General features: G+C 63.5%; 61 protein-coding genes (1 of these 61 cut by a window edge). 34 read left to right on the top strand and 27 right to left on the bottom strand.

Annotation, left to right across the window (positions count from 1 at the left end; genetic code table 11):
• A protein-coding gene (locus BA190_RS07080; protein WP_068284646.1) for a D-alanyl-D-alanine carboxypeptidase family protein crosses the window boundary here: on the top strand, positions 1–368 show its end. It extends 664 nt beyond the left edge of the window; 368 of the gene's 1,032 nt are visible here — the last part of the coding sequence; the start codon falls outside the window, past its left edge; it ends in the stop codon at positions 366–368.
• An 11-nt stretch (positions 369–379) separates the two neighbouring features.
• On the opposite strand, the gene BA190_RS07075 is transcribed toward BA190_RS07080, so the two are convergent.
• A complete protein-coding gene (locus BA190_RS07075) occupies positions 380–709 on the bottom strand; it encodes a hypothetical protein (RefSeq protein WP_068284645.1) in 330 nt (109 codons plus the stop codon).
• A gap of 210 nt (positions 710–919) precedes the next feature.
• Positions 920–1,549, bottom strand: a complete 630-nt coding sequence (locus BA190_RS07070; RefSeq protein ID WP_068284644.1) for an SOS response-associated peptidase — start codon at positions 1,547–1,549, stop codon at positions 920–922.
• Here BA190_RS07070 and BA190_RS07065 point away from each other — a divergent pair.
• From BA190_RS07065 to BA190_RS07050, 4 genes are all read left to right on the top strand, one after another.
• Entirely contained in the window at positions 1,548–2,033 is a 486-nt protein-coding gene (locus BA190_RS07065) for an NUDIX hydrolase (RefSeq protein ID WP_245314604.1), read from the top strand. The two genes, BA190_RS07070 and BA190_RS07065, sit on opposite strands and share 2 nt — an antisense overlap.
• On the top strand, positions 2,030–2,455 hold the full coding sequence (locus BA190_RS07060; protein ID WP_202908434.1) for a TIGR02301 family protein: 426 nt from the start codon (positions 2,030–2,032) through the stop codon (positions 2,453–2,455). The genes BA190_RS07065 and BA190_RS07060 overlap by 4 nt, the downstream gene beginning before the upstream one ends.
• A gap of 86 nt (positions 2,456–2,541) precedes the next feature.
• Positions 2,542–2,802 carry a hypothetical protein gene (locus tag BA190_RS07055; RefSeq protein WP_068284643.1) on the top strand — a complete coding sequence of 87 codons (261 nt, stop codon included), beginning with the start codon at positions 2,542–2,544 and terminating at the stop codon, positions 2,800–2,802.
• A gap of 109 nt (positions 2,803–2,911) precedes the next feature.
• Positions 2,912–3,550 carry a hypothetical protein gene (locus BA190_RS07050; RefSeq protein WP_082979532.1) on the top strand — a complete coding sequence of 213 codons (639 nt, stop codon included), beginning with the start codon at positions 2,912–2,914 and terminating at the stop codon, positions 3,548–3,550.
• A 315-nt stretch (positions 3,551–3,865) separates the two neighbouring features.
• Here BA190_RS07050 and BA190_RS07045 read toward each other — a convergent pair whose 3' ends face one another.
• From BA190_RS07045 to BA190_RS07035, 3 genes are all read right to left on the bottom strand, one after another.
• Complete coding sequence (locus BA190_RS07045; RefSeq protein ID WP_068284636.1) at positions 3,866–4,801, bottom strand: histone deacetylase family protein; 936 nt, start codon at positions 4,799–4,801, stop codon at positions 3,866–3,868.
• A 324-nt stretch (positions 4,802–5,125) separates the two neighbouring features.
• The gene (locus BA190_RS07040) at positions 5,126–5,989 is read right to left on the bottom strand and encodes an NAD(P)-dependent oxidoreductase (RefSeq protein ID WP_068284634.1); all 864 of its coding nucleotides are present in this window, start codon (positions 5,987–5,989) and stop codon (positions 5,126–5,128) included.
• A 12-nt stretch (positions 5,990–6,001) separates the two neighbouring features.
• Entirely contained in the window at positions 6,002–7,768 is a 1,767-nt protein-coding gene (locus tag BA190_RS07035) for an acyl-CoA dehydrogenase (protein ID WP_068284633.1), read from the bottom strand.
• 107 nt (positions 7,769–7,875) lie between these two features.
• On the opposite strand from BA190_RS07035, the gene BA190_RS07030 reads away from it, so the two are divergent.
• Positions 7,876–8,847, top strand: coding sequence for an L-threonylcarbamoyladenylate synthase (locus BA190_RS07030; protein ID WP_068284632.1), 972 nt, complete (start codon positions 7,876–7,878; stop codon positions 8,845–8,847).
• Between the two features lie 573 nt (positions 8,848–9,420).
• Positions 9,421–10,491: a sulfotransferase domain-containing protein gene (locus tag BA190_RS07025; protein WP_068284631.1), complete on the top strand. Its 1,071-nt coding sequence runs from the start codon at positions 9,421–9,423 to the stop codon at positions 10,489–10,491.
• Positions 10,492–10,553: 62 nt separating this feature from the next.
• On the opposite strand, the gene ald is transcribed toward BA190_RS07025, so the two are convergent.
• Positions 10,554–11,672, bottom strand: coding sequence for an alanine dehydrogenase (gene ald / locus BA190_RS07020; RefSeq protein WP_068284625.1), 1,119 nt, complete (start codon positions 11,670–11,672; stop codon positions 10,554–10,556).
• Positions 11,673–11,832: 160 nt separating this feature from the next.
• On the opposite strand from ald, the gene BA190_RS07015 reads away from it, so the two are divergent.
• The gene (locus BA190_RS07015; protein WP_068284623.1) at positions 11,833–12,306 is read left to right on the top strand and encodes an Lrp/AsnC family transcriptional regulator; all 474 of its coding nucleotides are present in this window, start codon (positions 11,833–11,835) and stop codon (positions 12,304–12,306) included.
• A 16-nt stretch (positions 12,307–12,322) separates the two neighbouring features.
• Here the strand turns inward: BA190_RS07015 and ribB are convergent, their stop codons facing one another.
• The 6 genes from ribB to BA190_RS06985 form a co-directional block, all read right to left on the bottom strand.
• The gene (gene ribB, locus BA190_RS07010; RefSeq protein ID WP_068284621.1) at positions 12,323–13,618 is read right to left on the bottom strand and encodes a 3,4-dihydroxy-2-butanone-4-phosphate synthase; all 1,296 of its coding nucleotides are present in this window, start codon (positions 13,616–13,618) and stop codon (positions 12,323–12,325) included.
• Positions 13,619–13,697: 79 nt separating this feature from the next.
• Positions 13,698–14,048, bottom strand: a complete 351-nt coding sequence (locus tag BA190_RS07005) for an anti-sigma factor (protein ID WP_068284619.1) — start codon at positions 14,046–14,048, stop codon at positions 13,698–13,700.
• Positions 14,045–14,491 (bottom strand): sigma factor-like helix-turn-helix DNA-binding protein, encoded by a 447-nt coding sequence (locus BA190_RS07000; RefSeq protein ID WP_068284617.1) that lies wholly within the window; start codon positions 14,489–14,491, stop codon positions 14,045–14,047. Before BA190_RS07000 ends, BA190_RS07005 begins: the two co-directional genes overlap by 4 nt.
• A gap of 144 nt (positions 14,492–14,635) precedes the next feature.
• Positions 14,636–15,616: a nickel/cobalt transporter gene (locus tag BA190_RS06995; protein ID WP_068284615.1), complete on the bottom strand. Its 981-nt coding sequence runs from the start codon at positions 15,614–15,616 to the stop codon at positions 14,636–14,638.
• Positions 15,613–16,260 (bottom strand): DUF1007 family protein, encoded by a 648-nt coding sequence (locus BA190_RS06990; protein ID WP_068284614.1) that lies wholly within the window; start codon positions 16,258–16,260, stop codon positions 15,613–15,615. The genes BA190_RS06995 and BA190_RS06990 overlap by 4 nt, the downstream gene beginning before the upstream one ends.
• A gap of 320 nt (positions 16,261–16,580) precedes the next feature.
• Positions 16,581–17,594 (bottom strand): zinc-binding alcohol dehydrogenase family protein, encoded by a 1,014-nt coding sequence (locus BA190_RS06985; RefSeq protein ID WP_068284613.1) that lies wholly within the window; start codon positions 17,592–17,594, stop codon positions 16,581–16,583.
• Positions 17,595–17,697: 103 nt separating this feature from the next.
• Here BA190_RS06985 and BA190_RS06980 point away from each other — a divergent pair, with 103 nt between their 5' ends.
• Complete coding sequence (locus tag BA190_RS06980) at positions 17,698–18,072, top strand: helix-turn-helix domain-containing protein (RefSeq protein WP_068284610.1); 375 nt, start codon at positions 17,698–17,700, stop codon at positions 18,070–18,072.
• Positions 18,073–18,198: 126 nt separating this feature from the next.
• On the opposite strand, the gene BA190_RS06975 is transcribed toward BA190_RS06980, so the two are convergent.
• Complete coding sequence (locus tag BA190_RS06975) at positions 18,199–18,903, bottom strand: DUF1045 domain-containing protein (protein WP_068284605.1); 705 nt, start codon at positions 18,901–18,903, stop codon at positions 18,199–18,201.
• Positions 18,904–19,028: 125 nt separating this feature from the next.
• Positions 19,029–20,615 carry a gamma-glutamyltransferase family protein gene (locus BA190_RS06970; protein WP_068284603.1) on the bottom strand — a complete coding sequence of 529 codons (1,587 nt, stop codon included), beginning with the start codon at positions 20,613–20,615 and terminating at the stop codon, positions 19,029–19,031.
• 219 nt (positions 20,616–20,834) lie between these two features.
• On the opposite strand from BA190_RS06970, the gene BA190_RS06965 reads away from it, so the two are divergent.
• Together BA190_RS06965 and BA190_RS06960 are read left to right on the top strand one after the other, a co-directional pair.
• Positions 20,835–21,092, top strand: a complete 258-nt coding sequence (locus tag BA190_RS06965; RefSeq protein WP_068284602.1) for a hypothetical protein — start codon at positions 20,835–20,837, stop codon at positions 21,090–21,092.
• 34 nt (positions 21,093–21,126) lie between these two features.
• A complete protein-coding gene (locus BA190_RS06960; protein WP_068284601.1) occupies positions 21,127–22,071 on the top strand; it encodes an alpha/beta hydrolase fold domain-containing protein in 945 nt (314 codons plus the stop codon).
• A gap of 11 nt (positions 22,072–22,082) precedes the next feature.
• On the opposite strand, the gene BA190_RS06955 is transcribed toward BA190_RS06960, so the two are convergent.
• Both BA190_RS06955 and BA190_RS06950 read right to left on the bottom strand, forming a co-directional pair.
• Positions 22,083–23,429: an MATE family efflux transporter gene (locus BA190_RS06955; RefSeq protein WP_068284600.1), complete on the bottom strand. Its 1,347-nt coding sequence runs from the start codon at positions 23,427–23,429 to the stop codon at positions 22,083–22,085.
• Between the two features lie 74 nt (positions 23,430–23,503).
• Complete coding sequence (locus tag BA190_RS06950) at positions 23,504–23,929, bottom strand: DUF1330 domain-containing protein (protein WP_068284598.1); 426 nt, start codon at positions 23,927–23,929, stop codon at positions 23,504–23,506.
• Positions 23,930–24,133: 204 nt separating this feature from the next.
• Between BA190_RS06950 and BA190_RS06945 the strand changes: the two genes are divergently transcribed.
• Together BA190_RS06945 and BA190_RS06940 are read left to right on the top strand one after the other, a co-directional pair.
• Positions 24,134–24,469, top strand: a complete 336-nt coding sequence (locus tag BA190_RS06945; protein WP_068284596.1) for a GIY-YIG nuclease family protein — start codon at positions 24,134–24,136, stop codon at positions 24,467–24,469.
• Positions 24,470–24,658: 189 nt separating this feature from the next.
• The gene (locus BA190_RS06940; protein WP_068284595.1) at positions 24,659–24,928 is read left to right on the top strand and encodes a hypothetical protein; all 270 of its coding nucleotides are present in this window, start codon (positions 24,659–24,661) and stop codon (positions 24,926–24,928) included.
• A gap of 95 nt (positions 24,929–25,023) precedes the next feature.
• Here the strand turns inward: BA190_RS06940 and BA190_RS06935 are convergent, their stop codons facing one another.
• Positions 25,024–26,721: a VWA domain-containing protein gene (locus tag BA190_RS06935; RefSeq protein WP_068284594.1), complete on the bottom strand. Its 1,698-nt coding sequence runs from the start codon at positions 26,719–26,721 to the stop codon at positions 25,024–25,026.
• A 362-nt stretch (positions 26,722–27,083) separates the two neighbouring features.
• Here BA190_RS06935 and BA190_RS06930 point away from each other — a divergent pair, with 362 nt between their 5' ends.
• The 4 genes from BA190_RS06930 to BA190_RS06915 all read left to right on the top strand — a co-directional run bounded on the left by BA190_RS06930 (position 27,084) and on the right by BA190_RS06915 (position 30,422).
• The gene (locus BA190_RS06930; protein ID WP_068284592.1) at positions 27,084–27,386 is read left to right on the top strand and encodes a hypothetical protein; all 303 of its coding nucleotides are present in this window, start codon (positions 27,084–27,086) and stop codon (positions 27,384–27,386) included.
• A gap of 599 nt (positions 27,387–27,985) precedes the next feature.
• A complete protein-coding gene (locus tag BA190_RS06925; protein WP_068284590.1) occupies positions 27,986–28,573 on the top strand; it encodes a L,D-transpeptidase in 588 nt (195 codons plus the stop codon).
• A gap of 230 nt (positions 28,574–28,803) precedes the next feature.
• Positions 28,804–29,679 carry a glyoxalase III HchA gene (gene hchA / locus BA190_RS06920; RefSeq protein ID WP_202908433.1) on the top strand — a complete coding sequence of 292 codons (876 nt, stop codon included), beginning with the start codon at positions 28,804–28,806 and terminating at the stop codon, positions 29,677–29,679.
• Between the two features lie 38 nt (positions 29,680–29,717).
• On the top strand, positions 29,718–30,422 hold the full coding sequence (locus BA190_RS06915) for a PA1136 family autoinducer-binding transcriptional regulator (RefSeq protein ID WP_068284586.1): 705 nt from the start codon (positions 29,718–29,720) through the stop codon (positions 30,420–30,422).
• Between the two features lie 118 nt (positions 30,423–30,540).
• On the opposite strand, the gene BA190_RS06910 is transcribed toward BA190_RS06915, so the two are convergent.
• From BA190_RS06910 to BA190_RS06900, 3 genes are all read right to left on the bottom strand, one after another.
• Positions 30,541–30,729, bottom strand: coding sequence for a hypothetical protein (locus BA190_RS06910; protein WP_068284584.1), 189 nt, complete (start codon positions 30,727–30,729; stop codon positions 30,541–30,543).
• Between the two features lie 316 nt (positions 30,730–31,045).
• Positions 31,046–31,264 carry a hypothetical protein gene (locus BA190_RS06905; RefSeq protein ID WP_068284582.1) on the bottom strand — a complete coding sequence of 73 codons (219 nt, stop codon included), beginning with the start codon at positions 31,262–31,264 and terminating at the stop codon, positions 31,046–31,048.
• Positions 31,265–31,467: 203 nt separating this feature from the next.
• Positions 31,468–31,968: an RT0821/Lpp0805 family surface protein gene (locus BA190_RS06900; protein WP_068284580.1), complete on the bottom strand. Its 501-nt coding sequence runs from the start codon at positions 31,966–31,968 to the stop codon at positions 31,468–31,470.
• 15 nt (positions 31,969–31,983) lie between these two features.
• On the opposite strand from BA190_RS06900, the gene pdxH reads away from it, so the two are divergent.
• From pdxH to BA190_RS06880, 4 genes are all read left to right on the top strand, one after another.
• The gene (pdxH, locus tag BA190_RS06895) at positions 31,984–32,634 is read left to right on the top strand and encodes a pyridoxamine 5'-phosphate oxidase (RefSeq protein ID WP_082979528.1); all 651 of its coding nucleotides are present in this window, start codon (positions 31,984–31,986) and stop codon (positions 32,632–32,634) included.
• A 127-nt stretch (positions 32,635–32,761) separates the two neighbouring features.
• A complete protein-coding gene (locus BA190_RS06890) occupies positions 32,762–33,514 on the top strand; it encodes an SDR family NAD(P)-dependent oxidoreductase (RefSeq protein ID WP_068284578.1) in 753 nt (250 codons plus the stop codon).
• Positions 33,515–33,662: 148 nt separating this feature from the next.
• On the top strand, positions 33,663–34,481 hold the full coding sequence (fabI, locus tag BA190_RS06885; protein WP_068284574.1) for an enoyl-ACP reductase FabI: 819 nt from the start codon (positions 33,663–33,665) through the stop codon (positions 34,479–34,481).
• Positions 34,482–34,635: 154 nt separating this feature from the next.
• Positions 34,636–35,217 carry a histidine phosphatase family protein gene (locus BA190_RS06880; RefSeq protein ID WP_245314602.1) on the top strand — a complete coding sequence of 194 codons (582 nt, stop codon included), beginning with the start codon at positions 34,636–34,638 and terminating at the stop codon, positions 35,215–35,217.
• Positions 35,218–35,386: 169 nt separating this feature from the next.
• On the opposite strand, the gene BA190_RS06875 is transcribed toward BA190_RS06880, so the two are convergent.
• Positions 35,387–35,764, bottom strand: a complete 378-nt coding sequence (locus tag BA190_RS06875) for a PsiF family protein (protein ID WP_245314601.1) — start codon at positions 35,762–35,764, stop codon at positions 35,387–35,389.
• Positions 35,765–35,974: 210 nt separating this feature from the next.
• Between BA190_RS06875 and aroC the strand changes: the two genes are divergently transcribed.
• Positions 35,975–37,090: a chorismate synthase gene (gene aroC / locus BA190_RS06870; RefSeq protein WP_068284570.1), complete on the top strand. Its 1,116-nt coding sequence runs from the start codon at positions 35,975–35,977 to the stop codon at positions 37,088–37,090.
• 68 nt (positions 37,091–37,158) lie between these two features.
• On the opposite strand, the gene BA190_RS06865 is transcribed toward aroC, so the two are convergent.
• Positions 37,159–38,091 (bottom strand): DnaJ C-terminal domain-containing protein, encoded by a 933-nt coding sequence (locus BA190_RS06865; protein WP_068284567.1) that lies wholly within the window; start codon positions 38,089–38,091, stop codon positions 37,159–37,161.
• Positions 38,092–38,374: 283 nt separating this feature from the next.
• On the opposite strand from BA190_RS06865, the gene BA190_RS06860 reads away from it, so the two are divergent.
• Both BA190_RS06860 and BA190_RS06855 read left to right on the top strand, forming a co-directional pair.
• Positions 38,375–39,088, top strand: a complete 714-nt coding sequence (locus BA190_RS06860) for an HAD family hydrolase (RefSeq protein ID WP_068284566.1) — start codon at positions 38,375–38,377, stop codon at positions 39,086–39,088.
• On the top strand, positions 39,088–39,960 hold the full coding sequence (locus BA190_RS06855) for a DUF1499 domain-containing protein (RefSeq protein ID WP_068284564.1): 873 nt from the start codon (positions 39,088–39,090) through the stop codon (positions 39,958–39,960). Before BA190_RS06860 ends, BA190_RS06855 begins: the two co-directional genes overlap by 1 nt.
• Here the strand turns inward: BA190_RS06855 and BA190_RS06850 are convergent.
• Positions 39,945–40,853, bottom strand: a complete 909-nt coding sequence (locus BA190_RS06850) for an MBL fold metallo-hydrolase (protein WP_068284563.1) — start codon at positions 40,851–40,853, stop codon at positions 39,945–39,947. The two genes, BA190_RS06855 and BA190_RS06850, sit on opposite strands and share 16 nt — an antisense overlap.
• A gap of 162 nt (positions 40,854–41,015) precedes the next feature.
• On the opposite strand from BA190_RS06850, the gene BA190_RS06845 reads away from it, so the two are divergent.
• Together BA190_RS06845 and BA190_RS06840 are read left to right on the top strand one after the other, a co-directional pair.
• Positions 41,016–41,228 carry a cold-shock protein gene (locus BA190_RS06845; protein ID WP_068284736.1) on the top strand — a complete coding sequence of 71 codons (213 nt, stop codon included), beginning with the start codon at positions 41,016–41,018 and terminating at the stop codon, positions 41,226–41,228.
• A 90-nt stretch (positions 41,229–41,318) separates the two neighbouring features.
• The gene (locus BA190_RS06840; protein WP_068284562.1) at positions 41,319–41,921 is read left to right on the top strand and encodes a glutathione S-transferase family protein; all 603 of its coding nucleotides are present in this window, start codon (positions 41,319–41,321) and stop codon (positions 41,919–41,921) included.
• 342 nt (positions 41,922–42,263) lie between these two features.
• On the opposite strand, the gene BA190_RS06835 is transcribed toward BA190_RS06840, so the two are convergent.
• Positions 42,264–42,959, bottom strand: a complete 696-nt coding sequence (locus tag BA190_RS06835; RefSeq protein WP_068284560.1) for a YafY family protein — start codon at positions 42,957–42,959, stop codon at positions 42,264–42,266.
• Between the two features lie 121 nt (positions 42,960–43,080).
• Between BA190_RS06835 and BA190_RS06830 the strand changes: the two genes are divergently transcribed.
• On the top strand, positions 43,081–43,977 hold the full coding sequence (locus BA190_RS06830) for a DMT family transporter (RefSeq protein ID WP_068284558.1): 897 nt from the start codon (positions 43,081–43,083) through the stop codon (positions 43,975–43,977).
• 66 nt (positions 43,978–44,043) lie between these two features.
• Here BA190_RS06830 and BA190_RS06825 read toward each other — a convergent pair whose 3' ends face one another.
• Positions 44,044–44,679 (bottom strand): outer membrane protein, encoded by a 636-nt coding sequence (locus tag BA190_RS06825; RefSeq protein ID WP_068284556.1) that lies wholly within the window; start codon positions 44,677–44,679, stop codon positions 44,044–44,046.
• Positions 44,680–44,955: 276 nt separating this feature from the next.
• Entirely contained in the window at positions 44,956–45,423 is a 468-nt protein-coding gene (locus tag BA190_RS06820; protein WP_068284555.1) for a hypothetical protein, read from the bottom strand.
• Positions 45,424–45,678: 255 nt separating this feature from the next.
• Between BA190_RS06820 and BA190_RS06815 the strand changes: the two genes are divergently transcribed.
• From BA190_RS06815 to BA190_RS06785, 7 genes are all read left to right on the top strand, one after another.
• A complete protein-coding gene (locus BA190_RS06815; RefSeq protein WP_082979526.1) occupies positions 45,679–46,428 on the top strand; it encodes an SDR family oxidoreductase in 750 nt (249 codons plus the stop codon).
• A gap of 104 nt (positions 46,429–46,532) precedes the next feature.
• Entirely contained in the window at positions 46,533–48,500 is a 1,968-nt protein-coding gene (gene uvrC / locus BA190_RS06810; protein WP_082979525.1) for an excinuclease ABC subunit UvrC, read from the top strand.
• Between the two features lie 26 nt (positions 48,501–48,526).
• Positions 48,527–49,144 carry a CDP-diacylglycerol--glycerol-3-phosphate 3-phosphatidyltransferase gene (gene pgsA / locus BA190_RS06805; RefSeq protein WP_371260296.1) on the top strand — a complete coding sequence of 206 codons (618 nt, stop codon included), beginning with the start codon at positions 48,527–48,529 and terminating at the stop codon, positions 49,142–49,144.
• Between the two features lie 19 nt (positions 49,145–49,163).
• A complete protein-coding gene (moaD, locus tag BA190_RS06800) occupies positions 49,164–49,415 on the top strand; it encodes a molybdopterin converting factor subunit 1 (protein WP_068284548.1) in 252 nt (83 codons plus the stop codon).
• 19 nt (positions 49,416–49,434) lie between these two features.
• A complete protein-coding gene (locus tag BA190_RS06795; protein ID WP_068284546.1) occupies positions 49,435–49,896 on the top strand; it encodes a molybdenum cofactor biosynthesis protein MoaE in 462 nt (153 codons plus the stop codon).
• An 89-nt stretch (positions 49,897–49,985) separates the two neighbouring features.
• On the top strand, positions 49,986–51,134 hold the full coding sequence (locus BA190_RS06790) for a hypothetical protein (protein ID WP_068284545.1): 1,149 nt from the start codon (positions 49,986–49,988) through the stop codon (positions 51,132–51,134).
• A 202-nt stretch (positions 51,135–51,336) separates the two neighbouring features.
• Complete coding sequence (locus BA190_RS06785) at positions 51,337–51,624, top strand: hypothetical protein (RefSeq protein ID WP_068284544.1); 288 nt, start codon at positions 51,337–51,339, stop codon at positions 51,622–51,624.
• A 535-nt stretch (positions 51,625–52,159) separates the two neighbouring features.
• Here the strand turns inward: BA190_RS06785 and ilvA are convergent.
• Positions 52,160–53,719 carry a threonine ammonia-lyase, biosynthetic gene (ilvA, locus tag BA190_RS06775; protein WP_371260298.1) on the bottom strand — a complete coding sequence of 520 codons (1,560 nt, stop codon included), beginning with the start codon at positions 53,717–53,719 and terminating at the stop codon, positions 52,160–52,162.
• Between the last annotated feature and the right edge of the window lie 279 nt (positions 53,720–53,998).

Raw genomic sequence — 53,998 nt, 5'->3', positions numbered from 1 at the left:
GAGGCGGGAGGCAGGTCATGGTGGTCGTGATGGGCGCGACAACCGAGCGCGAACGCAATGAACGGGCCGCGATGTATCTGACCCAGGCGTTTTCCGGCGAGCTTTCATCCGGCAACACAACGCTCTCCGCCCTGGCCAACGACATCAAGCGCAGCCCTCCGGATATGCGGGCAAAGCAATGCGGCGAGCAAACGCGTGACTATGAGCGAATGCGCGATGCCGCCTATCCGATGGGGCTGCCTGGGCAGACCAGCTATCTCGCGCAGGCCGAGGCCGCCAAGAAGGTACACCCGATCACGACTTGGCTGACCCCCAGCTCCGCCAAGCCCGAGAAAACCTCGACCTCCGCCAAACCGAAGCGGGGATGATGCGGCGAGGTTCAGTCCTCGCTGCCGTCGGCAGGCCGTGTCACGCAGCCGCGCTGGCGATGCACGCCGCTGCCGCTTGCGTCGGGAGCCTCGATGCTGGCGCCGACGCTGCGTGAGCAATAGGTCGACCCTCGCTCATCGGCGCTGTAGGTCGCGCTGCCGACGCTGACACCGGCGCTGCAACCGGCGAGGGTCGCTGCGGCCGCAAGCGCGAGGGTTGCGGATAGAGCAAAGCGCGATTTTCTCGAGTCGCACTTTTTCTCCAACTTATTGTTTTGACGCGCTTTCTGAATCGAAAAATCTATCAACTTTTCTGGAAAACGCTTTAGGGTCTTCATCATCGTTTTTCCTTCAGAGCGTTTTGCGATTTGGCGGTTGCGCCAGGAATCACAAAGACGCGTTGAACCAAGGAGCCAGAGCAAATGGGCGTTCACACTTGAACGCGCATTGCTCTAGGGATCGAATCTCGTCGAACAGGAAACCGTCCTCTCTCACAAGATTTCGCTAAGAATTTGAACATGCGTCATGTCAGGCTTCGGCATGGCAGGGGTTCAAAGACCGTGCTTCAGATCCGGTGCATCCGGCGCCAGTTCGAGCCTATCGGCGGCCGGTGGCCGCAGCAGGGCGGCTGCTTCTCCTGGCTTGGTCAGCGGATCGAGCCAGAAGGCCATGGCATCGGCCTCGATCAGCACCGGGCTGCGGTCGCCGAGCGCCGCCAGCGTGCCGCTGGCATCGGTGGTAAGAAGGCCGACCGTGTCGATCTCGCTGCCGTCACAGCCCGACCAAGTCTCCCAGATCGCGGCCAGGGCCATGAGGCCGCCGCCGGGCCGACGCAGCAGATAGGGCCGTTTCGTGCGCCCCTGCTTCTGCCATTGGTAGAAGCCGTCCGCTGGTATCACGCACCGTCGCCGCGCAAAGCCGTTGCGGAAGGAAGGCTTCTCCTGCACCGTCTCCGAGCGGATGTTGATCAGCAGCGGATAGCCGGCCGTATCCTTGATGAAGGCGGGGATGAAGCCCCATCGCATGAGAGTGAAATGCCGGGCCGAGAAGTCGGCATGCACGACGGCAACAGGTTGGCTCGGCGCGATATTCGCGCGCGGCGGGAAATCCGGTTCCTCGACATAGCCGAACCAGTCCCGCACCTCTCGTGGCGAATGGGTGAGCGCAAAACGGCCGGTCATGACCTCGAAAGGGGTTGCGGGGCAGGGCGCCGCCGCCAATAGTGGCGCCATGACGGAAGCGCCGCGATCCTATCCCGCCAGACCGATTCTTGCAGCCAGCATCGCTCTCTTCCGCGACGGCAGAGTGTTGCTGGGCGAGCGGGCGCGAGCACCGGGCCAGGGCCTGTTCTCGCTGCCCGGCGGTGTGGTGGAACTGGGTGAAAACCTGGAAGCGGCGGTCAGGCGGGAAGTCCATGAGGAGACCGGTCTGGAGATCGAGATCACCGGCTTCGTCCGCCATCACGAGGTAATCAGCCGCGATGAAGCGGGAGGCGTGCAGCGCCATTTCGTGGTGGCGGTCTTCGTGGGGCGTTCGGCGCAGGGGGAGCCGCGGCTCAGCGAGGAAACCTTGAGCTTTCGCTGGGCCGATCCTGTCACCCTCGACGGCCTGCCGCTGACCGACGGACTGGCTGATATCGTTGCCGCTGCCAGGAGGATGCTGTGAGCGGCCGCCAAGTCCTGCCGGCCGCCCTGCTGGCGTTTGGAACGATGGTGGCGGCGGCCTGCGCGCAGACGCCGCCGCCCAAGCCGGTACAGCCAACGCCGGCGCCGGCGGCTCCGCAGATCGCCCCCTATGAACCGCAATTGCTGCGGCTCGCCGAACTGATGGGGGCCTTGCACTATCTGCGCGGCCTGTGCGGCTTTGCGGATGCACCGGCCTGGCGAGACAAGATGAACGCCCTGGCCGAGGCACAGGGTTTCGATGAGACCGCCAAGGCGCGCTTTGCCGGTGCCTTCAATCGCGGCTATCGCAGTTTCAGCGAGAGCTATCGCAGCTGCAACGAGGCCGCCGGCTCGGTGATCCGCCTCTATCTCGATGAGAGCGGTAGCATCATCAAGGCACTGGAAGCGCGTTACGGCCGTTAACGATTAATTTGGAAGTGTCTATTCCTGGGACACCAGCATGCTATGGTCCGGTTCGCCCGCAGCCATCGCCGCGGCAGGATTTTGTCATGTATGATCGCGTTACCCATCTGAAACAGCAATTCGCCGCAGACGATGCCCGGCGGGCAGCGCTCGACTATCTGCTGCAGGCCTGGGAAGAGGCCATTCTCGATGGCATCGACGGCGATTGCGTGGCCAATGCGGCTCTTTTTGCTGCCTTCAAGGAATTGGTCGCGACCTATGGCGAAGAACCCGTCGCCCGCTTTGCCGAGCGCCTGCCCGAGCGGGTGCGCAATGGCGAGTTCACGGTCAAGGGAACCCATCAATAGAATGTGACGGGCGGCGAGAGTCCGGGAAGGCTCGCAATCGGACGCGGCTGTGGCTAGGCTATTGCCCAGCGAATGCCGTGATTCGCCTGATCCCGGATTGATGCCGCCCATGCGCCTGATAACCCTTGCCGCTCTCGCAGCCACCCTGCTCGGCGCCGTGCCGTCGCAGGCGGCCAACGACACGACCAAGAATGCGCCGGGCTCGTCTCCGCCCGTCAGCACGCAGACCCCCACGGTGACGGTTACCACCCCCGCAAACGACGACAGTGCAGCCTCCCAGGCTACGCCCCAGGTCTTCTATGGCGACGCCGACCTGCCGGCACAGGTGAAGGAACTGAGGCAGAAACTGCTGACGGCGATCAAGACGGGCGAACTTGAATCACTGCGCCCGATCTTCGCCGCCAATGGCGGCAATCCCGATCTGCCCGGCGGCGAGAGCGACGATCCAATCGCGACGCTGAAGCTCCTGGCCGGTGATCCGAAGGGGCGGGAGATCCTCGCCATCATGGATGACGTGCTCGAGGCGGGCTATGTCCATGTCGATGTCGGCACGCCGCAGGAGGCCTATGTCTGGCCCTATTTCGCGCGCTATCCCCTCAACAAGCTGACCGGCCCGCAGATGGTCGAGCTGTTCCGCCTGATCACCGCCGGCGATTTCCAGGACATGCAGGACAAGGGTGTCTATTCCTTCTATCGCCTCGGCATCAGCCCGCAGGGCAAGTGGCAGTTCTTCGAGGACGGGGATTGATTCTCCTTTGCAGGAGGAGGGTCGATCTTCAGATCGACCATTCTTGAAACGGCGCGTGAAACGGAGATGAAGGCGGTCGATCCTGAGATCGACCCTCCATGCCGCCCGCGCGTTTGGGTAGGCGATTTACCCGTTCGCGAATATATCAGCCTGCATAGAGATTGACTCACCAATTCCGTCATTGCGAGCGAAGCGAAGCAATCCAGGAGCCGTAAATTCTATGCCTTCAAGCTCCTGGATTGCTTCGCTTCGCTCGCAATGACGGATCATTCTTTCCGCACTCTGGTATGACAGAGGACATATCCGCGATAATTCCTACGCCTGCATCAAGGTGGCGACATGCACGGCGCTGGAGCGGGCGAGGGCGGTCAGATCATAGCCGCCTTCGAGCACGGAGACGATGCGCCCGCCTGCCGTCCTGGCCGCGAGATCGATCAGCACCGAGGTTGCCCAGGCATAATCCTCCTCGACGAAATTGAGCCCGCCGAGCGGATCGCGTTCGTGGGCATCGAAGCCGGCCGAAATCAGGATGAGATCCGGAGCGAATTCCTGCATGCGCGGCAGGATCACGCTCTGCATGGCTTCGCGGAATTCGCTGCCGCCCTGGCCGGGCCTGAGCGGGGCATTGACGATGGTGCCGGCCTCGCCGGTTTCGCCGGGGCCGCCGGTGCCGGGATAGAGCGGCATCTGGTGGGTGGAGGCATAGAGTACGCTGGGGTCGTTCCAGAAGATCGCCTGGGTGCCGTTGCCGTGATGCACGTCGAAATCGAGGATCGCCACCCGCTCGGCACCATGGGTCTTCTGGGCATGGCGCGCGGCGATTGCGACATTGTTGAACAGGCAAAAGCCCATCGCCCGTTGCGGCTCGGCATGGTGGCCGGGCGGGCGGGAAGCGCTGAAGGCGTTCCTGGCCTTGCCGGTCATGACATGGTCGACCGCCAGCGTCGCGCCGCCGGCACCGCGCAGCGCAGCTTCGAAGCTGCCCGATGACATCGAGGTGTCGCCGTCGAGCTGGGCCAATCCTTCATCGTCATGCGGGCTCAGGCGCTGCAAGGTGTCGATATAGGCGCGCGGATGGCAGGCCTCGATCATCTCGATCGAGGCCTCCGGCGCCTGGACGCGCTCCAGCCCATCGAACAGGGGATTGGCCAGCACCGCTTCCACCGCCAGGATACGGTCGACCCGCTCGGGGTGGCCTCGCGGCGTCTCGTGGCGGGCATAGGCCGGGTGCGTGACCAACAGCGTCGTCATGCCGGATATCTCCCTGCGACCTATGGCGTCTTGCGATGTGCCGAAATCGGCAAGAACCACAAGGACGCGTCGAAATGAAGGACTGGAGCGTTTTGCGATTTGGTGGAATCACCAAGAATCGCAAAGACGCGTCGAACCAAAGAGTTAGAGCAAACAAGCGTTTCCGTCTAAACGCGCTTTGCTCTTGAGCAAATAGGCGCTCACGCGCGACTGCGCTTTGTTCTACAGCATCGAACCTGATTTCTGAATCAGGCTCGATGCGGTAATTCCTTGTTGTCGCATCTTTTTTGCCGAAAACCGGTACCCACTTTTCGGCGCGATGCTCTAGTGCATGGCCTCCCCGATGACCACGCCGGGGGGCGGTACGGAATCGTCGGGCACGAAGAAGTCGGGCGCCAGGGTTTCGCCCGGGACCGCGCGGTAGGCTTCGAAATCGGTGACGCCCTCGCCATAGAGGAAGGTGTCGTCGATCAGGAAGTTGCCGGTGAAGCTGACCGGCTTGTGGAAGATGCGATAGGCGGCATCGGCCAGGATGTCCGGCTTGCGCGAGCGGCGCATCAGGGCGTCACCGCCGAGGATGTTCTTGATCGCGGCCGTGGCGATGGTGGTGCGGGGCCACAAGGCGTTCACCCCGATGCGGTCGCGCGTCTCGCCGGCAAGGCCAAGCACCACCAGGCTCATGCCGTATTTGGCGATCGAGTAGGCGGTATGGGGCGCGAACCACTTCTCCTTCATGTCGAGAGGTGGTGACAGCATCAGGATATGCGGTTGCTCGGCCTTTTCGAGATAGGGCAGGGCCGTCTTCGAGACCAGGAAGGTGCCGCGCGCATTGATCTGGTTCATCAGATCGTAGCGCTTCATTTCGGTGTCGGCGGCCTTGGTCATCTGGATGGCCGAGGCGTTGTTGACCACGATGTCGATGCCGCCGAACTGCGCCGCCGTCTTGGCGAAAGCGTCCTTGACGCTGTCCTCGTCACGCACGTCCACCACCAGCGGCAGGGCCTTGCCGCCTGCCTTCTCGATCTCTTCGGCGGCCGTATAGATGGTGCCTTCCAGCTTGGGGTGGGGGGTTTCGGTCTTGGCCGCAACGGCGATGTTGGCGCCATCCCTGGCCGCCTTCAGCGCGATGGCGAGCCCGATGCCACGCGAGGCGCCAGTGATGAACAGGGTTTTGTTGGCAAGCGACATTCAGGAGTCCTGTCAGAGAACGGTTTCGAGTCCGGCGGCAACGTAGCCGCTAACCGCGCTTTCCGCGAGCCCCTCGGCCTGCGGCGAAATCTGCGTGGCGTAGAAATGCGCGGTGTCGATGCGCAGCCGATTGGCCGGGTCGAGCGGATCGATGGCAGCCGCCGCGAGCGCTTCTTTCGCCACCACGGCCCCACCGGCGGCGATAGCGAAGACGCGCAGATAGGGTGTGGCGCCGGCGAGAACGTCCTCGGGCCGCTCACGCGGCGCCAGCATATAGGCGGTGGCGCGCTCCAGCGCGTCGATGGCACGTCCCAGCAGAGGTGCGAGAGAGGCGAGGCGCTCGCTGGCCGCGACAGCCGCGACGGTCTCCCGCAACTCAGCGATGAAGCCGCCGACGACGGCGCCCCCTTCGAGCGGCAGCTTGCGGGTGACGAGATCGATCGCCTGGATGCCGTTGGTGCCCTCATAGATCGCGGCGATGCGGGCATCGCGGAAATGCTGGGCGGCGCCGGTCTCCTCGATATAGCCCATGCCGCCATGGACCTGGACGCCGAGGGAGGCGACCTCGTTGCCGATATCGGTCGAGAAGGCCTTGGCCACCGGCGTCAGCAAGGCGGCACGGTTGGAGGCTTGTCTACGCCTGTCGACTTCGCTTTCGTGATGGGAACGGTCGATCGCTGCGGCAAGAAGGTAGGAGATGCCGCGGGCGGCCACGGTCTTGGCCCGCATCTCCAGCAGCATACGCCTGATGTCGGGATGCTCGATGATCGGGCTCATGCCGCCATTCTGCCAGAGCGGGCTCTTGCCCTGCCGGCGCTCCCTGGCATAGGCGAGGGCGTGCTGATAGGCGCGTTCGGCGATGGCAACCCCCTGCAGGCCGACGGCGAGCCGGGCATTGTTCATCATGGTGAACATGCAGGCCAGGCCCTTGTGCTCCTCACCGACGAGATAGCCGACAGCGCCGCCTTCGTCGCCGAACACCATCACGCAGGTCGGTGAGCCGTGAATGCCGAGCTTGTGCTCGAGCCCCGAGCAGAAGGCGTCGTTGCGCCGGCCCGGATTGCCCTCGGCATCGGGCAGATATTTCGGCACCAGGAACAACGAGATGCCGCGCGTGCCTGCAGGCGCGTCGGGAAGCCGAGCAAGTACCAGATGCACGATGTTGGGGGTCAGGTCGTGATCGCCATAGGTGATGAAGATCTTCTGCCCGAAGATGCGATAGCTGCCGTCGTCGCGCCGTTCGGCGCGGCTGCGCAGGGCGGCGAGGTCGGAGCCGGCCTGCGGCTCGGTCAGGTTCATCGTCCCCGTCCACTCGCCGCTGACCAGCTTGGCGAGATAGGTTTCGCGCAATTCCGGCGTGGCATGGGCGGCGAGGGCCTCGACTGCGCCCATGGTGAGCACGGGGCCGATGCCGAAGGCCATCGAGGCCGAGTTCCACATTTCCAAGCAAGCGGCGTTGAGCAGCAGGGGCAGGCCCTGGCCGCCGAATTCCACCGGTCCCGCCAAGCCATTCCAGCCGCCGCCACTCCAGTCGGCATAGGCCTGCCGCCAACCCGGAGCGGTCACCACGCCCTGCTGTTCGAGCCGGGCGCCGACCCGGTCGCCCTCGCGATTGAGCGGAGCAATGCGATCGGTCGCGAAATGGCCGGCTTCCTCCAGGATGGTGTCGACCAGGTCCGGCGTTGCGTCGGGGAACAATCCCTCGCTCTGCAGCGCATCGACATCAGCGACGTGACGAAGCGAGAAGGCAATGTCGGCGACAGACGCTTGATAGGTCATTGTTGGTTCTTGAACTCCATTGCGCGCCTTCGAACTTGACGGAATGCGTGGCTACGGGCAATGGCGCATCACGCATCGATCAACAAAAGAGCGGACGGCAGGCCCGGATGACACATCGAAACACTCTGCATCTCGGGGCCGATCCATCCTCCCTGGCGACGGCGGGACATATCCTGGCGCAGGGCGGGCTGGTCTCCTTTCCCACCGAGACGGTCTATGGCCTGGGCGCCGATGCCACCAACGGACGGGCGGTCGCCGGCATCTACGAGGCCAAGGGCCGTCCGCGCTTCAATCCGTTGATCGCCCATCTCGCTTCTTTCGAACTCGCCCGTGGCCAAGGCGTCTTCTCGCCTGCGGCCGAGCGCCTGGCCCGGGCCTTCTGGCCGGGGCCGTTGACTCTAGTGGTGCCGAAGGCGCCGACCTGCACGGTGAGCGAGATTGCCACCGCCGGGCTCGACAGCGTGGCCCTGCGGGTACCCGACCACCCCGTGGCTCATGCCGTGCTCGAGGCGGTCGGCCGTCCCGTCGCCGCACCCTCGGCCAATCGCTCCGGCCATGTCAGTGCCACGACGGCAACCCATGTCGCCGCCGATCTCGATGGCCGCATCGATGCCATCGTTGATGGCGGCGCCACCAAGGTCGGTGTCGAATCGACGATCCTGTCCTGCCTCGGCGATCGCGTGGCGATGCTGCGTCCCGGCGGACTCTCGCGGGACATGATCGAGGAAGTGCTCGGCTTCGCCCTGGCCGAAGGCCCCGAGGGCGCCGGCGACGAGCCGGTGGCACCCGGCATGCTGGCGTCCCATTATGCGCCTCGGGCCCATGTCAGGCTCGATGCCGAGGAAGCTGGACCGGACGAGGCCTGGCTCGGCTTTGGCCCGGGTGGGGATGGGCGGGCTCGTATCGCTGCCAATCTCAGTCCGAGCGGTGACCTTACCGAGGCCGCCGCCAATCTGTTCGGCATGCTGCGCCTGCTCGATCGGGCCGACATTCATGCCATAGCCGTCGCTCCCATTCCCGGCGACGGACTGGGAGAAGCGATACGCGACAGGCTCGCTCGCGCTGCCGCCGAACGATAGGGCAGCTGGCCGGCGACTCGCCTGTTGACGGGAGGGCTGACATCACAGGGATGGAGGTTCCATAACACCGTTTCATGCCGCCGATCATGTGACTCCGCCCTTCGCTGTCTTGCTTCCTGGTCGCTGCGGGTGAAGGTCCAGTCCCCGAGGAATAAATTTTTGTTGATCGGATGAGAGTGGACTAGCCAGTTGGTGTCAGGGGCCGACAGCGAATTCAGCGTGTCCCCGCCTCTTGGTTCGACCTTGGTGGCCTCCGGCCCGACGTGCTCCATCCAAAGTCATTTTTGTAACGATTCCAGAGTGATAGGTATTGCAATGTTTTCGGGCGCGCTCAGAAAGACGCGCAACTGTTGAATGGTTTGCCGAACCTGGAACTTTGGACGAGAGTCGGCGTTCTCTTATCGTCCGACCGCCGAATGCTGGCCTTTGCGAAAAAACTGAGACTAACCGTAGGTTGAACCAGCCGGGAAAGTATGTTTCCTGTGATGTGACGCTGGGTAGTTGCTGGGGGGCGCTGAGTAGCAAAGACAACACCCGATCATGGAGATCAATTGTTCGAGCGAAGGAGACGCGATGTCGCACCATGTTCTTGTGGCCTGCATGCCGAAATCGGCTTCGACATTCATAAGCAGCGCCATAGCAAACGCGGTGAACCTTAATTCAATCAATTTGATTCCAAGTTACGGACGCCGCGAACAGGAACTTTGTGAAATCTGCCTGGCTCAAAACGCCAAGCTCGACTACGTCGCGCAGCACCACATCAAGCATAGCACCTGGACCGAGGAACTGTGCAGCGAATACGATGTCTCCATCATCGTCCTGATCCGCAGCCTTTTCGATGTCGTAGTCAGCATTCGGGATCATGTGCATCGCGAGAGCCCGGTAAATCCCTTTTTCTATCTCGACAAGCAGCATTTAAGCCGGGACCGAGCCGAACTCGAGCACATGATCGCCATGCTGGCGATGCCCTGGTATATCAATTTCTACATGGGCTGGCGCAGCTCGAAGGCCGCCCGGATCTTCATGTATGAGGATTTCATTGCCGATCCGGACAAGGCAGTAGGCGAGATGCTGACGTTTGCCGGTATCCCGGCAAGCACGGCGCAAATTACCGCCGGTCTGGAGGCTGCGAAATCCAAGGGCAGCCGCATCAATGTCGGCAAAGCCGGTCGGGGCATGGACCTCAAGCCGGAGACGGTCATGATGATCATGGACATGCTGGCGGCCTATCCTGAAATTCAGGATGACCCCTATGTCCAGATGATGAAGACACAGGCAGCGCGTATTCTGGCTGCGGGGACCGACCAGGTTGCCGCGCCGTCGCCGCTTCCCGCTACGGCTAGGGCGACGCATCGTCCTTCCTTTGCGATGCGGGCGAGGCGCTATTTCAGGCGCAAGGTGAGGCTGCTCGGCAAAAGACGGAACCCGCTCATAGCGGCAGGATTACTGGCCATTGCGGCTCTTTATTACGCGTTCCTGTATAATTTGATTCCAAACTCGCTGATGGGCGGGCGCATCGATGATCTCATCGTGCCGGCTGCCTGTGTTTTCGTCGCTGCCAAGCTCCTGACGCGGACCAAGGTCAGGCCGGTTCCGGTGCCATTCAGGACAACCGACGCGGCAGCCTCTGCGTCATCGCACTGAGCTTGCCCTGAGAAGGTCGCGCCGGGGGTATCCCTGCCGATGCCCCCGGGTCGCCGTCGTGGTCAGGCCTGCAGAATGCTTTCTGCGCTGACATAAGCCAGATTATGCGCTTCTGCGACCGGGCGGCAGGTGATCTTGCCATCCACGACGTTGAGGCCGTTGCGCAGATGCGCATCGTCGCGTAGCGCCTGCTTCCAGCCCTTGTCGGCCAACGCCACCGCGAAGGGCAGGGTGACGTTGTTGAGCGCGAAGGTCGAGGTGCGCGCCACCGCGCCTGGCATGTTGGCGACGCAGTAATGCACCACGCCATCCACCACATAAGTCGGGTTCGAATGGGTGGTCGCCTTCGAGGTCTCGATGCAGCCTCCCTGGTCGATCGCCACGTCGACGATCACCGCGCCCGGCTTCATGCTGCGCACCATGTCGCGGCTGACGAGCTTGGGAGCCGCCGCGCCCGGAACCAGCACGGTGCCGATCAGGAGGTCGGCGCGTTTCACCAGCTCCTCGATGGCCGAGCGGGTCGAGAAGACGGTGGAGATCGACGTGCCGAACTGGGCGGCAAGCCGCTTGAGAGCCTCGGCCGAGCGGTCGACCACCGTGACTTTCGCACCCATGCCGACCGCGATGGTCGCCGCATGCGTGCCCGAGACGCCGCCGCCGAGAATGACGACCTCGGCTGCCGGAACGCCGGGAACGCCGCCCAGCAGGATGCCGCGTCCCCCCTGGGCCTTCTCCAGGCTGTGGGCGCCGACCTGCGGTGCCAGGCGACCGGCCACTTCGGACATCGGCGTCAGCAGGGGCAGGGCGCCGGTGGCCGAGGTCACGGTCTCATAGGCAATGCAGACGGCGCCGGAGGCGACGAGGTCATGAGTCTGTTCGGCATCGGGAGCCAGGTGGAGATAGGTGAACAGAATCTGGTCCTGGCGCAGCTTCCTGCGCTCGACCGCCAGCGGTTCCTTCACCTTGACGATCATGTCCGCCTTGGCGAAGAGGATGTCGGGATTGTCGACGATCTCGGCACCGGCGCCGATATAATCGGCGTCCGAGAGGCCGGCGCCGACACCGGCATTGGTTTCCACCCAGACCTTGTGGCCGTGATGCACCAATTCCGCAACGGAAGATGGGATCAAGCCGACGCGAAATTCATTGTCCTTGATTTCCTTGGGGACGCCGATCAGCATTGTTTTCGCCTTGTATGGTGATGAAGCCAGCCCTTGTCGTCGGGCTTTAGGCTAGAAAGGCATGTTGGCGCGGAAATCGCGCAATTTCTCGCGGAAAAGTCTGGTGTTCAGGGCGTTCTGTCGCATAGTATGCGACAAATTGATCCAATGATCGCTGTTTATGCCAAGATCCGAGATCTCGCTCGATATCCGCGACCGTGCCATTCTCAGGCTGTTGCAGGCCGATGGGCGCCTGACCAATGTCGACCTGGCAGAGAAGGTCAATTTGTCGCCCTCCGCCTGCTTGAGGAGGGTCAAGCTTCTTGAAGAGCGCGGACTGATCTCGCGCTATGTCATGCTGCTCGACGAGAAGGAAGCTGGCCTGCCGGGGGTGGCCTTCGTGCTCGTCACGCTGGACCAGCAGGGACGCGGTGCGCTCGATGCCTTCGAGGCGGCGATCCAGCGCCATCCCGAGGTGACGGAATGCTGCCTCTTGGCCGGTGCCGCCGACTATATGGTGCGGGTCGCCTATGCCGATGCCGCTGATTTCGAGCGCATCCACACCGAGATCCTGACTCAGCTTCCCGGTGTGGTCCGCGTGCAATCGACGCTGGCTTTGCGCAGCGTCAAGAAGACGACCGCGCTGCCGGTGTAAGGAGAGGGGGCGGTCTTCAGACCGTTTCGGTGCCCTTGATCTCGATGCCGAAGCCCGAGAGCCCGATATAGGTGCGCGGCTTGGTCGAGAGCAGCTTGATCGACGAGACGTCGAGGTCGCGCAGGATCTGGGCGCCGAGCCCGACCTCGCGCCACTGTTCGTTGCGTACGGCCTCCGAACCGTGGTCCGAGCCGTGCGTCACCATGGGGACGCCCGCGGTGCCGTCGCGCAGATAGACGATCACGCCCCGGCCTGCTTCCTTGAACTTGGCGAGGGAGCTGCCGAGCGTCTTGGCGCCGCCGAACACATCCGTCACCACGTCTGCGCGGTGCAGGCGGGTCGGTACGTTCTCGCCATCACCGATCTTGCCGTAGACAAAGGCGAGCTGCTGCACCTCGTCATAGGGCGTGGTGTAGGCATAGGCCGTGAGCGGTCCGATCTCGCTTTCCACGGTAAAGGTCGCCACGCGCTCGACCAGCTTTTCGCGGGCCTGGCGGAAGGCGATGAGATCGGCGATCGACACCACATGCAGGCCATGGGTTTCGGCGAAGGCCACGACTTCGGGGCCGCGCTTGACGGTGCCGTCATCGTTGGCGAGCTCGCAGATCGCGGCGACCTGGGGCAGGTCGGCGAGCTTGCACAGATCGGTAGCCGCCTCGGTATGGCCGGAGCGCATCAGCACGCCGCCTTCCTTCGAGATCAGTGGGAAGATGTGTCCGGGGCGCACGAAATCCGTGGCGCCCATGTTGGAGTTGGCGAGTGCCCTGACCGTATTGGCGCGCTGCTCGGCCGAGATACCGGTGGTGAGGCCGTGCTTGACGTCGACCGTGACGGTGAAGGCCGTGCCGAGCGGAGCGTCGTTCTGTGACACCATCGGGTCGAGGCGCAGGCGCCTGGCTTCTTCCACCGTCAGCGGTGCGCAGACGATGCCGCAGCAATGGCGGATGATGAAGGCCATCTTCTCGGTGGTGAGGTGGCTTGCGGCGATGATCAGGTCGCCTTCGTTCTCGCGGTCGTCGTCATCGACCACCACCACGATCTCGCCACGGGCAAAGGCCTCGATGGCGGCCTGAATCTTCTGATGGGACACGACAGTCTCCTTGAGGGGGTCTCGAACCGGGGCAAGGCCCAGAAAATCATTGGGGGTGACGCTGCCGCCGGTCGCTTCGGCAATGCGCGCGGCTGTCTCGCGGGAAATCCACGCCGTCTCGTCATTGCACAGGGCGGTAATGCTCGCAGGCGACAGCGCCACCGTCTTGGCGAAGGCGCTGCGGGGGGTGGCGGTCTGTTTGAGCCAAGCGTCGAGTTTCATGGTGCCAAGGTAGGCACGAAGAATTTTAATTTCAACCGAAATGTTGAATGAATTTCAGTATTACTGAAAAATGGAAATATCAGATGCCAATCAGGGCTCGCAAGGTGGGTAGAGCGAGGTCGAAAGCCAGGCCGACGGCGATGCCGGCGGCGAAAATGCCGACATAAGTCCAAAGCGTGCTGTCGCGATGCCAGGCAACCGGCTTGTCGTGACGCAGTTTCAGCATCATCGAAAGAGGCAGGGGCTCGCGCGCGATGGGGGCGAGGGCGGCATGAAGGGCCTCGCTCTGGCGCTGCCAGGTCGCGGCGCGTTCGTTGCCTTGGGGATCGGTTTCCAGCGCCTCGCGCGTTTCGCGCTCCACCCGCGCGGAGAGCCGGCCATCGACAAGGGCGTTGAAGATTCGGTCGGGAATACGGGTCGGTTCGGTCATTTCACGATCCGCAGCACGGCATGGCGCTGGCCGTCCACCTGGCGCGAAAAGGCCTCGCGGGCCCGAGTGAGGCGGGCGATGAAGGCTTCTTCGCGCACCGCCAGCACGGTGGCTGCCGTCTCATAATCCAGACCTTCGATGATGATCAGTGCCAGGACCTCGCGATCGGTCAGGGGCAGGCGATCGAAGGCGCGCAGGATGTCGGGATGGCTAGAGCAGCCAGCCTTCATCGGCGGCCGTTGTGCCTTGAGCTGGTTTTCCCGGTCGTCGAGGTCGCGGCGGCGGGCGATCAGCGCCGTGAGCAGGCGGGGATAGTCGAGGCGCTTGCCTTCATGTGCCGACAGGATTTCCAGGACCAGCGCATCCGCCCCATCGGAATCATGGCTGAGCGCCCGGGCAAAGCGCCTCAGGCGCTGGACGACGGCTTCTATCTGCTGGCCCATCGGTCGATCCTCCGGCCGCCCCCGGCTGGCCGCTTCTCCCTGCGGATTGAGCCGGAAATCCGTGCTGGGCGCACGTCTCGGCACGCCCTGACGCATCATACTGCGCGCCTTTTTGGGGGCCAAGCATTTTGGCGATGGCGGAGCCTATGCAGAGGGTAAATTTATCACGCCGGCCAGCAGGATGAGCCCGAGCGCAAAGACCATGAAGGCAAGGCCCATTTCGAGCGTGCGCACCGTGATGGCAGCGGCAAAGCTCTGCGGGGCGGCAAGGCGGACGGCAAGGCTCTTGGCCATCACTGCGACGGTGGCGATGATGGCGATGGTGAGGGCGGTGCCCAGGCCCATGGCGAATGTCGCGATGATGCCCGAGCCGTAGATGCCCTGCCGCCAGGCGAATACCAGCACGATGATGGCGCCCGTGCACGGCCTCAGCCCCGCAGCGAGGATGGCCCGCACATTGTTGCGCTTGGCGGTTTCGCTGTCGGTCGGCAAGGCGAGATGACCGCAATTGGCGTCATGGACATGGATACTGGCGCCGGGCAGGCCGAAACGAGCGGCGATCAGGCCCCAGAGAGCGCGGCCCTTGCGCCAGAACAGCCAGGCGCCGACGGCCATCACCATGAAGTTGGAGAGACGCTCCAGCATCAGGGTGGAGGCATCCATGGTCTGGGCCGTGACGTTCAGGATGGCCGCCAGCACCGACACCATGGCGATGGCGGACAGCGCCTGCACAAGGGCGAAGGCGCCGGACAGCGTGATGCCGCGTTTGACGGCCTCGTCATTGGCGAACAGATAGGAGGAAATCACCGCCTTGCCGTGGCCCGGGCCGGCAGCATGGAAGACGCCATAGCCGAAGCTGAGGGTGATCAGCGCCACGCTGGCCGTGCCGTTCTGCTTGGATTCCTTCAAGGCATCGACGAGCAGTTGATAATAGCGCGCCGTCTCGGTGAGGATCCAGGCCAGGAAGGGACTGGCGGGACCTGTGATCGATTGCTCCGGCCGGCTGATGCCGAAAGGCGTGCTCTTCTGGGCGAAGGCCTCGCCGGCGGCCAGCAGCAGCAGGACCAGCACGGCCGGTGCCGCCTGCGCGACCCGCCTGTAAATCCGGCCTTTGCCCGTCGTCACGGGCAGTTCACCTGGATGTTGTTGGCGAATTTGGCGCCGAAATCCTTGTTCTGGTCCAATGCGCTGAAATAGGCCTCGTCGAGCTGCAGGGCGGCGGCCTTCTGGTCTTCGCTCGGCGGCTTGGGCCTGATGACGTTGAGTGCGCAACCCTGTGGGGAACCGTTGAGCTTGGCAGGCGTCTCGTCATCCAGGGTAAACGCGACATAATAGGTTGGGTCGTAGATCTGGATCGCCAGGGCCTTCTGCCCTTGTGTCTGCGGGGAGGACAGGGGCAGGAAGAAATGCAGGGTCAGGACGCCGTTGGTGAAGTCGAGATAGGGGTCGACCGGATCCTTGAACAAAAGCTCCTTGCCGCCGAGCTTGGCGAAGGTGAAATAGCCGAAATCCTTGAGGTTCTCGACATTGGTCTGGGCCAGCGGAGCGAGAGCCTCGCGGGTGTAGCCACCATTCGCGTTCTGCTGCAGCCCCTGCGTGGCATAGGAAGAGAAGGCCTCGTCGAAGGTCCAGTTCTGCTTGACACCGGTTACCCGCCCCTTGTCGTCGTAGACGATCTCGCTGGCCGAATTGACGAAGACATGCGGATGGGCTGCAGCTCGTCCAATGAGACAGCCGAGCAGCACGGTGGCGAGAAGAAGCGAACGCATGAACGATCCGGTTTGCAGAGGGCGGTAGCTGTAGCGATTCACCACCCGAAGGGTTGTAACCCGCTGAGTGGGGCGGAAGCATGGCGCTCCCTAGCGCAAAACACGTTCAGGCTTGAACCCTTTATTGCTCCAGTTCGTCGGTTCGGCGCGTCTTTGCAATTCGACGTGATTCCATCTCATCGCAAAACGCTACGGCGTTTGGTCCCGGATTGCCCGCTGTTTGATAACAGCTTCCGGCTTCGGAACCTGTCAACGCGGCCGAGTTGTCCCGAACTCTTCACGGGCGCGGGGTTTCCGCGCCCGCATGCCGCTCGCGTTTCTCAGAAGCCCTCCAGCACGATCTTGCCCTTGGCGCGCCCGCTTTCGATCAGGGCGTGCGCCTGTTTCAAATTTTCGGCATTGATCGGACGCAGCGCTTGGCTGAGCGTCGTGCGGATCCTGCCTCCATCGATCAGTGTGGCGACCTCGTTCAGCAGTTTGCCCTGTTCGTCCATGTCCGGCGTCTCGAAGATCGCCCGGGTGAACATCAGCTCCCAATGGATGGAGACCGCCTTGCGCTTGAAGCCCATGATGCTCAGTGCCTCGGGGTCGTCGATGAGCCCGAACCGTCCCTGCGGGGCGATCAGCTCGACGATCTCGTCGAGATGACGGTGGGTCTCGGTGGTGGAAAAGACGAAGGCGGGCGCTCCGATCCCGAGCGCTGCGATCTGTTCGGCGATCGGCTTGCCGTGGTCGACGACGTGATGGGCGCCCAACTCGCGGACCCAGTCCTGCGTCTCCGGGCGCGAGGCGGTGGCGATGACCGTCACGCCGGTGAGCGCGCGGACGAGCTGGATGGCAATCGAGCCAACGCCGCCGGCGCCGCCGATGATCACGATGGCATTGGCTGCTCCGGGCACGGGGCGGCGAATGTCGAGCCGGTCGAACAGCATCTCCCAGGCCGTGATGGCCGTCAGCGGCAGGGCCGCAGCCTCGGCATTCGAGAGGCTTTGGGGTTTGTGGCCCACGATGCGCTCGTCGACCAGATGGAACTGGCTGTTGGCGCCGGACCGGGTGATCGAGCCGGCATAGAACACTTCGTCGCCGGGCTTGAAGGCGGTTGCCGCCTCGCCGATTTCGGCCACCCTGCCGACCGCGTCCCAACCCAGCACCTTCCACTCACCTGCTTCGGGCGAAGCCCTGCGGCGCACCTTGGTATCGACCGGGTTGACGGAGATAGCCGCGACCTCGACCAGGATGTCGCGGCCGGTTGCCTTGGGCCGGGGCAGCTCGACGTCCTCGAGCGCCGTCGTGCTGTCGATGGCACCGGCCGTCCTGTATCCGATTGCTTTCATGGCTCGTTCCTCGTCGCTGATTGCTATGGGCGGAACTTGTCCCTATGATCGATCATCGTCAATATGCACAAAAAACGCCTATAGTATCAAAAAGGATACTGTCATGGCCAAAGCGCGCCATTCGCGGTTCGACTGCACGCCGGGTTGTTCGGTCGAGGCCGCCATCGGCCTGATCGACGGCAAATGGAAGTCGATCATCCTGTTCCATCTGCTCTCGGGCACGCTGCGCTTCAGCGAGATCCGGCGCCATATCGCCAATGTCACGCCGCGCATGCTGACCAACCAGTTGCGTGAACTGGAGGAGGATGCACTGATCGAGCGCAAGGTCTATGCGCAGGTGCCACCCAAGGTGGAATACAGCCTCTCGCCGCTGGGCCGCAGCATGGAGCCGGTCCTGCTGGCGCTGAAAGCCTGGGGGGATGCCAATATCAACCTTTATGGCAAGCCGCATGCCGCCGAGAGGGCGGACGCGGCCTGATTCCATCGCGGGAAAGCCGCCTCCGTTAGAGCAAAGTGCGATTTCTCTGAATCGCACTTTGCTCTATCTCTTTGTTTTGACGCGTTTTCTTAATCGAAAAGTCTATCAACTTTTCTGGAAAACGCTCTAGCCCTGGAGCATGGCGACGTCGATCACCTGGAAACGCCCGCCATCCTCTTGGCGAAACAGGCCGAGGCGGTCGATGCGAAGGTGACGGGCGACCTCCAGCTCCTTGGCCCGGGCGTCCAGGCATTCGCCGATGGCCGCGGCATTCTCGATGGCGCCCGACAGCGTCATGTGGAAGCGGAATTCTTCGAGCACATGCGGGTAGCCATGGGCATGGAGGTAGCTGCGCTGGCGCTCGCTCAGGCGGTCCGGGTTGCGGCGAGCGATTTCGGCGGGCGTGAGCGGCGCGCGCAGCCTGTCGAAATGCCTGACGATACTGGCCTCGATGGCGGCCAGCTCAGCCGGCGGTTCTGCCGGCACCATGGCGAGAAAGGCGCGGCCATCGCGCGAGGAGGGAATCGGCCGGATGACCCAGGCGCCGAGATCGACGGGCCGATGGGTCTTGGCGAAGGCGACGAGCTCCGATGCAAGAGCCGCCTCGTCCACGCCCTCGGCAGCGCGGAAGGGGGCCTTCAAGGTGGCATGAAAACCATAGAGCCGGGGATCTGCAGTCATCTCGTGCCAGGCGGAAGCAGGGGTAAGGGCAGGATGCCATTGCGGCACATCCCGGCCGGTGAAGGCATCGTAGCCCAGGACTTCGCTGCCGAAGCGCCAGAGGGCCGTATCTGCAGCGGGCACATAATAGATCGCGTAGCGTGTCGCCATTCTCAAACGTCCATAAACCTGCTCTGCAGCATCGAACTTGATCCCGGAGGTAAGGTCGATGCCGTAATGTGTTGTTTCCAAGACCCTTTTATTAAAAGGCCAATGTCCCCCTTCGGCTCGATGAACTAGAGCCCAAGTGCACCGCCGTCGGCACGCGGGTCGTGCACGGCCTCGATGCGTCCGTCCCTGATGTGACGGACGAGCGCGCCGGCATGACCGAAGCTGTCTGCATAGGGCCGGCCGATGTCGATGGGATGACCGGCGCGGTCGAGCGCGTTGAGGAGGCTTTCGTCGAATCTGTCTTCCAGCTGAAGTACGGATTTCTGGATCTTCTCGTCGCGAGCGAGGACGAAACGAGGAGCATCGACGGCAGCAGCGAGGCCTTCGCCCAGGCGATAGCGCGAGAACAATTGCGCCAGGATCTGCGGCTGGGCCTCGCCGCCCATGGTTCCGAAAGGCATCACCCGTCCGTCGGCAAACAGGGCCATGGCCGGGGCCAGGGTGTGGAAGGGCAGGCGCCCGGGGGCCAAAGCGCGGGGGGAGCGGGCGTCGAGCGAAAAGGCCCGGCCACGATTCTGCATCAGCAGGCCGGTCTTCGGCAGGACCAGGCCCGAGCCGTAGTCCCAATAGATCGATTGAATGTAGCTGACGGCAAGGCCTTCCTGGTCGATCGCGCCCATCCAGACGGTGTCACCCTTGGCGCCCGGCAGCGGGGAAGGGGCGGCACGTGCCATCGAGATCGCAGCGGCTTCGCGCTCCAGGAAGGCAGGGGTGAGGAAGGCACCCGGATCTGCACCCATTACGGCAGGATCTGTGATCTCGCGATGGCCGATGGCCGATGCCCGTTTGGCCGCCTCGATCAGGCCATGGAGGTGTTCAAAGCCGCCCGCCCGTTTGAGGCCGAGGCGTTCGGCGAGGCCGAGGATGACCAGGGTGGACAGGCCTTGCGACGGCGGCGGCAGGCTATGGAGCGTGACCCCCGGCAGGGCGAGGCTCAGCGGCTCGCGCAGCCGTGCTTCATAGCGCCGGAAATCCTCCCGCGTGACGAGGGCGCCGGCGCGGTCGAGATCGGCGGCGATCTCACGGGCCGCGTCGCCACGATAGAAATCGTCGAGCCCGGCATGGGCAAGCTGCTCCAGCAGACCCGCGAGGGCCGGCTGAAGGAGGCGGTCGTCGGCCTTGGGGACTTCGCCGGATGGCATGAAATGGGCGGCGAAGCCCGGCACGGCCCTGAGTTCATCGATGTCGGCCGCTTCGACGCGGGCTTGCGAGGCCGAAACGGCGATGCCGTCGCGGGCATGACGGATGGCGTCTTCCAGCAACACGCCGATGGGCAGCCGGCCGCCGAAGGCCCTGGCCATCTCGGCAGCGATCTGCCAGCCGCCTACTGCTCCGGGAACGGTCAGGCTGGAAAGGACACCGCGAGATGGCACTTCGTCATAGCCGAGATCGCGCAGAGCCGAGATCGAGGCCCGGCTACCGGCAGGGCCGCAGGCCTGGATCGTCCGGACGCGGCGGCTCCTGTCGGCCACCAGCCAGAAGCCGTCACCGCCAATGCCATTCATATGCGGATAGGTGACTGCGATGGTGGCCGCCATGGCGATCATCGCCTCGATGGCGTTGCCGCCCTGGATCAGGATGCGCTGGCCGGTCTCGCTGGCCGGATGATGGGGCGTGGCGACGGCAGCGTGACCGAAAACGGGGGGTTCCATGGAGCAGGGGGCTTTCCAAGCGAAGACTTATATGGACGATTTGTCATCTCACGCGCCCTGCGATCCGCCGGGAATCGCAAAGGCACCTGAAAACAAGGCGTTAGCGCAAGAGTGCCGATGCGCTCCAGCGTGCTTCATTCCACAAGGGGCGTAGCAAAGCGCGGCGCGATGGTATAGAGGCAAGAGACGACGTTCACGGAAGCCGCCAGGAAGCCGCCTTTGTCCAGCTCTGACAGATCCATCAATTGGACCAGCCTGATCACCATTTGCTCGGTTGCCATTCTGATCGGCACCGAGTTGCTCGGTGCGGCCTGGGCTTCCGGCTGGGCGTTGGCGGGATTTTTCCAGCTTGGGTCCACGGCCGAGGTCATTCTGCAAGGCGTGTTCGGCCTCATCGCCCTCTATGCCATTTTCGTCTTCCTCAGGCAGGCCAGCCGGGTCGAGCCGATCTTCAAGCGTGAAGGCGCCGGCTCCTAAGGCGAAAGGTCCTGAACCGCCATCCGGCGGCAGGATGGCGGAAGCCGCCGAAAGCAGCCTCGCCGCGCGCTCGCTCCACGGCCTGTTTCGCCTGCTCAGGGTCAAGGAGTGGGCGAGGCCGCCTTTTCTGAAGGCTTTGATCCGCCTGAGCCGTCGGACCGGCCCCGCGTTGCCGTCCGCCCGTTTGCGCAATCTCTGCGAGATCCGGCAGGAAATCGTGCATGGTGACCGCGTATTCCACCTCGGACCCCGGGATGGCGGGACAGCGCCCTTCCATCTCATCTATTTGCATGGCGGCGCCTATTCGTTCGCGATCAGCTTCCTGCATTGGCGCTTCCTCGAAGATCTGATCCGCCGTACCGGTTGCAGCGTCACGGTGCCTTTCTATCCTCTGGCTCCGGAAAACGATCACCGCGACGTGCTGGCGAGCGCGCTGGCGCACTACACCGATCTATGCGCCCGCGTTGCACCGGAGCGTGTGGCGGTGATGGGCGATTCGGCCGGAGGCGGACTGGCACTTGCACTGGCCCAGGCCCTGGTCGCGGCCGGTCACCCCCAGCCTGGCCAGGTCGTCCTGCTCTCACCTTGGCTCGACCTCACCATGGACGACCCGGCGACGCTGGCCCATCGGCCGCATGACCCCGTGATCACGCCGGAGGCAGCCCGGGCGGCGGCGCGCCTCTATGCCGGTGACCTGCCGCTGGACGATCCCGGCATCAGTCCGCTCTATGGCGAAATGCGGGGGCTGGCGCCGGTCGCCATCATGACCGGCACGGCCGATCTTCTCAATCCCGAGGCCCACAGGTTGGTGCAGCGCCTGGAGGCGGCGGGACAGCCCGTCGAACTCCTCGAGCAGGCCGGCATGGTGCATGCCTGGATGCTGCTGCCGCTGCCGGAGGCCATACAAGCGCGGAGGCAGATCGGCGATCTGTTGAATGCGCGCTTCCGGCCGGACGGCAAGATGGCCCATCCGGCCTGATTTCCGGCCCCTCAGGTCAATAGCCGCACCGGCCTCTTCGACCAGACCAGGCTGTAATAGCAGGCCTGAAACAACAGATTCGCGGCGAACCCGGCCGCATAGCCGATCCAGATACCGGACAGGCCGAGCTTCGCGTCGAGTAGGCAGGCCAGCGGCACCTCGACCAGGGCGATAGCGGCCACGAACAACCCCGTCGGCACCAGGACCGTACCATCCGCCCGCATGACCCCGCTCAGCACCGCTGACCAGCCGGCGAGCACCACGCTCCACAGCACGATGCGCAGCAGGTCCACCGCGGCAAGAGCCGTGGCAGTATCCGTGATGAACAGGCCGATGGCCACCGGGGCAATCAGATAGGCAGCCGTCACGAAGGCGCCCGTCGTAACCAGGTTCAGACGCAGCCCCGTGGCCAGGATAGGCCCGACGGCGCCTGGCCTGCCAGCGCCGATGGCGTGGGAGGCCAGGACCGTCGCCGTGATGCCCAGCGACATCACCGGGAACTGTACCCAGCTCATGATCTGATTGATCGCGCCGTAGCTGGCGGTTGCGCCGATGCCGTGCCGGTTTACCAGGCCAAGCAGCACCAGTTCCGCCACCGCCAGGCTCATCATCTGGCCGGCCGTCGGCAAGCCGATGCGCAGGATGGCCGGCACGAACGAGATGTCGAAGGCAAGGGACAGCGACGGCGCCAGCGGATGCCGGCGACGACGCCAGTGCCAGGCAAGCCAGAGCAGCGACAATGCATAGGCCCCGATGGTGGAGACGGCGGCGCTTGCGACACCGAGACGAGGCAGTCCCGCCCAGCCCTCGATCAGGGCCGGCGTGGCGGCGAGAGACAGTGCCGTTGCGAGGAGGAGCACGAAGAGTGGCGAGACGGCATCGCCGACACCCCTGCTCATCGAGGTGACGAGCCAGAGCAGGAAGATCACAGGACAGCCCATTGTCATCAGGCGCGCATAGTCGATGGCCGCCGGCAGGATCGCCATGGGCGTGCCGAGGGCCTGCAGCAGGCCGGGAATGGCGAAATGGCCGGACAGGGCGATCGGCAGGCTGAGGGCGAGCATCATCACGGTGGCAGTGGCGGCGATGCAGCGAACGCGCGGGCGATCGCCTGCTCCCCAAGCCTGGCCGATCAGCACGGCGGCGCCGCTGCTCAGGCCGATCACCAGCGAGAGCGCCAGGAACAGGATCGGAAAGAAGGCTGATACCGCGGCAATGGCCTGGAGGCCGAGCAACTGGCCGATCCAGATGCCGTCGAGCGTGCTGGAGGCGGCCTGGAGGACATTGGTCAGCATCATCGGCAGGAGGATGCCGAGATAGAGACGCCATAGGGGGCAGGAGGCGGGAGACGATGACATGGCGGATACCGGGCAAGCGGGTGCAATCCGGGCGGCGGAGCGCCAGGTGCACGCGGGAAATCGACGGGTGAAAATCAGGCGGGAATCGGCAGTTGCGTCAGCGGCAACAGGCGTGAATCGGCCAGGGCGGCGGTGCGGTGCCCGAGCCCGGCGAGATAGTCCCGGTCGTCGGCAAAAGCGAGGAAGCTCCGCACCGAGGCCTGCCGGATCAGCATGACCAGGTCCCAACGTTCGGTTTCGGGGCCGATCAGGAAGGCACCGCCGCTCCCGAGAAACTGAACTTCGCCGCCACTACGGGACAGGAAGGGCAGGGTGTGGACGATATAGCGCTGGAAGGCTTCCTCGCCGCTGATCGGAGCGGCGGGGGCGAGATCCGGTGAGGCCGAATAGTCGGCGATTTCACGAAAACGCAGGAGATTGAGCATGGTGACGGGGCCGGCAAGGCCCCGAGTCACGAAGGCTCGCCCGGCCTCCTGCGTGGGGGAGAGAAAAGGCGGCATGATTTTTCCTCGGCATTCGGGAAGCGTCCAGCCTGGGCAGGCGAGCGTACGCTGCCGAGCCGGCTGAATGAAACGGCTCCCTTTATATCCGGGTGAAATTTTCCATGTCAATATACCCGGGTAATATTGCCGAGTGCACGGATCTCGTTTAAGGCTGTCCGCCGAAGCGCTATGTCATTCCGGTTTGGCCGAAGGAGGCCGCCCATGAAACGTGAAGATCGCAAGGCGGTTGTCGACGCCTACAAGAAGCGCAAGGTTACGGCCGGCATCTATGCCGTCCGCTGTGCGGAGACGGGGGAGTGCTGGGTCGGCCGGGCGCCGGACCTCTCAAAAATCCGCAACCGGCTCTGGTTCACCCTGGGCCAGGGCGTCAGCCTGAATCAGGCGTTGCAGTCCGCCTGGAAGAAACATGGAGAGCGGGCCTTTAGCCTCGAGATCATTGAGGAACTCGAGGAAGAGGAGGTCGCCTTCGTACGTGAACGGGTCCTGAAAGAAAGGCTCGATCACTGGATTACAGCACTGGCGGCGAAGCCGGCTTGATTTCGCCTCTCTCTGGAGAAAGACGCCTCTTCCTGTGATAATTGCCCCCAGGGCGTCTGGCGATCCTGAAGGGACGCAGCCGGTCGGGCCGCGCTTCCGAGCCCGTAGGCCAGTCCAAGCGACGTGACGCTTCTCATTTGCCGCCTGAACAGCGCATGATGGGGACTGCGGTTACCGGGGGCCTTTCGCATGTCCGATCTTCCAAGCGACGATCAGCTTCGTATCACGCTGGCGCGAACACTCGGTCTCGTCTTCGAGGATTGGAGCATGCCCGATCCGACACGCATGGAATTGGATGTCGAGCAGGCGATTCGACAGGCGGTCCGGCGAGCCTGGCCGGGCTTGACCGTCACCGCGGTGGTGGCCGGCCTTCGGCACGAAGGCGAAGTCGATAGCATCGATCTCCTGATGGCCGACACCCGCAGCGGCATCAAGAGACGGTATCTGGTGTTTCCCTGACATGCGTCGCGTTCGGGACAGGGCGCCTGCAGGCTCCAACGGTGCCGATGGCCGACCTCGTCCCGCAAGGGGGCGAAGTCGGCCCCGGAAGTCGATCATTGCGGCAGGGCCAGCTTCACCTCATTACGTATGCCTGCCTTGATGTCGACGTCCTGGACGACGCTGACATCGCCCTTCCAGGCACTGATCTTGTATTTGCCGGCAGGCAGGACGTAGTTCGCCGGCAGCGTGTAGAGCCGGGTGATTTCTTTCGCCTCGCCATAGATATCGGTTTCGGGACTGGTGATGCGCACCGAGTCCGCGCCCGGCGCATCGAGGGCGGCAAGGCCTGCATCGAGGGGGAAGGAAGCCGTGACCGTCTCGCCGGCCTTGATCTCCAGGGGGAAGACGCGATCCACCCCGTCGATCTGGACATGAACGCGATAGGTACCGGCAGCAATGTCGAAAACGGGCTCGCCGTCATAGGCATCGACCAGGAACGACTCACCGTCGATCGGTGTGGCGCCGGCGAGGATCTCCACATGGGGATCTTTCGCAACGGGGCCTCCGGAAACGAAGACAATTTTGCCTTTGAGTTTGCCCACGCCGGCAATGATCTCGACGGGGACCGTTTCGGCCGGTGCGACCTCGACGTCGCGGGATTGAATGGAGGTGCCGAGCTTGAGGGTGACGCTGTATTCGCCCGCCGGCAGGATGACGGACGTCTCGGCATCGTAGGCGGTGAACAGGTCGTCGCTGCTGCCTTTGACCTTGACGGTCCAGGTCGCGTTTTCCAGGGCCGTTTCGGTCGCGGTCCGCTTGGCGCGCAGCCCAAGGCGGCCGGCATTCAACGCCATGTCGACTCGGTTCATCTCGCCGGCCTTGATGGTGATGGGAGCCTTCACGCTGGCCTGTCCCACCGTGAGCGTCAGGATGTAGTCGCCCGGGGCGACCTGTTCATGGATGTTGGCGTTGTAGCTCGTCATCACGGTTTCAGACGCCGCGCCTTCCGGCGCCGGGCGGGCGAGTTCCCACTGTACATTGTCGGTGAGCGGGTCGTCGCTGGCCGCCAACCGGGCATAGCCGGTCAGGTTCCAGGCAGGCTTGGGATCCGCCTTCGGCTCGGCCTTGGGTTGCGGAGCCGGTGCCGGCGGCGGATTGCCTTGCGCCGTGTGCACCGCCTGTTGGATGGCCTTGGTGAGTTCGCCGGCATCCTCTGCCTGCAGGGCGACGCCGCCGGTCGCCTCCGCCATGCAGCGCAGTTCCCGGTTGGCTTCGGGATCCTTGATGTCGAAGCCGACGGTATCGACGACGAGGTCGATATCGGCCTTCTTCAAGGCGGCGGCGACCTCGCAGGGGTCGGCGTTACAGGTCTCGACGCCATCGGAGACCAGGATGATGGTCGACCGGCCCTCCTGTCCCTTCATCGCTTCGGCGGCGGCTCGCACGGCATCGGTCATCGGCGTGCGGCCCTTGGGCGACAGGCCGCCGACCATGGCCATGAAGGCCTGCTCCTCGACGGGCCCGACCGTTTTGAGCATCTCGATGTCCTTGCAGTCGCCCTTGCGGCGGTGGCCATAGACGATCAAGCCGAGCTGATCCTCCGCAGGCCAGCCTTTCAGGATGGTGCCCACGGTTTGGCGGGCCGCCTCGATCTTGGTGATGGCGCCTACCTTGCCCCACATCGAGCCCGAAGCGTCGAGCACCAGCATGACGCGAGCTCCTTCTCCTGCCCTCGCGCTCTCAGCCATCGGCATGAAGGCGCCCACCAGGCCGAAAATGCCCAGAAGGAGGAAGCAAAAGCCTTTCTGCATGGAAAACTCCAATGGATCTGCCGATCGGGCGACCGTCCGGCCATGCTCGCCGTTCGCCGGTTCGAACACAAGCGAAGGTTGCATGCCCGGATATGACTGCGGAATGTGCTGCCGTCCGTTACCTCTGTGCGCTTTCGCATAGGGGGATGCAGGGTGATGGTGTTCATTCGGCCTTGACGGCGCCACCCTCCCGCGCACCGCTTGAATGCCCTTCTCCCTGATTGGACAGGCGGCATGCTGATACCGCCCCACAGCGATGTGCGAAAACGCACAGCGCGAAGGGGCCGTTTCCAATTAACCATTGCTGTATCAGCGGGGCCGGAAATCAGCACGAGCCCACGCAAAATCGTCGGGGACTATCGATGTTGACCTCAAACGCACGCCTGGCCTGGAACGACGACATCGACATGTCGGCGCCAGATATCACCGAGCTGCATCGCGCCTACATGTTGTCGATCCGCCAGCACCAGCGTCTGCTGGGCGAGCTTTGCGCGACGCTGTCTAGCCTCGGTGTTGCCATCGACAATTCTCCTCTCGACTCGCAGATGCGGGATGCCCTTTCCGCCGGCGTCGGCCGTCACGTCGACTTGGCCCGTGGGATTATCGCTGGAATCGACAGCGCATTGAGCTTCTCGGCGCCGACGCGTCCGTCGACCGCTCATTGACGAATAGTCGCTGCAGCGGCAGCCGGCTGTGCCGAAAGGCACAGGGGTGCAGCGGCCGGGAAACCGGGTTGCCGTGGACGTAACTCTACTCTCCATAGCAGTACCTTGAGCGGACAGGCCTTGCAGGAGGTTTGTCCGCTCCTTTCAACTTGGGGTTCCCGTAGAGAACGAACCTTACGCTTGGTCGCTTCAGGAAGCCGGCACGGCTTTGCCAAGAAAGAGGCACGATGCATGCCCTTAACTCGCCTGCGTTACAATAAGGCAGGGGCGGTTTCGCCGGGATAGAGCACGTTCTTTTTCGACCTCTCTCCTGTCCAAACTGTTTGTTTGTGCGTATCTTCGTCATTTCCTGGGGTTCCGCTAGGTTGCAAAACGCTCCAGGGTCCCGGCTCCCGAGTGGGTGACGGGAGCGGCGTATGATATCGGCAACACTTCTTGTTTTTTAATCAAACCGCATTGACACCCACTGGCTGTTTCATTTTTGTACTGCTGATGTGTTGATGTTTCCGGCTCTCGTCTGCCTAGTACCGCCGGACTTAACCGAACAGTAACCATAATGATGTCGGTACTAGCTACGCGCTGACGTATTCGGGGGTACTATGAAACTGGTCCATTTTGCCGTGCTCGCGGCCATATCGCTGAGTCTGGGCGCCTGCCAATATACCAAGACGGCCGATCCCGTGCTCTCGGAGCGGGACGCGCAGTTCATGGCGATGATTCCCACCGGCGATGTGGACAAGATGTTTGCCCGCTACATGGTCGACAATCCCACCGGCGAGCCGGCCGGCGTGGTGGTGGTCGAGACCAAGCAGCATCTGCTCTATTATACGCTGCCCGACGGCAAGGCGATGCGCTACGGCGTGGCTCTCGGCAGCGAGGCTTTCGGCTGGACGGGCGAGGCCGTCATCGACCACAAGGCGGAATGGCCGACCTGGAATCCGCCGGCCGAGATGATTGCGCGTTGGCCGCATGTCAAGCGGACCGAGGGCGGCTGGACCAATCCTCTGGGCGCCCGCGCGCTCTACCTCTTCCAGGGCGGCAAGGATACGCTCTATCGCATCCATGGCACCAACGAACCCGAGAAGATCGGCCGCAGCGTGTCGTCCGGCTGCATCCGCATGCGCAACATCGACGTGATCGATCTCTACAATCGCGTTCCCGCCGGCACGAAGGTGATCGTGCGCTGAGAATTGCGGTTTCTGGCATCTCGGCGCGTCCGGGGTCCCTGCCCAGCATTCGCGCTAGACATGAAGCCTCGGATTTTTCCGGGGCTTTTTGTTTGCCCGACCGGTGCCCTGCGCGGTTGCCGAGTGAAGGGCAATCTTTCTGGGCGGATTGAGGGAAATCCCTCATCCGAGGCGCGCAGTATAGAGACTATCTTCGGTGAACGGCTCATATCAGCTCCGGAGAGACCATCATGACCGACCGCTCGGAAGACAGGCGTCCTACCCCAGACCGTGCCGAGGAGAATGCCTTCTTTCCATCGCCCTATTCACTGAGCCAGTTCACGTCCGCCAAATCCGACCTGGGGGATGCGCACTACCCCGACGCCTATCGTGGGGGGTGCTGGAAAATCCTGATGATCGCGGCGGACGAGCGCTATCTCCTCATGCGCAACGGCACGATGTTCTCGACCGGCAACCACCCCGTCGAGATGCTGCTGCCGATGTACCACATGGACAAGGCCGGTTTCGAAATCGAGATCGCCACCCTGTCGGGAAACCCGGTCAAGCTGGAGCTCTGGGCCTTTCCGAAGGAGGACGATGCGGTCCAGGGCATCTATCGCAAATATCTCGACAGGCTGAAGCAGCCACTGAAGCTGTCCGACGTCATCGAGGGCCGGCTCGGAGACGACTCCGACTACATCGGCGTCTTCATCCCCGGAGGACATGGCGCCTTGATCGGCCTGCCGCAAAGCCGCGACGTCAAGGCGGTGCTCGAATGGGCGTTGCGCAGGGACAAATATGTCATCTCGCTCTGTCATGGCCCTGCAGCCTTGCTGGCCGCTTCGATCGGCGAAGCCGAGGGAGACTCTCCCTTCAAGGGCTACAAGATTTGCGCGTTCCCCGATTCGATCGACGCGAAGACGCCGGATATCGGCTATATGCCGGGAGCTATGCCCTGGTTCATCGGCGAGAGGCTGCGGGAAGCCGGCGTGGAAATCCTGAATGACGACATCACGGGCCGGACGCACCAGGATCGTAAACTCATTACCGGCGACAGCCCTTTCGCATCGAACAATCTCGGCAAGGCGGCAGCCCGCGCTCTGATCACAGAGGCAGCCGCGCTATAGTCGCCCCGACGGCGGCGCATGAAGAGACGGATGAAGACATGGATCAGTTCTATGGAACGGTCTTCGCCATCGAGAGAAGCGAAGACCTTGCATCGATCCAGCAACGTGTCCGCGCTATCGCTTTGCCGTTCGGATATGATCGTTTCGTACTGTTTTCCGCGTCCCCGGTGCGAGACGACCTGGTCGAGAAGATCTACTGGGCGGAGGGGGATTGGTTTGGCGACGGGACGTTTGTGGATGCGAAGACCTATGTCCAGCGCTGCCCGGTGACGCGCCATATCCTGTCCACCGACGAGGCCTTCTTCTGGACCAAGACGGTTTCGAGCCGCGGCGAGAAATACCGCGTGGTCCGCATGCCCAGGGGAGCGGGCGTGCATGGGCTGCAGATTCCTGTCTTCGGCCCCGCCGGTCTCGAAGGCGCCGTGACCTATGGCGGTGAGCGGATCGACAGCTCTGCGCGGGCCCGCATTGCCCTGACGATCATCGGCATCGCGGCCTTCCGTTCGGCGCGGCGCCTTATCGAGGGCGGTGGCGGCGACACGGCTGCCAACCTCACGCCGCGGGAGCGCGAAGTCCTGCGCTGGACGGCAGCAGGCCGGCGACAGGCGGACATTGCCGCGACACTCGGTCTGTCGGAGCGGACGGTTGAAAATCATCTACGCCGGGCGCGCCTTCGCCTGGGAGCGGCGACGACGGCGCAGGCGGTCAGGACGGCGATTCGACAGGGCGAAATCAACGATTAAGCGAGTCGCTTCTGAAAAAAGCGCTTTGCTTTCGCACATCCTGCCAAGCGCCACGGGGGACAACCCCAGAGCGTGGGAGCCGCCGGCCTGACGTACCGGCCTGCAATATTGCCAAGTCTTACGACTGGGCCATCTGCTGAAGGCGAGTATAGGCCGCCTCCGCGCTCATCTGGCGCTGGTCCTTTTCCTTGCGCGCCGCACCCACGGCGGCGGCCAGAGCCGGGATGGCAATCTTGCCATAACGATCCTCGAGCTTTTCCCGCTTCTGTTGCGCGGGCTGCTGGAGACGCGATCCCTCGATGTCCATAATCTGGTCCTCAACCAAGATACACGACAAGTACGTGCACGGATTTACGCAGTTACGACAACAACTTACCCCATAATTGACAGCGAAGGCGTGGGAATTATGACGGAACGGCGACATGATTAGCTCAATTGCGACATTGTCGTTATTTTGCTGCAGCATGTTGCAAGAACGTCACAAGTAAATGGGCCACAAGGCCATAAAGAAAGCCGCGCTCTGCAGCGCGGCTGTGATGCATTCATAAGTTCAATGTTACCGATATGCCGCGCGCATGTCGTTGCAGCCGCGTCGCATATCGACAAAAGCAGGATGCTTCCGTTCAGGCGGCGAGATCGTCGTCTTCGTCGCGCAGGCAGGCCGGCATTTCATGCTTGGGCTTTTCAGGCTTGGCCACGACACGGGCCACCTGTGCCGCGGCTGCGGCGACGGCCGAAATGCCGATGGCGCGATAGAGATGCTGCAGCTGCTCGCGCGGCGAGCCTTGCTGGGGCGCGAGCCCTTCGCCCGGTCGGGCGGCGGAAAGAGGGGAGGTCGTCATAATTAACTCCATACGCAACGACACGCTCTACTTACATTCACCCTGGAGGTGCTTTGAAGCGAGGTGAGGGCCGGACTGTGAATATTTGGCGGCGAAGCTATCATGGTTAACGTGAAGGCTCCGTGATACTTCGCACGGCATGGTGGACAGTATAGGCCCGGCTACCTGAATGTTCGATTAACCGGGCCGCCGGCACCGGCAATTCATGCCCTCGGCAAGGCCCAGGGCTGCACGCTGACGATCGACCAGGCCGTACCGCTCTTGCGGCAACCCTTGCCCTGATACCATTGCGCCGGGTTCGTTCCTCGGATGGCCCCGCCGGCCTGGTCCGACTGCGCCGCCACGAAGCTGCGGCAGGTGAGCTTGTTCTCGACATAGGTCTCGGCCACTGGCGTCACCGAGCCGTGGGCGCCGGTCGTCATGTTCGACCATTGAATCGAGGCGCCCGGATTCTGAGGGTCCATGGCGGCCTGCAGCGCGGCCTTGGCCTGCTGCCAGTCGGCGTCGGTCATGCTGGCATTGAGGCGGATGTCCTGGACGGGAATCGAACCGGTCGTGGTCTGATCCTCGGCCGAACCGAAGATCGGGCCGAGAGGCGTCGAAATGGCGCAGCCTGTCAAAATGACACTGGCGAACAGCACTGACAGTGGGCCGCGGACACGGTACGCGTTATAACCGCCCTTGAAGACGAACAGGCTGAACACAGTGGAGCCACCCCAATGACCATGACGTTAGGTAATCTTGGCACGGGCGAGTTAACGCCGGGTGACTCGGCTGGCTTCCTCGACGCGTCCGAACCGTTTTTGTTGTTCGCGCAATGGCTCGCGGAGGCGGAGAAATCCGAACCCAACGACCCCAACGCCATGGCGCTCGCCACGGTGGATCCCGAAGGGCTGCCGGATGTGCGCATGGTGTTGCTCAAGGGCCTCGATGACAAGGGGTTCGTGTTCTACACCAACACCCAGAGTGCCAAGGGCCAGGAACTGGCCGGCACGCCCAAGGCCGCCCTGCTGTTTCACTGGAAGAGCCTGCGCCGGCAGGTGAGGGTGCGCGGGCCGGTGGAGCGTGTCACCGATGCCGAGGCCAACGCCTATTTCGCCACGCGCCCGCGCGGGAGCCGAATCGGCGCCTGGGCCTCGCAGCAGTCGCGGCCGCTCGAGGGGCGTTTCGCCCTCGAAAAGGCAGTAGCGACCTACACGGCCAAATTCGCCATCGGCGAGATCCCGCGCCCGCCCCACTGGACCGGTTTCCGCATCCTGCCGGTACAGATCGAGTTCTGGCACGACAGGCCGTTCCGGCTGCATGACCGCCTGGTTTTCAGGCGTGCCGAGAGCCAGGGCGGCTGGCGCCGCGAGCAGCTTTATCCCTGAGCCAGCGCGCGGCAATTCGGCGTGCCCTTTGCCGCGAGCCGCCGCCCTATTTCATTTGGGCGTCGTGATATCTATGTCTTCTGGCATGGCTCTTGGGAGCCGCCCCCTTTTTCGATCGGTTACATCAATGACAAGCAGTTCCGCCCAGCATCCGCAGCGCGCGATGATCCTCACCGGCGCCTCCCGGGGGATCGGGCATGCGACCGTCAAGCGCTTTTCAGCGGCAGGCTGGCGGGTCATCACCTGCTCCCGTCATGCCTTCCCCGAGGAGTGCCCGTGGGAGGCGGGCCCCGAGGATCACATCCAGGTCGACCTGGCCGATCCGGCCAATACCGAGGAGGCGATCCAGGAGATCAAGCGCCGTCTCGACGGCAGCGGCCTGCACGCGCTGGTCAACAACGCGGCGATTTCGCCCAAGGGCAAGAGCGGCACGCGGCTGAGCAGCATCGAGACCGGGCTTTCGGATTGGCAATGGGTGTTCCAGGTCAATTTCTTCGCGCCGATCATGCTGGCGCGCGGGCTGATCCAGGAACTGGAGCAGGTCAAGGGCTCGGTGGTGAACGTCACCTCGATCGCCGGGGCACGTGTCCATCCCTTCGCGGGGGCCGCCTACGCGACCTCGAAGGCTGCCCTGGCGGCGCTGACCCGCGAAATGGCCTCGGACTTCGCACCGCGCGGCATCCGGGTCAATGCGATCGCGCCCGGTGAGATCGATACCTCGATCCTGTCGCCCGGCACCGAGAAGATCGTCGCGCAAATCCCGATGCGCCGCCTCGGCACACCCGACGAAGTGGCCAAGACCATCTACTTTCTGTGCACGGATCAGAGTTCCTATGTGAACGGGGCAGAGATCGCCATCAATGGCGGCCAGCACGTCTGACGGCGGTATTCCGGGGGCGACAAGGTTCCCGACCATGCTCCCGGCATGACGGGGACGGTCTATTCCTCAACAAATAGGTCTATCGCCCCTTCCCCCCTGCGCAGCCTTCCGTTATTCATGCCGTTCCTTTCGAATAGGCAGTTGCGGAATGACAGCAAGTGGATTGATGGCCGGCAAGCGCGGCCTCATCATGGGTGTGGCGAATAATCGATCGATCGCCTGGGGTATCGCCAAGGCGTGCAGGCAGCATGGCGCCGAGCTCGCCTTCACCTATCAGGGGGATGCCCTCAAGAAGCGCGTCGAGCCCCTGGCTGCCGAACTCGATGCCCTTGTCGTCGGCCATTGCGACGTCACCGACGGCGCCAGCATCGATGCGGTGTTCGCCGAAGTTGCCGCCAAGTGGGGCAAGCTCGACTTCATCGTCCACGCGATCGCCTTTTCGGACAAGGATCAGCTCGACGGCCGTTATCTCGAGACGACCGAAGAGAACTTCACCAAGACGATGCTGATCTCCTGCTATTCGCTCACCTCGGTCGCCCAGCGCGCCGAGAAGCTGATGACGGATGGCGGCTCGATCCTGACGCTGACCTATTACGGCGCCGAGAAGTGGATGCCGCACTACAACGTCATGGGCGTGGCCAAGGCCGCGCTCGAGGCGAGCGTGCGCTATCTGGCTGCCGATCTCGGTGAGAAGGCGATTCGGGTGAACGCCATCTCCGCTGGTCCGATCAAGACCCTGGCCGCTTCCGGCATCGGCGATTTCCGCTACATCCTCAAGTGGAACGAATATAACGCGCCGCTGCGCCGCACAGTCACCATCGAGGAGGTGGGCGAAGCGGGGGCCTATCTGCTCTCCGACATGTCGCGCGGCGTTACCGGCGAAGTGCACCATGTCGATGCCGGCTACCATGTGGTCGGCATGAAGAACCCGACCTCGCCCGACATCACGCTCGCCGGCAAGGACTGAGCGGCAAGCGCAGGCTTTGGAGCACCGGTTCAGCAGCTCATGAGGGGCCGGCAGCACGAAAACGAAACGGGCGTTCGCCGGCTGGCGTCATGCCCGTTTAGGGAGGCAGGACGGCCTCCCGTCTGGTTCATACGTCCAAAGCAGGAGTAAGCCCGTGGCGCCCACACTTTACTTCATGCGCCACGGCGAGACCGATTGGAACGCCGAAGCGCGCCTGCAAGGCCAGCAGGACATCCCCCTCAATGAAGCGGGGCGCAAGCAGGCTGCCGAGGCAGGCCAAAGGCTTGCGGGGGTCCTGCCTGAGCCGGATAGCCTGCCCTGGCTGGTCAGCCCGCTTGGGCGCACGCGCGAGACGGCGGAACTGGCGCGCAAGGCGATTGGCCTACCGCCGCAGCGCTACACCACCGATGACCGCCTCAAGGAACTGACCTTCGGCGATTGGGAAGGCCGCACCTGGGCAGAATTGCGTTCGGTGGACCGCAACATGGTGAAAGCGCGCACGGCCGACAAATGGGCCTATGTCCCGCCGCGCGGCGAAAGCTATGCCATGCTGCACGACCGTATCGCGCTCTGGCTCAAGACGGTGACGCAGGATCAGGTGGTTGTCAGCCATGGCGGCGTCGCCCGCGTATTGATGGTGCTGCTGGCCGGTAAAGCCAGCGCTCAAGCCGCCGAGGAGCCGATCTGGCAGGGCAAGCTGCTGGTCTTCCGCAACAAATCGGCCGAATGGGTCTAAATACCAGGCCGCAAGAAAGACCGACCTATGAGGGCATTCCTGGGAGCGCGGACGTCCTCGTCCGCTCTTGTTTTCCTGCGAATATCCTGTCTCCAAGAGCGGACGAGGACGTCCGCGCTCCCAGGAAGAGCCGTCGAAGCGCGGCGGCTCCCGTCGCCAGGCTGGTCGCTCAGGTAACCGGGCCACCCTTGCGCTTGCAGCTTTCGCGGAACTTCTTGCGGGGCTTGCCCTTCAGCCCCTGCTTGTCGGCGGCGTCGGAGCAGGCCTTGGAAATGGCCGCCTTCTTGCTGGCATCGACTGCCGGTTTCTTGGCCTTCGGGGTCGTAGGCGTGGCACTCGGCGCCATCTGTTCGGTTGGCGCGGCCGTCGCAGGTGGCGTGGTCTCAGGCGTCGTCTGTGCAGAAGCTGCGCCCACACCCAAGGAAAGTGCCAATGCAATTGCCGGAAGCAGACCAAAATGGCGGACGTTCATGGTATTTCCTCCAGTATATTCGATTTCGGTAACGATTTCGATACCCAGCCCGCTCCAGGCATGGAACCATGACATGGCCGAATTTTGACCTTCGTTTGAGAATTCAGCGGCGGTGTCTGATCGAATCCTATTTCGATGTCAGGTTATGCCTTGCTTATTCTGATCGCCTTGCATGGCTCCGGATGCGTTTGCAGGAGACCTTCGACCCTATCGGGGCACGGCCGAAATTGAGTTTTGGCGCGAATGCTGTAGAAGGCGGCCATCACTTGTTCCCTGCGAGTTCCCATGTCCTTTAACAGCTTCGGCCATCTCTTCCGCGTTACCACCTATGGCGAGAGCCACGGCGTGGCGCTGGGCTGCGTGATCGATGGCTGCCCGCCGCGTCTGCCGATCAGCGAGGCGATGATCCAGGGCTTCCTCGACCGCCGCAAGCCGGGCCAGAGCCGCTTCACCACGCAGCGTCGCGAACCCGATGCCGTACGCATCCTCTCCGGCGTGATGGCGGACGAGGCGAGCGGGCAGTTGCTGACCACGGGGACGCCGATCCATCTGATGATCGAGAATGTCGATCAGCGTTCGAAGGATTACGGGGAGATCAAGGACAAGTATCGCCCCGGCCACGCCGACTATGCCTATGACGTCAAATACGGCATTCGCGACTATCGTGGCGGCGGACGATCCTCGGCTCGCGAGACGGCAGCCCGCGTAGCGGCCGGGGCGGTGGCCCGGCAGGTCCTGTCCGGCGTGACCGTCCGCGGCGCGCTCGTGCAGATGGGGCCGCACAAGATCGATCGCAGCCGCTGGGATTGGGAGGCGGTGGACGCCAATCCGTTCTTCTGCCCGGACCCGGTCGCGGCCGCCTTCTTCGAGGAATATCTCGACGGCATACGCAAGGCCGGCTCTTCGATCGGTGCGGTGATCGAGGTGGTGGCCGAAGGAGTGCAGCCAGGCCTCGGTGCTCCGATCTATGGCAAGCTCGATTCGGATCTTGCGGCGGCGATGATGAGCATCAATGCGGTCAAGGGCGTGGAGATCGGGGATGGCTTTGCCGCTGCCGAGCTCGGAGGCGAGGCAAATGCCGACGAGATGCGCATGGGCAATGACGGAAGGCCGCTGTTCCTCTCCAATCATGCCGGCGGCATTCTCGGCGGCATCTCCACCGGCCAGCCGGTGGTGGTGCGCTTTGCGGTGAAGCCGACCTCCTCCATCCTGCAGGAGCGCCGTACGGTCGACCGCTACGGCCGCGACACCGATATCGTCACCAAGGGACGCCATGACCCCTGCGTCGGCATCCGCGCCGTGCCGGTGGGAGAGGCGATGATGGCCTGCGTGCTGGCCGACCATCTTCTGCGCCATCGCGGGCAGGTCGGCACGCCGGTGGCCTGGCCATTCGAGAAATAACGGGGTGTGGGTCTTCAGGCCCGCCGACATGCACCGCCTGATGGCGGGTCTGAAGACCCGCCCCCGATTCAACGCCCGATGTCGTAGCCCTTGTCGCGCAGCTTTACGAGGGCCGCCTCGAGTTCGGGATCGATCTTGCCCGGCATGATGATCCGGGGCTGGACTATGAGGTCGCCGGCCCCATCCTTGGCCTGCACGCCCTTGCCCTTGAGGCGGAAGGAGCGCAGCCCGGTCGTGCCGGCGGGCAAGGTGAGATCGACCGAACCGTCGAGCGTCGGCACGCGCACCTTGGCGCCGAGAGCGGCCTCGTAGAGGGTCACGTTGACGTCGACGCGAACATTCTTGCCTTCGGCACGAAACGTCTCATGCGGTGCCACGGCCACCGTGATCAGCGCATCGCCGGGCTCGCCCCCGAACGAGCTCGGCTCGCCCTGGCCCCTGAGGCGAATGGTCTTGCCTGGAGCGATGCCGGCCGGAATGGAAGCGTCCACCATGCGGCCCGGCCCGAGCTCGACCCGTGTCTTGCCGCCCAACGCCCAGACCGTGAAGGGAATCTGACCGGTCACCTGAATGTCCTCGCCGCGGGGCGCCGAGCCGCGCGAACCGCCGCCGCGCTGAGCACGTCCACCGAACATCTCGCTGAGGATATCGTCGAAACCGCCCGCGAAACCTCCACCGCCGCCGCTGCCGCCGCGACCGCCACCGAAATTGAACTCGAAGCCGCCGGTGTCGCGCCCGAAGCCACCGGGGCCGCCCGCGGCCTCGAAGCCCTGGAAGCGCGGCTTGCCCTCAGCATCGATCTCGCCGCGGTCGAACTGGCCCCGCTTCTTCTCGTCGCCGACGATTTCATAGGCGCTGTTGACCTCGGCGAACTTCGCCGCGGCTTTGGCATCCTTGTTCTGATCGGGGTGGTACTGCTTGGCGAGCTTCCGGAAGGCCTTCTTGATCTCAGCCAAGCTTGCCGTCTTGGAAACGCCAAGGACGCTATAGGGGTCACGCATATTCAAAATCTCTCCCGCCGGCCCCCTGATGGGCAGCCCGCCACCGTGGCACAAGGCCCACATGCGCCCAAGAGATGGGATTTAGCATGAGATTCCGCAATATGCTCGCGCCGCGAAATCTCGGGAAGGCGGCGATTTCCACCAACGTGCCGGTTCGGGTGCTGGGTTTGACGCTCAATGGACGATCTCTTGTTCCAGCCTCCTGTTTCCGCGCGAATTCGGTATGCCGCGCCTGCCAAATTCCTTATGGAGGGCGAGAAAGGGCTGTAGACTGGGATTCGCCATGCCGATACGCGCCATACTCTTCGACAAGGACGGGACCCTGGTCGACTTTCACCTCACCTGGAGCGCTGCCGCCTATGCCGCGATGCAGCGCCTGAGCGGTGGCGACCCCGAGAAGATGGCTCGGCTGGTCGAGATCAACGACTATGACCTGGCGAGCCACCGCATCCTGCCGCATTCGGTGCTGGTGGCCGAATCTTCGGCCGATTACGGCGTCGCCTGGGCCGAAGTGCTCGGGGAGGTTGCCGATACCGCCTTCTTCGAACAGATGGACCGCATCTTCATCGAGGAGGGCCTGAAACATGTCACGCCCATCGGTGATCCGCCCTGGCTTCTGTCCACCCTGAAGAGCCGAGGCTATCTACTGGGCATCTGCACCAATGATTCCGAGGCGGGCGCCCGCGCCCACTGCGAGAAGCTCGGCCTGATTCCCTGGCTCGACGCCGTGCTTGGCTATGATTCAGGGCATGGGCGCAAGCCGGAGCCGGGCCCGGTGCTCGGCTTTGCCCAGGCCTTCGGCGTGGCACCCCAGGAAATCGCCCTGGTCGGCGACTCCACCCATGACCTTCATGCCGTCAAGGCGGCCGGCGGCACGGCCATCGCCGTGCTCAGCGGTTTCGCGAAGCGGGAGGAATTGGCGCCGCATGCCGATCACGTCATCGAGAGTGTGATGGACCTGCCGGATCTCCTGCAGTCGCTGGCGGATGCGCCCTGATGCTGCGACGTCCGGCGCCTCCGCCAACCGGCTGGGCCCGTACCGCGCAGAGCCTGGCGGTCTTCGCCTTCGAGGTGGTGCTGATCGCGCTGGTGCTGCTGCGCTTTCATCTCGCTCCGCTCAAGGCCGGTTTTGCCGCCCTGTGCGCGGGGCTGCTGGCAGCCTGCGCCGCCCTGCTCTGCGCCGTGATCGCCTTCCAGGTGATCTGGCGCAAGGGCGAACGAGGCTTCGGCCGGGCCTTCAGCGCCTTCCTGCTTGCCATTCTGGTGCTGGGGCCCGCGGCGATCGCCACCAGCCTTGCCCTCAGCGTGCCTGACATCGTCGATGTCAGCACAGATCCCGATGATCCTCCGCCCTTGGCCCATGCCAACCGCACACGCGCGGCGGACGCCAATTCCACCACCTATGCAGCGGGGCTGGCGGGCTATCAGCGCGAGGCCTTGCCGCAGATCCAGTCGATTCTCCTCGACGTGCCGCCGGACGATATCCGCAAGATTGCCCTCCGCCTGATGCGGGAAAGGCGCTGGCAGGTTGTGGGCGATCTGCGCTTTGGCGAGATGGCCGCGCGTATCCGCCTGCCCGACAGCATCCGCGGCGATGGCGATCCCGTGGACCCCGACGCGATGGGCGGCTCGCCCGCTGCGCAAAGGCGCTTCGGCGATCGCATCGAGGCGGTCGCCTCATCCACCATTCTGGGTACTGTCGACGACATCGCACTCCGCGTCCGGAGCGAGGGCGGCAAGACGCGCATCGACATGCGCTCGGCTGCTCGCTACGGCTCCTATGATTTCGGGGCCAACGCCAAGCATGTGCAGAGCTTCATGGCCGAATTGCGCGATCGGGCCCTGACGCCGGATCAGGCGAGCCAGTAGCGGCCCGCCATGGAAGGATCCCCCTCGGTGACGACCTTGCCGCGCTGGACCAGGTCTTCGAGATGGGCGAACAGATTGAGGGCCGCGGCTCCCTGCAAGCCGGCGGGAAGTCCCGCGTAAACCCTGGCGGTCAAGGGTGTGATCGGCGCGGGGCCTTCGCCGAGCGCCTGAAGGATCGACGCCTCGCGCATGCGGCGGTGCTGGATCATCGCGCGCACGAAGCGCTGGGGCTGTTCGACCGGCCCGCCATGACCGGGGAAATAGCGGGCCTCCGGCCTGCCGAGGAGCTTCTCCAGCGAAGCCATGTAGTCCCCCATCGAGCCGTCGGGTGGGGCGACGATGCTGGTGGACCAGGCCATGACATGGTCGCCCGACAACAGCACCTTGTCCGCCTCCAGCGAAAAGGCGAGGTGGTTGGCGCAGTGGCCGGGCGTCGCCAGCGCCGTCAACGGCCAGTCCGGCGGACCGAAACGATCGCCCTCTGCCAGGACCACGTCGGGCCGGAAGGCAAGGTCGCCGGCGGCATCGAGCAGATTGATCTCGCCGTCGTGCAAGGGGCGGGCGCTGCGATGCGGGCCGGCGCCGTAGGTGGGCGCCCCGGTGGCCGATACCAGCGCCGGCACACCCGGTGAATGGTCCCGGTGGGTGTGGGTGACGGCAATCGCCACCACTTCCTCGCCGCGTACGGCCGCGAGCATGGCAGCGGCGTGGCCAGGATCGTCCGGTCCGGGGTCGATGATGGCAACCTTGCCGCGTCCGACGATATAGGAACAGGTACCGGTAAAGGTGAAGGCACCACCATTGGAAGCCAGGATGCGGCGGACACCCGGAGACAATTCCTCGAGGACGCCCGGGGATGGCGCCTCGCGGTTGTAAGGTATGTCTTCGCCCATGGGGATTTCCAGTATCGGTGAAATTTGTCCGGTGCGGCAAAGGCCTATCGATCCAGCAGCCGATATCGCCTCTTGCGTACAAACGTCCTTTGGATGAAACTCATTGCGTACTGGTGTGGAATGGATCTGGTCATCCGGCCAGATCGGGACTGGGAGCGTAAGATGGCGCAGAGCGGCACCGTCAAGTTCTTCAACACCCAAAAAGGCTATGGCTTCATAACGCCTGACGATGGTGGACGCGACATCTTTGTTCACATCACCGCAGTCGAGAGTTCCGGTCTGGGTACATTGTCTGAAGGCCAGAAGATCTCCTTCGATGTCGAGCCCGACAAGAAGGGCAAGGGACCGAAGGCCGTCAATCTGGTGAAGGCCTGATCGGTATTTCCGCACTTGCGGCTGAAATGCGGTAATGGATGGATGAGCGCTTGCAGGCGCTCGTGATTCCAGCACCTGGATTTCGGCTCCATCATGCAATTGCGCTCCTCGCCGCCTTCGCCCTTCGGCCGGAAGGTCAAGATCGCCGCCCACTATCTCGGCCTGTCCGATCGCATCACCGTGGTCCCGGCGGATACCAATGATCCGCAGGACAGCCTGCGCGGGCAGAACCCGCTCGGCAAGATCCCGGTGCTGATCCTGGAGGACGGGACGATCCTCTACGACAGCCGGGTCATTCTCGATTATCTCGACCACCTCGCAGGAGGCGGGCGGATCATGCCGCAGGGCCCGGAACGCTATGAGGTGCTGACCCGTCAGGCCCTTGCGGACGGCATCATGGATGCCTCCCTGCTCCAGGTCTATGAAGCAAGGATACGTCCCGAAGACCAGCGCAGCGCCAAATGGCTCGACATCCAGGCCGGCAAGGTCGCGCGTGGCCTGGCTCAATTCGAGGCACGGGCAGGGGGCTTCGACCCGGCATTGGACGCGGGAAGCATCGCGCTGGCCTGCGCGCTCGGCTATCTCGATTTGCGCTTTGCCGGAACCTGGCGGCAGCATCATCCCAAGCTGCAAGCCTGGCTGGCCGCCTTCGAGGCGGAAATCCCGGCTTTCGGCCTGACGCGTCCGCAATGAAACGATGGGCCTGAACGGCGGCCCCTCACGCTTCCAGCCCGATGGCCGCCGGGCTGGAGGCATCCACAAGCTAGGCTTTCAGGACTGGATTCGAATAGACAATCGCAGGCATCCTTGCCTGCTTCCGTGAACGCACCGGCAAGAGGACCGGAAGAGCAGGCAAGGATGCCTGTGATCCCAGGGAAACCCGTTTTCGACGGATCAGTACTTTCGAGGCTCGGCCTGAAAGCCTAACCGGGCGCTATGGCGTTTTGCGATTTGACGGAGTCACCTCGAATCGCAAAGACGCGTCGAACCAAGGAGTTAGAGCAAACAAGCGTTCAGTCTTGAACGCGCTTTGCTCTACCGCTGCCCTGCTTCTTCACGCTGGCGTGCCTCCCAGGCCGCGCGCAAAGCAGCGCTCTCTCCCTCGAAACGCTCCTGCATGGCCTCGCAATGGCGGATGCGGTCGGCCCTGAAACTGCGGAAGTCCCGGCGCAGTTCGCACCAGGCCACGACATGCATCACCTCGACATAATAGACCATGGCGATAGGGCGAATGACCCGCCGGCTTTCCCGCCCCTCGACGTCGGCGTAGTGCAGCAGCAATTTGCGTTCGTCGCGAATGGCCAGGCGAATGGCGGCAAGATCGATGCTGATCGGCTCGGGATGGATCCATTGCGGCACGAAAAGGCTGGTCTTGTCGATAGGCTCGCGATTGGCGATCGGCAGGACGGTGGCGATCTTGGCACGGATCGAGCCCGCTGCCGCCTTGAGCGCGCGGTCGTCGGTGCGCTCCAGCAGTCCGAGCGCGACCACGAGAGCCTCGACCTCCTCGATCGACAGCATCAGCGGCGGCAGGTCATAGCCGGAGCGCATGACATAACCGATGCCGGCTTCGCCATAGATAGGCACCGAAAGGGCCTGGAGCGAAGCGATGTCGCGATAGATGGTGCGTTTGGCGACTTCGAGTTGCGTGGCGATCGCCTCGGCCGTCACCGGCTTCTTGGCGACACGCAGCAATTGGATGATCTCGAACAGGCGTGTGGTGCGACGCATGGGAAACAAGCCGGTGATTGCGGTCCGTGCAGAGACCGCTGACTGCTGACAGATTCTTGGCAGCAGGGTTCTGCTTCAATCGGCATCTGTCAATCGGCATCCAGCCATATCGGAGATTGCCATGTCCATCGAAGGGAGCATACCGGCCGCATTCTCGCCGCGCCATGTCGGCGTGGCGCTGGTGACGGCCTCCGCCATCCTGTGGAGTTCGGCCGGCTATTTCACGCGGGCGGTGCCTCTCGACATTGCCGCCCTGCTGTTCTGGCGCGGCCTGTTCGGCGCAGCCACCAGCCTCGCCTTCATCCTGGCGCTGGAAGGCCGCAACACCTGGCGCAGCTTCAGGGCGATGGGATGGGTCGGCCTGGGCTTTTGCCTGCTGTCCAGCCTGGGCATGGCCTGTTTCGTGGCATCGCTGCGCCTTACCAGCGTGGCCCATGTCTCGATCATCTACGCGACGGTGCCTTTCGTGGCGGCGGGCTTGGCCTGGCTGGTGATGCGCGAACGGGCTTCCGCGGCGGTGCTGGTCGCAAGCCTGTTCGCCGTCGTGGGCGTGGTGCTGACCGTGGCGGGCGGCAGCGGGCAGGGGAGCCTGATCGGCGATGCCCTTGCGCTGGCGATGACCGTGCTGGTGGCCGCCTTCGTGGTGATGCGGCGGCGCTTCCCCGATGTGCCGCTGGTGCCGGCGGCCTGCCTGTCGGCGCTGGTGCCGGCCCTGATCAGCGCGCCCTTGATGTCGAGCTGGCCGATGGATGGCCGCGAGGTCGGCATGCTGGTGGCGTTCGGCGTGAGCAATATGGGCCTGGCTCTGGTCTGCTTCACCATTGGCGCGAAGTTCATTCCGGCGGCCCAGACGGCGTTGATCGGGGCGTTGGAGACACCGCTTGCGCCCCTGTGGGTCTGGCTTGCTTTCGGAGAAGCGCCGGGAACGGCTGCCCTGGCGGGCGGCGGCGTGGTTCTCCTGGCGGTGGTGGGCAGCATGGTCTGGGAAGGCCGGACGTCAACGGCCCAGTCCGGCTGACGATCGTCGAACGAAAAAGGCCCGGCGTTGTGCCGGGCCTTTTCGGAGCGCTGTCTTCCGAATGGATTAGAAGTGATAGTTCACGCCCAGCTTGATGTCGCTGCCGCTATAGCCGGCCTTGACGATACCGCTGCGGATGTCGAAGTCATCCTTACCGTAGCTGGTATAGTTGTATTCCGCCCGGACCGACACTTCCGGGGTCACGCGATATTCGGCACCGAAGCCCGCGGTCCAGCCGACCTGCCACTGCGAATCCTTGGCGCCGAAGCGATTGATCTCCGTATCGCCGAAAGCCAGGCCGGCCTTGATATAGGGCAGGAAGTCGCCCATGGCGTAGCCGAGACGGGGCGTGATCGAGCCGTTGAAGCCGTAGGTGCCCTTGTGGCCGTCATATTTGTCGGTGATGTCGGCATAGTTCAGCGAGCCTTCGATGCCGACCACGATCGGATCGTACTGCATGTTGTAGCCGGCCTGGACACCGCCAGTGAAGCCGCTGGCCTCGTTCAGGCGGACGCCGCGATCGGCATCGAAGTCGCCGGAAAAGCCATAGCCGAGATTGATACCGGCATAGAAGCCCGTCCAGGTCACGTTCGAGGCCGGTGCCTGGTAGGCCGGAGCGGGCTCCTGATAGGGCGGAATGTCGGCCGCAAAGGCGGCCCCGGTGATCAGCGTCACTGCTGTAGCGAGAAGAAGCTTTTTCATCGTGAACTCCTGGAACTCATACACGCGATGACGCCGGTATCCCCAACCCATCGAACAATCATGCGACCGTGTTACGTGAAGACTCTTAAGAGAAGGTTGCCTGATGGGTTTATTAAGTAGATTTAACAAGGCAATATTATGGCAATGATTTCAATTATATTTGAAATATTTTGTTAACCATGATGTATGTTCTGTAAATTGACTTAACGTAACTACGGGATTATTATGGTTAACGAGAGATTAATTTCGTGAATTATTGCACCGTTAAATAGCTTGTCATTCCCAGCCGGCCGCATAGGGCTCGGGCGCATTGGCAAAATCGGAATGGACCGTGCCCAAATCATAGTTGAACGCCGTCGCCCGGGCCGACCAGCGATTATGCTGGGCGCCGCCGCAAGCCAGATCATCGCCCCGGCCCGAGGTCAGGCCGGGCAGAAGGCAAAGGCCTGCCGGGCGCGCGATGCGTGTGAGCGCGCGATTCTTACCGTTTTCTCTCGAGGCATCCGCCGGGATGGAACCGACGATATCGATGTCGTCATCACCGGTTGCCGGGCGGGCCGGCTTGGCGGCAGCCTGCGGGGCGACGCTAGCCAGCACCGGCGCCTTGGTCACGGCAATGAAGCGACCGGTCCACACCAGCGACAGGGCGGAGGGCGCCCCGGGCACAGCCTCGCCAGCCTGCGCCACTCCAATGAGGGGCTGCCAGGCCAGGATCGCGCAAGTGAGGAAAGTGACCTTCAGCATCGTGTCCCAGTGTTGCCCGTTCCGGTGCCAAAGCGTCTTGCGATTGGAGGGAGCCACCACGAATCACAAGCGCGCGTCGAACCAAAGAGCTGGAGCAAAAAACGTTCAGCCATGCGCGCGTTTTGCTCCAGTGCTGGCATCGGCCAGTCCGTCACTTGAACACTGCCCAATGGTTGATCGACGTTAACGCTGGGCAGCAATCTGCCTGCATCGTAAACGCAGTATGAAGACAAGCCTGCGGAAGGAATGGAGAAAATGGTGGAAAAGGCTCGTGCGCAACGCGCTTTGGTGACGGGTGCCGCCAAGCGTATCGGTCGGAGCATTGCGCTTGGCCTGGCCCAGGCCGGATATGATGTCGCGCTCCATTGCAATCGTTCGCGCGCGGAAGCGGAGGATGTGGCGGCACAAATCGCGGCCATGGGACGCAGGACATGCATCGCCGTGGGTGATCTGGCCGCGGGCGACGAGGTAAGTGCAATTGTCGAGGAGGCGCGCGCCGGCATCGGCGTCCTCGATCTGCTGGTGAATTCGGCCTCGATGTTCGAGCCCGACAGCGTCGGCAGTCTCCAGGCGCAGATCTGGAACCGGCAATTCGCCGTCAATGCCCAGGCCCCGATCTTTCTCGCCCAGGCCTTTGCGGCCCAGGTCGACCCGCTTGCCTGCGATCCCTCCATCGTCAACCTGATCGACCAGCGCGTGCTGAACCCCCGGCCGGACTATGTGTCCTATTATCTCAGCAAATCCGTGCTGCATGTCGCCACGCAGACCCTGGCCCAGGCCCTGGCGCCACATATCCGCGTCAACGGCATCGGTCCCGGCCCGACCCTGCAGGCCGCCTCGCAGACACCTGAGGAATTCGCCGCCGAGGCGGCCGGCACACCGCTCGGCCATGGCAGCGCCGTGGAGGACATCGTGGAGGCCGTGCTTTATCTGGCCCGTGCCCGCAGCGTCAGCGGCCAGATGATCGCCGTCGACGGGGGCCAGCACCTGGCCTGGGCTGAGTAGAGGCCGGACGCATTGATCCGGGCACGCCGGCGGTGGTGGCCAATTTCACCGGCATTTAGCATGCCCTCTCGTCAGCGTGCCTCCTGCGTCCTATTTATCAAGCCATGACCGACTCGCCCGATCTTGCCGAAACCGAGGAAGCTTCCTCCTCCGTCGACCTCGCCTTCGACGAGAAAGCCGTGCCATCGTCGCTGCGGGCGGGAACGGCAGTCATTCACGCCTTCTGGAAGACGCTGCCCAATGCGCCGGGTGTCTATCGCATGATCGATGCGGAAGGCACGGTGCTCTATGTCGGCAAGGCGCATTCACTCAAGAAACGGGTGGCGAGCTATGCCCGCGGTATCGCGCCGACGGCGCGCATCGCCCGCATGATCGCCGAGACGGCGGCGATGGAATTCGTCACGACCCAGACGGAAACCGAAGCGCTGCTGCTCGAGATCAACCTGATCAAGAGCCTGAAACCGCGCTTCAACGTGCTGCTGCGCGATGACAAGTCCTTTCCCTATATCCTGCTGACGGGTGACCATCCTGCGCCCCAGCTGACCAAGCATCGCGGGGCGCGCACGCGCAGGGGCGATTATTTCGGTCCCTTCGCCAGCGTCCTGGCGGTTAACCGCACGATGAATGCCCTGGAGCGTGCCTTTCTCATCCGATCCTGTACGGATTCGGTGTTCTCCACCCGCACGCGCCCCTGTCTGCTGCACCAGATCAAGCGCTGCTCGGCTCCCTGTACCGGCGAGGTCTCCATCGAGGATTATGCCGGCCTGGTCAGCGAGGCGCGCGCCTTCCTGACCGGCAAGTCCAAGGCCATCAAGGAAGCGATGGCGCATGAAATGGAGCAGGCCGCCGAGACCCTGGAATTCGAGCGTGCCGCCCGTTATCGCGACAGGCTCGCGGCGCTTTCGGCCATCCAGTCAACGCAGGGCATCAATCCGCGCTCGATCGAGGAGGCGGACGTCTTTGCCGTACACGAGCAGGCCGGCCAGTTCTGCATCGAGGTCTTCTTCTTCCGCACCGGCCAGAACTGGGGCAACCGGGCCTATTTTCCCAAGGCCGACCGTACGCTCAGCGAGGCCGAAGTGCTCGATGCCTTTCTCGGCCAGTTCTACGACGACAAGCCGGCGCCCAAGCTGGTGCTGCTTTCGCATGAGGTCGAGGGCGGGGAGATCCTGCGTGAGGCGCTGTCGCTGCGTGCCGGCCATCGTATCGAGATCGCGACGCCGAAGCGGGGAGAGAAGCGCGACCTCGTCGAACATGCCCTCACCAATGCCCGCGAGGCCCTTGGGCGCCGCCTGGCCGAATCCTCCTCGCAGCTCAAGCTGCTGGAGGGCGTCGCCGAGGCTTTCAGCCTCGAAGAGCCACCGCGCCGCATCGAGGTCTATGACAACTCCCACATCATGGGCACCAACGCCGTTGGCGGCATGATCGTGGCCGGACGCGAAGGCTTCGCCAAGACGCATTATCGCAAGTTCAACATCAAATCGACGGAGATCACGCCGGGCGACGACTACGGCATGATGCGCGAAGTGCTGGAGCGACGCTTTTCCCGCCTGATCAAGGAGACACCCAAGGACGAGCCGGGCGAGGCGGCGGAGCCGGACGATGTCGTGATGCCGACCTGGCCCGACCTCGTGCTCATCGACGGCGGTGCCGGCCAGTTGCAGGTGGCCCGCGAGGTTTTCGCCGACCTCGGTGTCGAGGATGTCGCGCTGGTCGGCGTCGCCAAGGGTGTCGATCGCGATGCCGGCCGCGAGACCTTCATCGTCGAGGGCAAGCCCCCCTTCAAGCTCGCCCCGCGCGATCCCGTGCTCTATTTCGTGCAGCGCCTGCGTGACGAAGCCCACCGCTTCGCCATCGGTGCCCATCGCCAGAAGCGCTCCAAATCGCTGAAGGAAGGAGGGCTCCAGGAAATCGGCGGCATCGGCCCGCAGCGCAAACGTGCGCTGCTGCGGCATTTCGGCACTCTCAAGGCAATCGAACGGGCTTCGATGGCCGATCTCGAAGGCTGTCCGGGCATCGATCAGGCGACCGCCCGCAAGGTCTACGACTTCTTCCACGACAAGGCATCTTAAACCCGGTTGACGGCGCGGCCCGCGCCATGTTCCTTCAAGCCATGACATCACCTGCGCCCACCAAGCGGACCTCACCGCTCTCCCTGCCGAACATCCTCACCTATGGCCGGATCGCGGCGGTGCCGGTGGTCGTGGCCTGCCTGTTCTGGCCGGAGGTCATCTGGGTACGCTGGGTCGCCTTCGGGGCGTTCGCCCTGGCGGCGGTGACGGACTATTTCGATGGCTATCTTGCCAGGGCCTGGGGGCAGCAATCCTCGCTCGGACGCATGCTCGATCCGATCGCCGACAAGCTCTTGGTATCGTCCTGCCTGCTCATGCTGGCGGCGACGGGAACCATTACCACCGACAATTTGTCCGTGTGGGCGGCGATCGTCATCCTGTGCCGCGAGATCCTGGTTTCCGGCTTGAGGGAGTTCCTGGCCGAATTGCGGGTTTCCGTGCCGGTAACGCGGCTGGCCAAATGGAAGACCACCGTCCAGCTGCTGGCGATCGGTTTCCTGCTGGCGGGGCCGGCCGGCGATGCCGTCCTGCCGGGCTGCACGATCATCGGCCTGGTGTTGCTGTGGGTTTCGGCTGTGGTGACGCTCTATACGGGGTATGATTACTTCCGCAGCGGCGTGCAGCATCTCCTCGAAGATGCGTAATGAGGCTGGAGGACGTGCGATGAAGCTGATCTATTTCGCCTGGCTGCGCGAGCGCATCGGCGTGCCGGAAGAGGAAGTCGACCTGCCGGCCGAGGTCAGGACGGTCGAGGATCTGATGCAGTTCCTGTCCGAGCGCAGCGAAGCCCATGCCCATGCCTTCGAGAACCGCAAGATCGTCAGGGCGGCGATCGATCGGCGCCATGTCAAGCCGGCCGCACCGATTGCCGGTGCGGGTGAGATTGCCTTCTTCCCGCCCATGACGGGCGGCTGAGCCGGCGGGAGCTGATACGGTGAGCGTTCGTCTGCAGCGCGAGGATTTCGACGTTTCGGCCGAGGTTGCCGCCTTGACCCGCGGGCGGACCGATATCGGTGCCGTGGTCAATTTCATCGGCATCTGCCGGGCGGGGCCGGACGACGACCGTACCAGCGCCATGACGCTCGATCATTATCCCGAGATGGCCCAGGCCGAGCTCGAGCGGATCGAGGCGGAAGCGCGCGAGCGCTGGCCCCTGCAGGGCGTTGCCATCATCCATCGCCATGGCAGGCTGGTGCCGGGCGACAATATCGTGCTGGTGGTGACGGCCTCGATGCATCGCCAGGCTGCCTTCGAGGCCGCTTCCTTCCTGATGGACTATCTCAAGACCCGCGCCCCCTTCTGGAAGAAGGAAGAGCGTGCCTCTGGCACCGGCTGGGTCGCCGCCAAGGACGAGGACGACGCAGCCGTGGCGCGCTGGGAAACGAAGAAGCCTTGATGCGGTTCCCCTGATGCGTTCCCTTGGCGACAGACTTGGCCGCTTCCGGCGTGCCATTGCCGCCGTTGCGATGGACAGGAGAGATTTTCATGCCGGATGGATTGAGAAAGCTCGCGGGCGCCGCAGCGGTGGCGACCTTGCTATGCGGCGTCGCAGGAGCGGCCTCGGCCGATTCGGAACTGCGGCGTGCCCTGTCCCACGTTCCTGCCAAGGTCGCGATGGATCGCAACGGCATTGCCGCCAGCTTTGTCGGTCTGTCGGAATTACGCAAGCTCTATGCAGGGGATCCCGCCGCGATGCGGCTGCGGGTAAATTTGGGCGGCAGCGACACGGCAAAGGCATTCTTTTACAGCGACGAAGCGTCCTGGAAAGATAGTACCGGCTTGAAGCACGACGACATTGCCAGCTTTACTGAATATGGCACACCGCCACGGGCCGTCGTCATCTGGCGCTTCACGGAGCCCGCCATATCCGCTCCTTTCGTGGAGGGGCTCGCCAAGCGCGGCTTCAGCCAGGTCAACGGCATATGGCGCAATGGTGAGCCGATGAAGCTCGATTTCACCAAACGCAGCGTCACCAATCCTTTCTTCGGTCCTCTGGGGCGGGCATCGATGTTGGCGCCCTTCGCCAGTGGCGTGGCGCAATCGCCCGACCCCGGGGCTGCTGCCGAGGCAGGCGCCGTTTCGGTCAAGACCAGCCTCGCCGGTCTGGCGCCGGTTGAGGCCGCCCTCGATGCCATCGAGAAGGTGGCCGCCCAAGGCTCGGTCCTGCAGGCGATCGTGCTCACCCCGGCGATCTGGATGCAGGGGGACGATGTGCTGGACATGATGGCAACCTCGCCCACCGTCGACAAGAAAGTGCTGGCGGACAAGATGGCCGAGCGGGCGAAGAAGCCGCCCACGCCCGTGTCCCTCGGGGTGGTCATTGCCGATGTCGAGACGAAGGAGCCCGCCAGCAATGGTGTGGTGATCGCGCTGCCCTATGGCGATTGCGACACCGCCAAGGAGGGGGCGAGGATCTTCGCCGACAAGTGGAAGAATGCTGCCGGCCGGGATGGCCAGACCGGTGCCCAGCGAACCGGCCGGGAGCCCGCGGTGACGGTGCATCAGGCAAGGGAGGCCTGTGTGGCCCTGCTCTCACTGATGGGCGCACCCGATACCGAACGCGGCAATTCTGTTCTGCGCTATATCACCGGTGCAATCTGGCAGCGCGATTTCAAGGCACTTCAGGGTGGATAGGGTACCGCGGATCAATGCAGCGAGCTTTCGTTTCAGGCGGAACGCCGCTGCAAACACGAAATACACAGGTTTCACTTTGTATAAGGCGCCCTGAAGCGGGGTTCGATCAGCGGATTAATTGAAACGAAACCAGAATCTGTACAGATTGTCGCAGGCGGTCATCTTTTCAGCAACCAGCCGCCACTGAAAGCGGAAGTCGACAATGGAACAGATTCTTATCAACCTGGTAGCGGGCGCGCTTGGCGGCGCCGGCTCAGGCAAGGCTCTGCCGCAATTCGACATGGGCAATATCGGCAACATCATCGCCGGCCTGGTGGGTGGCGGTGTGCTCGGCCAAATCATCACCGCTGTCTGGCCGTCCGTGGCGGCCTCCATGCAGTCGGGGAATTTCGACATCGGCTCGATCGTCACCAACGTCATCGGCGGCGGTGCCGGCGGCGCGATCCTTCAGGTCATCGTCGGCATGATCAAGAATTCGATGAGCAAATAGTCGCTGCGACCGGGTGTTACGGCAGCTGCGTCATCATAAGCACGGTGAGGCGGTCCGGTCTCCTACGGCGAGAGACTGGACTGCTTCACTTCATTCGTGATGATCGATGCGTTCTCAGCGGGCCAGCGCCGAAGCGATATGGCTGGCATCCGCGTTCAACGCGCTGCCGAGCAGCCAGACACCGATGATCAGGGCGAGACCGGCAAGCAGCCCGGTGACGACGTCGATCGTCACACCAGCTATGTCGCCTTCTTCAAATCCGTCCTTTGCTGCAAACAATCCCGCCAAACGCATCGTACTGACTCCAACTCACCTTTCATTGTAACGCGGCGCGGTTAACGCCTCGTCTCTACTTGTAAGACTTATTGCGACTTTTCGGTGTTTATGTAGTGTCGAAAAGCACGCCGCGGGCATGTTATTTAGCATTGCTGCTATGGGCGTGGAGCATAGCGGTAGCCGGCTTTACGAGAAGCCTTAACCGATTGTTATTGCTTAATTTTTCGTGAAGGAGCGTGCGTGCCTGGCGGCACGCCGTTCAACCGCGCAGGAAGAGGCGATAGGCGTCGTTGGCGCTCTCGTCCTCATAGGGGTAGCCGAGCTCTTCCAGGCGCTCGAAAAGGCGTGGCCGATCGGCCTCCGGAACCTGGATTCCAACCAGCACACGACCGTAATCCGCGCCGTGATTGCGGTAGTGGAACAGGGTGATGTTCCAGTCGAAGCCGACTCCGTCGAGGAATTTGAGCAGGGCGCCGGGACGTTCGGGAAACTCGAAGCGCAGCACCAGTTCGTCCGTCAGGCCGGGCGCCCGTCCTCCCACCATATAACGCACATGCAGCTTGGCGGTCTCGTCGGCGCTGATATCGACGACGCCATAGCCGAGCCGCTCGAGCTGCCCGATGATCTCGCTCTTCTGCCGCTTGGCATCGGCCAGCTTCAAACCGACGAAGACATGGGCCTGGCTGCCGCCGGCATAGCGATAGTTGAACTCGGTGACGATGCGGTTGCCCAGCACCTCGATGAAGCGGCGATAGCTTCCTGTTTCCTCGGGAATGGTGACAGCAAGGAGGATCTCACGGGCCTCGCCCACTTCGGCTCGTTCGGCGACATGGCGCAGGCGGTCGAAATTGAGGTTGGCACCGCTGTTGACGGCGATCAGCGCTCCGCTTCTCTCGGGATTGGCCTGTGCATAGGCCTTCAGGCCTGCGAGCGAGAGGGCGCCGGCCGGTTCTGACAACACTCGCATATCTTCGAAGATGTCCTTGATCGCCGCGCACATGGCGTCGGTATCGGCAACCAGGACGTCGTCGAGCAGCTCGCGGCAGATCCGGAAGGTTTCCTCGCCCGCCTGGCGCACGGCGACGCCGTCGGCGAACAGGCCGACGCGGTCCAGCACCACGCGCTCGTCGGCCTCGATCGCCGCCTTCATCGAGGCGGCATCCACCGGCTCGACGCCGATCACCTTCGTTTCCGGGCGCAGGAACTTGACATAGGAGGCGATGCCCGCGGCCAGCCCGCCACCGCCGATCGGCACGAAGACCGCCTCGATCGGGCCGGGATGCTGGTGCAGCATCTCGACGGCCACGGTGCCCTGGCCGGCGATGACGTCGCCGTCGTCATAGGGGTGGACGAAGGTGAGGCCGTGCTCGCGTTCGAGTTCCCTGGCATGGGCATAGGCCTCGTCGAAGGCGTCGCCCTTGAGCACGACCTTGCCGCCCCAATAGCGCACGGCGTCGACCTTGATGCGCGGCGTGGTGATCGGCATGACGATGGTGGCGGCGATCCCGAGCTTCGTTGCCGAAAGGGCGACACCCTGGGCGTGGTTGCCGGCGGAAGCGCAGATCACGCCGGCGGCCTTAGCCTCCTGCGACAGGCGGGCGATGCGGTTATAGGCGCCACGGATCTTGAAGGAGAAGATCGGCTGGAGATCCTCGCGCTTGAGCAGGATTTCCGCATTCAGGCGCTGGCTGAGCCGCACCATCGGGTCCAGGGGCGTTCTCTGGGCCACGTCATAGACACGGGCATCGAGGATTCGGCGGACATATTCGATCACAACGCACCTGACTGTCGAAAGAGGGGAGCGGTTGAGCGCTCCCATGTAGAAAAGCCTGTCGGCTTCCATCTTTGAGGCGTTCGCATGGCGCTGTCACGTTTGATTTGCGCGCGCTGGCGGAGATAATGTCGCGCCCTTGCTCTCCTGAGACCTCATCATGGCCTGCCTGATCCGTCTGTTCTTCCTTGCCGCTGTCGTTCTGGCTGGTGTGCTGCCGGCCGGTGCAGCCCAGAAGGCGGCGCTGGTGATCGGCAACAGTGCCTATCGCTCGGTGACGCCTTTGGTGAACCCGGCCAATGACGCCAACGACATGGCGGCGGCGCT

It is taken from the genome of Labrys sp. WJW (assembly GCF_001676615.1).
GTDB classification, from domain to species: Bacteria; Pseudomonadota; Alphaproteobacteria; order Rhizobiales; family Labraceae; genus Labrys; species Labrys sedimenti.
Note: the sequence above shows the minus strand (reverse complement) of the source record. Positions and strands in the feature narration are given on the sequence as shown.

Bases quoted from the DNA above. Each gene is read 5' to 3' on its own strand.
- BA190_RS07075 (WP_068284645.1), bottom strand. From the start codon at position 709: ATGATGAAGACCCTAAAGCGTTTTCCAGAAAAGTTGATAGATTTTTCG.
- BA190_RS07065 (WP_245314604.1), top strand. From the start codon at position 1,548: ATGACCTCGAAAGGGGTTGCGGGGCAGGGCGCCGCCGCCAATAGTGGC.
- BA190_RS07070 (WP_068284644.1), bottom strand. From the start codon at position 1,549: ATGACCGGCCGTTTTGCGCTCACCCATTCGCCACGAGAGGTGCGGGAC.
- BA190_RS07055 (WP_068284643.1), top strand. From the start codon at position 2,542: ATGTATGATCGCGTTACCCATCTGAAACAGCAATTCGCCGCAGACGAT.
- BA190_RS07050 (WP_082979532.1), top strand. From the start codon at position 2,912: ATGCGCCTGATAACCCTTGCCGCTCTCGCAGCCACCCTGCTCGGCGCC.
- BA190_RS07045 (WP_068284636.1), bottom strand. From the start codon at position 4,801: ATGACGACGCTGTTGGTCACGCACCCGGCCTATGCCCGCCACGAGACG.
- BA190_RS07040 (WP_068284634.1), bottom strand. From the start codon at position 5,989: ATGTCGCTTGCCAACAAAACCCTGTTCATCACTGGCGCCTCGCGTGGC.
- BA190_RS07035 (WP_068284633.1), bottom strand. From the start codon at position 7,768: ATGACCTATCAAGCGTCTGTCGCCGACATTGCCTTCTCGCTTCGTCAC.
- BA190_RS07030 (WP_068284632.1), top strand. From the start codon at position 7,876: ATGACACATCGAAACACTCTGCATCTCGGGGCCGATCCATCCTCCCTG.
- BA190_RS07025 (WP_068284631.1), top strand. From the start codon at position 9,421: ATGTCGCACCATGTTCTTGTGGCCTGCATGCCGAAATCGGCTTCGACA.
- ald (WP_068284625.1), bottom strand. From the start codon at position 11,672: ATGCTGATCGGCGTCCCCAAGGAAATCAAGGACAATGAATTTCGCGTC.
- BA190_RS07015 (WP_068284623.1), top strand. From the start codon at position 11,833: ATGCCAAGATCCGAGATCTCGCTCGATATCCGCGACCGTGCCATTCTC.
- ribB (WP_068284621.1), bottom strand. From the start codon at position 13,618: ATGAAACTCGACGCTTGGCTCAAACAGACCGCCACCCCCCGCAGCGCC.
- BA190_RS07005 (WP_068284619.1), bottom strand. From the start codon at position 14,048: ATGACCGAACCGACCCGTATTCCCGACCGAATCTTCAACGCCCTTGTC.
- BA190_RS07000 (WP_068284617.1), bottom strand. From the start codon at position 14,491: ATGGGCCAGCAGATAGAAGCCGTCGTCCAGCGCCTGAGGCGCTTTGCC.
- BA190_RS06990 (WP_068284614.1), bottom strand. From the start codon at position 16,260: ATGCGTTCGCTTCTTCTCGCCACCGTGCTGCTCGGCTGTCTCATTGGA.
- BA190_RS06985 (WP_068284613.1), bottom strand. From the start codon at position 17,594: ATGAAAGCAATCGGATACAGGACGGCCGGTGCCATCGACAGCACGACG.
- BA190_RS06980 (WP_068284610.1), top strand. From the start codon at position 17,698: ATGGCCAAAGCGCGCCATTCGCGGTTCGACTGCACGCCGGGTTGTTCG.
- BA190_RS06975 (WP_068284605.1), bottom strand. From the start codon at position 18,903: ATGGCGACACGCTACGCGATCTATTATGTGCCCGCTGCAGATACGGCC.
- BA190_RS06970 (WP_068284603.1), bottom strand. From the start codon at position 20,615: ATGGAACCCCCCGTTTTCGGTCACGCTGCCGTCGCCACGCCCCATCAT.
- BA190_RS06960 (WP_068284601.1), top strand. From the start codon at position 21,127: ATGGCGGAAGCCGCCGAAAGCAGCCTCGCCGCGCGCTCGCTCCACGGC.
- BA190_RS06955 (WP_068284600.1), bottom strand. From the start codon at position 23,429: ATGTCATCGTCTCCCGCCTCCTGCCCCCTATGGCGTCTCTATCTCGGC.
- BA190_RS06950 (WP_068284598.1), bottom strand. From the start codon at position 23,929: ATGCCGCCTTTTCTCTCCCCCACGCAGGAGGCCGGGCGAGCCTTCGTG.
- BA190_RS06945 (WP_068284596.1), top strand. From the start codon at position 24,134: ATGAAACGTGAAGATCGCAAGGCGGTTGTCGACGCCTACAAGAAGCGC.
- BA190_RS06940 (WP_068284595.1), top strand. From the start codon at position 24,659: ATGTCCGATCTTCCAAGCGACGATCAGCTTCGTATCACGCTGGCGCGA.
- BA190_RS06935 (WP_068284594.1), bottom strand. From the start codon at position 26,721: ATGCAGAAAGGCTTTTGCTTCCTCCTTCTGGGCATTTTCGGCCTGGTG.
- BA190_RS06930 (WP_068284592.1), top strand. From the start codon at position 27,084: ATGTTGACCTCAAACGCACGCCTGGCCTGGAACGACGACATCGACATG.
- BA190_RS06925 (WP_068284590.1), top strand. From the start codon at position 27,986: ATGAAACTGGTCCATTTTGCCGTGCTCGCGGCCATATCGCTGAGTCTG.
- hchA (WP_202908433.1), top strand. From the start codon at position 28,804: ATGACCGACCGCTCGGAAGACAGGCGTCCTACCCCAGACCGTGCCGAG.
- BA190_RS06915 (WP_068284586.1), top strand. From the start codon at position 29,718: ATGGATCAGTTCTATGGAACGGTCTTCGCCATCGAGAGAAGCGAAGAC.
- BA190_RS06910 (WP_068284584.1), bottom strand. From the start codon at position 30,729: ATGGACATCGAGGGATCGCGTCTCCAGCAGCCCGCGCAACAGAAGCGG.
- BA190_RS06905 (WP_068284582.1), bottom strand. From the start codon at position 31,264: ATGACGACCTCCCCTCTTTCCGCCGCCCGACCGGGCGAAGGGCTCGCG.
- pdxH (WP_082979528.1), top strand. From the start codon at position 31,984: ATGACCATGACGTTAGGTAATCTTGGCACGGGCGAGTTAACGCCGGGT.
- BA190_RS06890 (WP_068284578.1), top strand. From the start codon at position 32,762: ATGACAAGCAGTTCCGCCCAGCATCCGCAGCGCGCGATGATCCTCACC.
- fabI (WP_068284574.1), top strand. From the start codon at position 33,663: ATGACAGCAAGTGGATTGATGGCCGGCAAGCGCGGCCTCATCATGGGT.
- BA190_RS06875 (WP_245314601.1), bottom strand. From the start codon at position 35,764: ATGTCATGGTTCCATGCCTGGAGCGGGCTGGGTATCGAAATCGTTACC.
- aroC (WP_068284570.1), top strand. From the start codon at position 35,975: ATGTCCTTTAACAGCTTCGGCCATCTCTTCCGCGTTACCACCTATGGC.
- BA190_RS06865 (WP_068284567.1), bottom strand. From the start codon at position 38,091: ATGCGTGACCCCTATAGCGTCCTTGGCGTTTCCAAGACGGCAAGCTTG.
- BA190_RS06860 (WP_068284566.1), top strand. From the start codon at position 38,375: ATGCCGATACGCGCCATACTCTTCGACAAGGACGGGACCCTGGTCGAC.
- BA190_RS06855 (WP_068284564.1), top strand. From the start codon at position 39,088: ATGCTGCGACGTCCGGCGCCTCCGCCAACCGGCTGGGCCCGTACCGCG.
- BA190_RS06850 (WP_068284563.1), bottom strand. From the start codon at position 40,853: ATGGGCGAAGACATACCTTACAACCGCGAGGCGCCATCCCCGGGCGTC.
- BA190_RS06845 (WP_068284736.1), top strand. From the start codon at position 41,016: ATGGCGCAGAGCGGCACCGTCAAGTTCTTCAACACCCAAAAAGGCTAT.
- BA190_RS06835 (WP_068284560.1), bottom strand. From the start codon at position 42,959: ATGCGTCGCACCACACGCCTGTTCGAGATCATCCAATTGCTGCGTGTC.
- BA190_RS06830 (WP_068284558.1), top strand. From the start codon at position 43,081: ATGTCCATCGAAGGGAGCATACCGGCCGCATTCTCGCCGCGCCATGTC.
- BA190_RS06825 (WP_068284556.1), bottom strand. From the start codon at position 44,679: ATGAAAAAGCTTCTTCTCGCTACAGCAGTGACGCTGATCACCGGGGCC.
- BA190_RS06820 (WP_068284555.1), bottom strand. From the start codon at position 45,423: ATGCTGAAGGTCACTTTCCTCACTTGCGCGATCCTGGCCTGGCAGCCC.
- BA190_RS06815 (WP_082979526.1), top strand. From the start codon at position 45,679: ATGGTGGAAAAGGCTCGTGCGCAACGCGCTTTGGTGACGGGTGCCGCC.
- uvrC (WP_082979525.1), top strand. From the start codon at position 46,533: ATGACCGACTCGCCCGATCTTGCCGAAACCGAGGAAGCTTCCTCCTCC.
- pgsA (WP_371260296.1), top strand. From the start codon at position 48,527: ATGTTCCTTCAAGCCATGACATCACCTGCGCCCACCAAGCGGACCTCA.
- moaD (WP_068284548.1), top strand. From the start codon at position 49,164: ATGAAGCTGATCTATTTCGCCTGGCTGCGCGAGCGCATCGGCGTGCCG.
- BA190_RS06790 (WP_068284545.1), top strand. From the start codon at position 49,986: ATGCCGGATGGATTGAGAAAGCTCGCGGGCGCCGCAGCGGTGGCGACC.
- BA190_RS06785 (WP_068284544.1), top strand. From the start codon at position 51,337: ATGGAACAGATTCTTATCAACCTGGTAGCGGGCGCGCTTGGCGGCGCC.
- ilvA (WP_371260298.1), bottom strand. From the start codon at position 53,719: ATGGGAGCGCTCAACCGCTCCCCTCTTTCGACAGTCAGGTGCGTTGTG.